Origin of the sequence: Flavobacterium sp. (genome assembly GCF_041392005.1) — a bacterium.
GTDB lineage: Bacteria > Bacteroidota > Bacteroidia > Flavobacteriales > Flavobacteriaceae > Flavobacterium.
Genome location: NZ_JAWKMX010000019.1, coordinates 1 through 49,991 on the forward strand (window position 1 = coordinate 1; position 49,991 = coordinate 49,991).

Annotated in this window: 47 protein-coding genes and 1 tRNA gene; 24 read left to right on the plus strand and 24 right to left on the minus strand. The window is 31.2% G+C overall.

The window, feature by feature from the left end; translation table 11 throughout:
- The 11 genes from R2808_RS08955 to R2808_RS09005 all read right to left on the minus strand — a co-directional run.
- Window positions 1-347 (minus strand): GIN domain-containing protein (locus tag R2808_RS08955; RefSeq protein WP_371270634.1); only part of this gene is annotated, 347 nt, incomplete at its 3' end.
- Between the two features lie 76 nt (window positions 348-423).
- Window positions 424-1,527: an acyloxyacyl hydrolase gene (locus R2808_RS08960; protein ID WP_371270635.1), complete on the minus strand. Its 1,104-nt coding sequence runs from the start codon at window positions 1,525-1,527 to the stop codon at window positions 424-426.
- 1 nt (window position 1,528) lies between these two features.
- Window positions 1,529-2,395: a dTDP-4-dehydrorhamnose reductase gene (gene rfbD / locus R2808_RS08965; protein WP_371270636.1), complete on the minus strand. Its 867-nt coding sequence runs from the start codon at window positions 2,393-2,395 to the stop codon at window positions 1,529-1,531.
- Window positions 2,389-2,940 (minus strand): dTDP-4-dehydrorhamnose 3,5-epimerase, encoded by a 552-nt coding sequence (gene rfbC / locus R2808_RS08970; RefSeq protein WP_371270637.1) that lies wholly within the window; start codon window positions 2,938-2,940, stop codon window positions 2,389-2,391. Before rfbC ends, rfbD begins: the two co-directional genes overlap by 7 nt.
- An 82-nt stretch (window positions 2,941-3,022) precedes the next feature.
- Window positions 3,023-3,883 carry a glucose-1-phosphate thymidylyltransferase RfbA gene (gene rfbA / locus R2808_RS08975; RefSeq protein WP_371270638.1) on the minus strand — a complete coding sequence of 287 codons (861 nt, stop codon included), beginning with the start codon at window positions 3,881-3,883 and terminating at the stop codon, window positions 3,023-3,025.
- Between the two features lie 63 nt (window positions 3,884-3,946).
- Window positions 3,947-4,954, minus strand: coding sequence for a dTDP-glucose 4,6-dehydratase (gene rfbB / locus R2808_RS08980; protein WP_371270639.1), 1,008 nt, complete (start codon window positions 4,952-4,954; stop codon window positions 3,947-3,949).
- The gene (locus tag R2808_RS08985) at window positions 4,951-5,922 is read right to left on the minus strand and encodes a hypothetical protein (RefSeq protein WP_371270640.1); all 972 of its coding nucleotides are present in this window, start codon (window positions 5,920-5,922) and stop codon (window positions 4,951-4,953) included. The genes rfbB and R2808_RS08985 overlap by 4 nt, the downstream gene beginning before the upstream one ends.
- Window positions 5,923-5,924: 2 nt before the next feature.
- Entirely contained in the window at window positions 5,925-7,622 is a 1,698-nt protein-coding gene (locus R2808_RS08990) for a hypothetical protein (protein WP_371270641.1), read from the minus strand.
- A 37-nt stretch (window positions 7,623-7,659) separates the two neighbouring features.
- Window positions 7,660-8,574: a carboxypeptidase-like regulatory domain-containing protein gene (locus R2808_RS08995; RefSeq protein ID WP_371270642.1), complete on the minus strand. Its 915-nt coding sequence runs from the start codon at window positions 8,572-8,574 to the stop codon at window positions 7,660-7,662.
- Window positions 8,575-8,576: 2 nt separating this feature from the next.
- On the minus strand, window positions 8,577-10,067 hold the full coding sequence (locus R2808_RS09000; protein WP_371270643.1) for a GH3 auxin-responsive promoter family protein: 1,491 nt from the start codon (window positions 10,065-10,067) through the stop codon (window positions 8,577-8,579).
- A gap of 3 nt (window positions 10,068-10,070) precedes the next feature.
- Window positions 10,071-10,940: a murein hydrolase activator EnvC gene (locus tag R2808_RS09005; RefSeq protein ID WP_371270644.1), complete on the minus strand. Its 870-nt coding sequence runs from the start codon at window positions 10,938-10,940 to the stop codon at window positions 10,071-10,073.
- Window positions 10,941-11,068: 128 nt separating this feature from the next.
- On the opposite strand from R2808_RS09005, the gene tatA reads away from it, so the two are divergent.
- Entirely contained in the window at window positions 11,069-11,269 is a 201-nt protein-coding gene (gene tatA, locus R2808_RS09010) for a twin-arginine translocase TatA/TatE family subunit (protein WP_371270645.1), read from the plus strand.
- 86 nt (window positions 11,270-11,355) lie between these two features.
- Here tatA and R2808_RS09015 read toward each other — a convergent pair whose 3' ends face one another.
- From R2808_RS09015 to rpiB, 5 genes are all read right to left on the minus strand, one after another.
- Window positions 11,356-13,488 carry a Tex family protein gene (locus R2808_RS09015; RefSeq protein WP_371270646.1) on the minus strand — a complete coding sequence of 711 codons (2,133 nt, stop codon included), beginning with the start codon at window positions 13,486-13,488 and terminating at the stop codon, window positions 11,356-11,358.
- Between the two features lie 17 nt (window positions 13,489-13,505).
- Window positions 13,506-14,642 carry an ATP-binding protein gene (locus R2808_RS09020; RefSeq protein ID WP_371270647.1) on the minus strand — a complete coding sequence of 379 codons (1,137 nt, stop codon included), beginning with the start codon at window positions 14,640-14,642 and terminating at the stop codon, window positions 13,506-13,508.
- A 127-nt stretch (window positions 14,643-14,769) separates the two neighbouring features.
- Complete coding sequence (locus R2808_RS09025) at window positions 14,770-15,678, minus strand: cation diffusion facilitator family transporter (protein ID WP_371270648.1); 909 nt, start codon at window positions 15,676-15,678, stop codon at window positions 14,770-14,772.
- Window positions 15,679-15,721: 43 nt separating this feature from the next.
- Window positions 15,722-16,267 carry a hypothetical protein gene (locus R2808_RS09030; RefSeq protein WP_371270649.1) on the minus strand — a complete coding sequence of 182 codons (546 nt, stop codon included), beginning with the start codon at window positions 16,265-16,267 and terminating at the stop codon, window positions 15,722-15,724.
- Window positions 16,268-16,272: 5 nt separating this feature from the next.
- Entirely contained in the window at window positions 16,273-16,704 is a 432-nt protein-coding gene (rpiB, locus tag R2808_RS09035) for a ribose 5-phosphate isomerase B (RefSeq protein WP_371270650.1), read from the minus strand.
- An 88-nt stretch (window positions 16,705-16,792) separates the two neighbouring features.
- On the opposite strand from rpiB, the gene R2808_RS09040 reads away from it, so the two are divergent.
- The 4 genes from R2808_RS09040 (at window position 16,793) to R2808_RS09055 (ending at window position 21,593) form a co-directional block, all read left to right on the plus strand.
- Window positions 16,793-17,317 (plus strand): DUF1905 domain-containing protein, encoded by a 525-nt coding sequence (locus tag R2808_RS09040; RefSeq protein ID WP_371270651.1) that lies wholly within the window; start codon window positions 16,793-16,795, stop codon window positions 17,315-17,317.
- 593 nt (window positions 17,318-17,910) lie between these two features.
- A complete protein-coding gene (rnr, locus tag R2808_RS09045) occupies window positions 17,911-20,088 on the plus strand; it encodes a ribonuclease R (RefSeq protein ID WP_371270652.1) in 2,178 nt (725 codons plus the stop codon).
- A 46-nt stretch (window positions 20,089-20,134) separates the two neighbouring features.
- On the plus strand, window positions 20,135-20,809 hold the full coding sequence (locus tag R2808_RS09050; RefSeq protein ID WP_371270653.1) for a head GIN domain-containing protein: 675 nt from the start codon (window positions 20,135-20,137) through the stop codon (window positions 20,807-20,809).
- An 88-nt stretch (window positions 20,810-20,897) separates the two neighbouring features.
- Window positions 20,898-21,593: a LysE family translocator gene (locus R2808_RS09055; protein ID WP_371270655.1), complete on the plus strand. Its 696-nt coding sequence runs from the start codon at window positions 20,898-20,900 to the stop codon at window positions 21,591-21,593.
- A gap of 150 nt (window positions 21,594-21,743) precedes the next feature.
- Here R2808_RS09055 and R2808_RS09060 read toward each other — a convergent pair.
- Window positions 21,744-21,814, minus strand: a tRNA-Cys gene (locus tag R2808_RS09060).
- Window positions 21,815-21,935: 121 nt separating this feature from the next.
- On the opposite strand from R2808_RS09060, the gene R2808_RS09065 reads away from it, so the two are divergent.
- On the plus strand, window positions 21,936-23,849 hold the full coding sequence (locus tag R2808_RS09065) for an LTA synthase family protein (protein WP_371270656.1): 1,914 nt from the start codon (window positions 21,936-21,938) through the stop codon (window positions 23,847-23,849).
- Between the two features lie 89 nt (window positions 23,850-23,938).
- Here R2808_RS09065 and folB read toward each other — a convergent pair whose 3' ends face one another.
- Window positions 23,939-24,298: a dihydroneopterin aldolase gene (gene folB / locus R2808_RS09070; protein ID WP_371270657.1), complete on the minus strand. Its 360-nt coding sequence runs from the start codon at window positions 24,296-24,298 to the stop codon at window positions 23,939-23,941.
- Between the two features lie 106 nt (window positions 24,299-24,404).
- Between folB and R2808_RS09075 the strand changes: the two genes are divergently transcribed.
- The 4 genes from R2808_RS09075 (at window position 24,405) to R2808_RS09090 (ending at window position 27,199) form a co-directional block, all read left to right on the plus strand.
- On the plus strand, window positions 24,405-26,090 hold the full coding sequence (locus tag R2808_RS09075) for a glutamine--tRNA ligase/YqeY domain fusion protein (RefSeq protein ID WP_371270658.1): 1,686 nt from the start codon (window positions 24,405-24,407) through the stop codon (window positions 26,088-26,090).
- Between the two features lie 205 nt (window positions 26,091-26,295).
- Window positions 26,296-26,601, plus strand: a complete 306-nt coding sequence (locus R2808_RS09080) for a YtxH domain-containing protein (protein ID WP_371270659.1) — start codon at window positions 26,296-26,298, stop codon at window positions 26,599-26,601.
- Complete coding sequence (locus tag R2808_RS09085; RefSeq protein ID WP_371270660.1) at window positions 26,602-26,967, plus strand: competence protein; 366 nt, start codon at window positions 26,602-26,604, stop codon at window positions 26,965-26,967.
- Window positions 26,960-27,199, plus strand: coding sequence for a DUF6327 family protein (locus R2808_RS09090; RefSeq protein ID WP_371270661.1), 240 nt, complete (start codon window positions 26,960-26,962; stop codon window positions 27,197-27,199). The genes R2808_RS09085 and R2808_RS09090 overlap by 8 nt, the downstream gene beginning before the upstream one ends.
- A 59-nt stretch (window positions 27,200-27,258) precedes the next feature.
- Here the strand turns inward: R2808_RS09090 and R2808_RS09095 are convergent, their stop codons facing one another.
- Entirely contained in the window at window positions 27,259-28,197 is a 939-nt protein-coding gene (locus tag R2808_RS09095; RefSeq protein ID WP_371270662.1) for an SPFH domain-containing protein, read from the minus strand.
- A gap of 101 nt (window positions 28,198-28,298) precedes the next feature.
- Between R2808_RS09095 and R2808_RS09100 the strand changes: the two genes are divergently transcribed.
- Window positions 28,299-28,946: a PorT family protein gene (locus R2808_RS09100; RefSeq protein ID WP_371270663.1), complete on the plus strand. Its 648-nt coding sequence runs from the start codon at window positions 28,299-28,301 to the stop codon at window positions 28,944-28,946.
- Window positions 28,947-28,995: 49 nt separating this feature from the next.
- Here R2808_RS09100 and gltX read toward each other — a convergent pair whose 3' ends face one another.
- Window positions 28,996-30,510, minus strand: coding sequence for a glutamate--tRNA ligase (gltX, locus tag R2808_RS09105; RefSeq protein WP_371270664.1), 1,515 nt, complete (start codon window positions 30,508-30,510; stop codon window positions 28,996-28,998).
- Between the two features lie 203 nt (window positions 30,511-30,713).
- On the opposite strand from gltX, the gene R2808_RS09110 reads away from it, so the two are divergent.
- The 6 genes from R2808_RS09110 (at window position 30,714) to R2808_RS09135 (ending at window position 38,774) form a co-directional block, all read left to right on the plus strand.
- Window positions 30,714-34,040, plus strand: coding sequence for a hypothetical protein (locus tag R2808_RS09110; RefSeq protein ID WP_371270665.1), 3,327 nt, complete (start codon window positions 30,714-30,716; stop codon window positions 34,038-34,040).
- A complete protein-coding gene (gene ybeY, locus R2808_RS09115; RefSeq protein ID WP_371270666.1) occupies window positions 34,027-34,446 on the plus strand; it encodes an rRNA maturation RNase YbeY in 420 nt (139 codons plus the stop codon). The genes R2808_RS09110 and ybeY overlap by 14 nt, the downstream gene beginning before the upstream one ends.
- A gap of 106 nt (window positions 34,447-34,552) precedes the next feature.
- A complete protein-coding gene (mnmG, locus tag R2808_RS09120; RefSeq protein ID WP_371270681.1) occupies window positions 34,553-36,424 on the plus strand; it encodes a tRNA uridine-5-carboxymethylaminomethyl(34) synthesis enzyme MnmG in 1,872 nt (623 codons plus the stop codon).
- A gap of 146 nt (window positions 36,425-36,570) precedes the next feature.
- On the plus strand, window positions 36,571-37,416 hold the full coding sequence (locus R2808_RS09125) for a class I SAM-dependent methyltransferase (protein WP_371270667.1): 846 nt from the start codon (window positions 36,571-36,573) through the stop codon (window positions 37,414-37,416).
- 230 nt (window positions 37,417-37,646) lie between these two features.
- Window positions 37,647-38,255 (plus strand): OmpH family outer membrane protein, encoded by a 609-nt coding sequence (locus tag R2808_RS09130; RefSeq protein WP_371270668.1) that lies wholly within the window; start codon window positions 37,647-37,649, stop codon window positions 38,253-38,255.
- 126 nt (window positions 38,256-38,381) lie between these two features.
- Window positions 38,382-38,774, plus strand: a complete 393-nt coding sequence (locus R2808_RS09135; protein ID WP_371270669.1) for a rhodanese-like domain-containing protein — start codon at window positions 38,382-38,384, stop codon at window positions 38,772-38,774.
- Window positions 38,775-38,791: 17 nt separating this feature from the next.
- Here R2808_RS09135 and R2808_RS09140 read toward each other — a convergent pair whose 3' ends face one another.
- Together R2808_RS09140 and R2808_RS09145 are read right to left on the minus strand one after the other, a co-directional pair.
- Window positions 38,792-39,175 (minus strand): DoxX family protein, encoded by a 384-nt coding sequence (locus R2808_RS09140; RefSeq protein ID WP_371270670.1) that lies wholly within the window; start codon window positions 39,173-39,175, stop codon window positions 38,792-38,794.
- A gap of 3 nt (window positions 39,176-39,178) precedes the next feature.
- Window positions 39,179-40,324, minus strand: a complete 1,146-nt coding sequence (locus R2808_RS09145) for an ATP-binding protein (protein WP_371270671.1) — start codon at window positions 40,322-40,324, stop codon at window positions 39,179-39,181.
- A 145-nt stretch (window positions 40,325-40,469) separates the two neighbouring features.
- On the opposite strand from R2808_RS09145, the gene pgk reads away from it, so the two are divergent.
- The 7 genes from pgk (at window position 40,470) to R2808_RS09180 (ending at window position 47,685) form a co-directional block, all read left to right on the plus strand.
- Window positions 40,470-41,657: a phosphoglycerate kinase gene (pgk, locus tag R2808_RS09150; protein WP_371270672.1), complete on the plus strand. Its 1,188-nt coding sequence runs from the start codon at window positions 40,470-40,472 to the stop codon at window positions 41,655-41,657.
- 21 nt (window positions 41,658-41,678) lie between these two features.
- Entirely contained in the window at window positions 41,679-43,184 is a 1,506-nt protein-coding gene (locus tag R2808_RS09155) for a transglycosylase SLT domain-containing protein (RefSeq protein WP_371270673.1), read from the plus strand.
- Window positions 43,181-44,161, plus strand: coding sequence for a DUF4837 family protein (locus R2808_RS09160; protein WP_371270674.1), 981 nt, complete (start codon window positions 43,181-43,183; stop codon window positions 44,159-44,161). Before R2808_RS09155 ends, R2808_RS09160 begins: the two co-directional genes overlap by 4 nt.
- A 98-nt stretch (window positions 44,162-44,259) precedes the next feature.
- Window positions 44,260-44,709, plus strand: coding sequence for a GNAT family N-acetyltransferase (locus R2808_RS09165; RefSeq protein ID WP_371270675.1), 450 nt, complete (start codon window positions 44,260-44,262; stop codon window positions 44,707-44,709).
- Between the two features lie 12 nt (window positions 44,710-44,721).
- Window positions 44,722-45,351 carry a hypothetical protein gene (locus R2808_RS09170; RefSeq protein ID WP_371270676.1) on the plus strand — a complete coding sequence of 210 codons (630 nt, stop codon included), beginning with the start codon at window positions 44,722-44,724 and terminating at the stop codon, window positions 45,349-45,351.
- 243 nt (window positions 45,352-45,594) lie between these two features.
- Window positions 45,595-46,605, plus strand: coding sequence for an META domain-containing protein (locus tag R2808_RS09175; protein WP_371270677.1), 1,011 nt, complete (start codon window positions 45,595-45,597; stop codon window positions 46,603-46,605).
- 123 nt (window positions 46,606-46,728) lie between these two features.
- A complete protein-coding gene (locus R2808_RS09180) occupies window positions 46,729-47,685 on the plus strand; it encodes a helix-turn-helix transcriptional regulator (protein WP_371270678.1) in 957 nt (318 codons plus the stop codon).
- Window positions 47,686-47,705: 20 nt separating this feature from the next.
- On the opposite strand, the gene R2808_RS09185 is transcribed toward R2808_RS09180, so the two are convergent.
- Both R2808_RS09185 and R2808_RS09190 read right to left on the minus strand, forming a co-directional pair.
- The gene (locus tag R2808_RS09185) at window positions 47,706-48,533 is read right to left on the minus strand and encodes an OmpA family protein (RefSeq protein ID WP_371270679.1); all 828 of its coding nucleotides are present in this window, start codon (window positions 48,531-48,533) and stop codon (window positions 47,706-47,708) included.
- Window positions 48,534-49,991, minus strand: a 1,458-nt coding sequence (locus tag R2808_RS09190) for a S41 family peptidase (RefSeq protein WP_371270680.1), incomplete at its 5' end; no start/stop codon positions are given.

Sequence of the window (49,991 nt, forward strand, 5' to 3'; positions counted from 1 at the left end):
TGTTCGGTTTTACTGTGAATTTCTTCCAAATTAGGTGCGGTTACATACACCGTTGTTAGTCCATAATCGCGTGCAATATTACAGGTTGATTTGTCTTTTACCACTAGCATATCGCCTTGCATACTCACTTCTATTTCATCTAGAATATTATCGCTGGTTTCTATTCTAACTTCATAATTTATGCCTTCTTTTATCACTAAACCAACACCAGAATACACTTTAACTTTCTTAAATTCACCAACATTATAGGTTTGAGTCACTTTATTACCGTTGCCTTTAAAACAATCTTCAGATATACCACAACTTGCAGTAATCAGTAAAAGTAGTATGTAAAAATATTTATTCATATTTTATTTAATCAAAAGCAATCAAAATAATATATAACAAAGTCTTTGCTCTTTTTTCTTTTCTCTATAGTCTATTTTACAACCTCACTCCTACAGTTGCTTCAATGGCCTCTGCTCTACCTCCGTGTGTTTTTAATCCAACTCCAGTAAACCAATTTTTATATACATAATATTTCATGCCAATACGCTGATATACATCTATTTCGTAGTTAAATGGCTTATAAACATAATACCCAAATTGCGTTTCAATGGACAATTTATTGATAAATAACTCATGCCCAACAAATATACCTACACGTTTATAATCCGTATCGGCGTCGGTATAACTTTTGTGATCTGTCGGAAATGCCACCGAAGAAAACGCAATATAATCTCGTAAATATCGTGAAAAAAACACGTCAGTTCCTAGTTGTAGCGCACTTTTTCTACCTATCCTTTTATCTGCATAAAATCCTAAATGATAAAATTGTCGTTGACCAAGATTTGGAATCGGCCCTTCGGAACGTCCGGTGCGAAAAGCTAAATTGTATTTTATTCTTTCTTTATAAGATTGTTTTGTTGGTAATGAATCATGAATATAGTCTTGCGTTTTTTCAAAATTATAATTCAAACTTATCGTTGCCGCTAAAGTATTTATACCGCTATTAGGCGCTTTAAATCGTCCGTTTGAAAAATGAGTAAGTAACAATCCGGCTTGAATTCCCCAATTTCCAAATAAATGTTGTTTTTGGTATTGTAATAAAAAATAATTATTGTCTAATATTTTAGTACCAAAAGCATTGTTTTTGTTGTTGGTTTCTTTATCATAAGGATTAGAAGTAATGCCAATTCCTTGTGAAATTCTAAAAAGTATATGTCTCTTTAGAAAATAGAAATTGTAGTGCGCACCTACAGCATGATTAACACCTAACGTTTCGTTTTTAAAGTCGATAAACTGGTACGAAACACCATAATCTGGATAATTATACACTTGTTCCCATTCTTTTTTTCCGTACGTTTTCCAGTTATAACTCAGTAATAAACCATCTGGATGCCCTGAAATTAAATGCGAAACATAGTCGGCATGTTTTATTACGTTACCATGAAAATATTGCGCATCAATATACGTTGCATTTTTTTCTTTATTTTGTGAAAAGAAAACTAGCGGAATTAGTAAAAAAAGTAAACAAAATCGTTTCATTTTAGTAGTTGTCCAAACAATTGGCTAAACTGGTTTTCCAATCGTTAATCGCTATATCAAATGTAGCTTTTATTTTTGATTTATCTAAAACACTATATGCTGGTCGTTTCGCTGGTGTTGGAAATTGTGAAGATGGTATCGGTTTTAAATCAATTGTAATATTTTTTTGTGCGAATATTTCTTTCGCAAACTCATACCACGAACATTGACCTTCATTACTGAAGTTGTAGATGCCATAATTAGATGCTGAAATAAATTCAGCATGACAAGAATCGATTATTTTTATTAAAGCATTTGCTAAATCTACGGCATATGTTGGTGTTCCTATTTGATCGTTTACAACTGAAAGGCTATCTTTTTCAGATGATAAACGAAGCATGGTTTTCATAAAATTGGCACCAAACTGCGAATACACCCAAGACGTTCTTATAATAAAATGTTTTTCCCACGTTGCTTGAATAATTTGTTCGCCTCGTAATTTGGTTAATCCGTAAATACTTGTAGGATTGGGTATTTCGTTTTCTAAAATTGGTTTTGTAGCATTTCCATCAAAAACAAAATCGGTGGAAACATGCAATAATATGGTATTATGTGTTTTACAAACTTCGGCTAAATTTTGAGCACCACTAGCATTTACTGATGCTGCTTTTTCTTGTTCCGATTCGGCTTTATCAACAGCAGTATATGCGGCGGCGTTAATGCAAAAATCGGGTTGGTATTTTAGAAATATACTTTCACAATTGGTAAAATTGGTAATCTCTAATTCTGAAGAAGAGCAAAAAACAAAATCAATTTCTGAATATTGATTGGCAACAAATTGAAGCGATTGCCCTAATTGTCCGTTGGCTCCTGTTACTAAAACTACCATACCTTTTTAGCGTTTTCTAAAGAAGGTAAAACTGTATCTTTTTCGGAAATAATCATTTTTTCTGTAGGAAAATTCCAATCGATAGCAATTGTTTCATCATTAAAAATGATGCCACCTTCACTTTCTTTATTATAAAAATTGTCACATTTATAAAAAAAAGTAGCTGTTTCGCTTAGTACTAAAAAGCCATGTGCAAATCCGCGAGGAACAAAAAACTGTTTTTGATTTTCTGCAGAAAGTAACACCGCTTCATACTGACCAAAAGTGGGTGAATTCGGGCGAATATCAACGGCAACATCCAACACTTCGCCTTGTAAAACACGTACTAATTTAGCTTGCGCATGTTCGCCACATTGATAATGTAAACCACGTAAAACACCTTTTGAAGAATACGATTGATTATCTTGCACAAAATGAACGGTTTGTCCTACGCCATTGGAAAATGTTTTTTCATTAAAACTTTCCATAAAATAGCCGCGTTCGTCTTTAATTATTTTTGGCTCAAGGATAAAACATCCTTTTAGTTTGGTTTCTAAAAATGTCATTATAAATTTCAATATCAAATTCAAAAACAATATCAAAAATTAAGCAAATGAATCTTAATTCTTAATACTGAAAATCTTAATTCTAACTTATCAAACTCATTAAATGAGTTCCGTAGCCACTCTTCATTAAAGGTTCGGCTAATTTTTGTAATTGAGTAGCATCAATAAAGCCCATTTTATAGGCGGCTTCTTCAATTGCACCTATTTTTAATCCTTGTCGTTCTTCAATAACTTGTACAAATTGACCCGCTTGCATTAGCGATTGAAACGTACCTGTATCAAGCCATGCTGTACCTCTATCTAAAATAGATACTTGCAATTTCCCTTTTTGAAGATATACTTTATTTACATCAGTAATTTCGAGTTCGCCACGAGGGCTTGGTTGAATATTTGCTGCTATTTCCAACACTTCATTATCGTAAAAATAAATACCCGGAACTGCAAAATTAGATTTTGGCTTTGTTGGTTTTTCTTCAATAGATAATACTTTTCCGTTTGCATCAAAATCTACCACTCCATAGCGCTCAGGATCATGTACATGATAGGCATAAACGATTCCTCCATCAGGATTATTATTAGCTTGTAATAATTCAGCTAAACCCGTGCCATAAAAAATATTATCGCCTAAAATTAAAGCCACTTTATCGTTACCTACAAACTCTTTTCCAATAATAAAAGCCTCTGCCAAACCATTTGGATTTTCTTGCACGGCATATTCAAACCGACAACCTAATTTTTTACCATCACCCAATAATTTTTCGAACAACGGTAAATCTTGAGGTGTTGAAATAATTAATATTTCACGAATTCCTGCCCACATCAATGTTGATAATGGATAGTAAATCATCGGCTTGTCATAAATTGGCATCAATTGTTTACTTACTGCTAATGTAAGTGGATGTAAACGTGTTCCTGAGCCACCGGCTAATATGATTCCTTTCATAATTTCAAAGTCAAAAGTTTAAAGTTTAAAGTTTAAAGTTGATATAACAACTAAAACTTTTCTTTAAAACTTATTAATATACCATTCAATTGTTTTTACTATTCCCGATTCGAAATTTTCATCGGCTTTCCATCCTAATTCATTTTCTATTTTGGTCGCATCAATAGCATAGCGCATATCGTGTCCTGGGCGATCTTTTACAAATGAAATTTGTTCCTTATAACTACCCAATTGCTTTGGTTTAATTTCATCTAAAATAGCACAAACTTTATCTACTATATATAAATTATTGCGTTCATTTCGGCCACCGATGTTATACGTTTCACCTGATTTTCCAGTTTTGAAAGCGAGTTCAATTCCTTTACAATGATCAAGAACATACAACCAATCACGCACATTTTTTCCATCGCCATAAATAGGAATATTTTCACCAGAAAGTGCTTTACGAATAATGGTTGGAATTAATTTTTCGTTATGTTGTTTTGGTCCATAATTATTGGAACAATTGGTAGTTACTACATTCATGCCGTAGGTATGGAAATAGCTTCGCACAATCATATCGGAACCTGCTTTTGATGCCGAATAAGGGCTGTTTGGCGCATATGGTGTAGTTTCTTCAAACAAACCCGTTTCACCTAATGTTCCGTAAACCTCATCGGTTGAAACATGATGAAAACGTGAATTTTGAAATTCCGATTTATAATTATTAGGACCATTCATCCATAATTTTCGTGCCGAATCAAGTAGATTAAATGTTCCTAAAACATTGGTTTTTATAAACGCTTCTGGACCCGAAATGGAATTATCCACATGGCTTTCTGCCGCAAAGTGAATTACATCGTGAAATTGATGTTCTGCAAATAAATTTTTAATAAATTCACTATCGCAAATATCGCCTTGAACAAAGGTGTATCTTGGATGATTTTCAATTTCTTTTAGATTGTCTAAGTTTCCTGCATAGGTTAATGCGTCTAAATTAACCAAGTGATAATCTGGATTATTTTCTATAAAATAAGGAACAAAATTAGAACCAATAAAACCAGCGCCTCCTGTAATTAGTATTTTTTTCATTCTCTGTTTCTTTTTGCCATTTGTTTTGAGTAAAATATTTTAAAAAATTTAAGCATAACAAATAAAGCTAACAATGCAATTGGATAAACAAATTTTCTTTTTCCGTTAATGCCTTTTGTGTTTAACTTATTAATAGAAACACTAATATCTTTAATAATTTTATCGTTATTTATTAAATTAATTTTTAATTTTCCTTGCGCATCAACCAAATTGTTTTTAGTTGTAATAATTTCATTTAACTGGTTGTTATCGCTTATGTAAACCATTTTATCTGTTTTAGCACCGCTAGCCGTAGATTTTGCAAAACCATCAATTAATGAGTTAATCTGAGTAATAATGCTATCATTAGCCCTCATTTGTATCGTTTCATTTTCTAAATATTGCTTTTTTATAGCTTCGTAATATTCAGAATTATTAAGGAAATTTAATAGTGGTTCAACTGTTTTACTGTTTGTTGTAGTGCTTGATGTAGAAAATTTTATTTCGTGCAAAGGATAATTTTTACTGGTTACATCGCCTTCAATAATTTTCTCGATATCGCCGTCTTCGGCCATTAATTCAATTAGTTCGAAATTACCTTTATTGTTTTCTACGAATTTAAACACATCCATTATAGGTTTTATTTCTATTTTACCAAGATCTTTAATATTTTTAAAACCAAGGTTTTTAAAGAACATTGTGTCTTTTTCTTTTTTCTTTGCGTCTAATAATGAAACTTTAGAATACAAATAATCTACACTTCCAAAATTTGGCGTTACAATTATTTGGTTGTCGTATTCTTTATCGATTTTATCTACGTACAATCCTAAAAGAACACCTACAACTAATAAAATAACAATTACAATTATATTTTTTTTAACGAATAAAATAATATCAAAAAAGAAATCAAGAATGGATTGAAAAAAGCTACCAATTTTACTAAAAATTTGACCTAAATCGATTTCTTGATCGTGAGAATTTGTACTCATAATTAGTTTTTATTAATGTTAAAAATTTGTTCTAATATTTTAATAGTAATTAAATACGTTGGTTTTACGCCTGTAGTTCCTAATCCGCCAGATGCTAAAGTACTTCCTGTTTCTAGTGGATTATCGGAAGCATAATACGCATAGCGCACTTTTACATTTGGATTAATACTTTTTCTAATTTTTGAAGCGGCTTGAATTGCTTTTTGATAATAAGCACCTTCCATTTCGAGACCAATAGCTTTCCAAGTAGATTCGTGGAAAAATTTTAACAAATCGCGATTTTGGAGTGATGTTCCTAAAACCGTAATCATAGGGCCATCAAAAACTGGAATTCCATTTCCGTCGAACATTTCTTTGGTTAATTCGTTTTCGAACGGATAATTATCGGCAGTTCCTTCGTTTACATGTGCATTCGGAATCATAATATCGCCTTTGCCGCCTTCTAGAATTCCGGCTTTACCCATTATAGAAACCGATTCTACGTTTAAAAATATTTTTTCTTTATTGTGTTTATACGGTTTTAGCAACTCGTCTATAGTTTCAAATGCTTGCTCGCCAAAGGCATAATCCATTACAATTAAAACTGGTTCGTTTCCTTTTTCGCTATTTGCTTTTGCAAATAATGTTTCTTTATGGTTAATTTTAGCGGTGTCAAAAATTTGAACATCAATATTGGTTCCTGATGCGTCGGGAAGCGAAATCATTCCGTGTTGCAAAGCATATTTTTCAACCTGATTTCGCAATTCTTTATTGCCTGAACTGCTTAAATCTTCAAATACTTGATAATCGCCTAATTTTGTGTAGTTTTTTCCTAAAACGGGTTCTGCAAAAAGCGAATTCATTACACTATGCATATTGGCACTTATAATATGTAACGGACGATTTATTAATTTATTTTTTAATAAAACTTGCTTTATGTTGTTTGCCCAAATTTCGCCATAAATATGATGTCCTAATCGTTCTCTAAGAATGGGACTAAAAGTAATGGTTCGTTTATTATTATCGACAATTTCTTCTATAGCTAATTTACCTAACCAATAAATAACGTGTAAAAAACGGTCGGGTTGTTCGGTTGTAGCAAATTTGTCGTAAATATCTTGTACTTCGGCAAACGTTCGTCCTAACACTACCGATGCGTGCGACATAGCAATTTCGCGTTCTATTAATGTTAATTTCTTTTTATGCGAAACATAGTGTTCTAGTTTTTCCCAATCGCGAGCTACATTACCTTCTTCATCAATTAAAACACGATCTTTTATTTTGTGCGATTCGATAAAAATAAAGGTCAGGTGTGTTAAAATATCATAAATATCGGAACGTCCTCTAGTGATTTCAACATTCATTTGTTCGCTATCAATTCTGTAGCAATTTCTTCTTCTTTTAGGCGGAACAATTGCTTTAAAATGAGAGCCCGCATAACCTTCGTCGGAAGTTAAATTGATATAGCGACATTCTTCAATTCCTATCGGTAAACGTTCAATAACGTAAAGCAATCCGTTAAGCTCTACTTTTTCTTCGGCTATAGAGCCATAAATTTCGGGGCGAAGTTCTAAAAGTGCATTTCGCAACGTTTCGCCAGAAACGCCCATTGGTTTGTAAAATCCGCGATTAAACAAATGGCGCATCGTAATATACAAGCGTTCAATTGCGCCTGATGATGACTGAGCACGTGAACGTGAAATATTTTGAGTTTCTTTCATATACAATTCTTTAACCAACAAAGATACAGTTTTACTACTAATTTGAAAGAGTAATTTTTAGCGATGGAGCTAAATACTTATCGTGGTATTTTCTCATTAATAAATTTTCATAGCTTTTTGGGGATTTTAATGTATGTTTTTTTGATTTTGACCAATTTCCATTAATTGAAGATTGCCAAACAATATCTTTTTCTTCTGGTATAAAACATAATTCTGGTTCTATAGACAATGACTTTTGCGTTCTTTTTTCTCCTTTGTCATCTTTATAATTAAATTCATAAAAATATTTATTTTCTTCAATTAATAGTTTTTCAAAAGAAACGAAAAAACCTTCATTTGGAATTTTAAAACGAAAATTACTTAAATCTACAATATTAGTGTTTTTACCTTTTTTTACAGAAATTATAATTTCTTCATCTATTAAATTTTCGCCAGGATAATTATCTTCTTCTAGACCTAAAATTTTAATTCTAATTTTTGCATTTTTAATTTCTGATTTTGTTAAAAATTTAATTTCTTTTAAAAAAGGATGAGTTAGCATTTCATCAGTTGGCTTAAAAAAAACAGCAGAATTTATATTTCCTAATCCTATTCTAAAACCACTTTTCTCATAATTTCCAACTTCAATTGTTTCTGTATTTTTGGGTTTTTCAATAACCAATTCGTTAAGTTGTATAGCTGCTGGAACTAAAAAAACTTCTGTTATTTCGGTTGATGAAACAGTTTTGGTTTGATAACCCAAAGCTGAAAAAACAATATTCTTTTCTTCGGAAATGTTTAACACAAAACTTCCATTTTCTTCTGAATTTGTACCAATAGTTTCGTTTTCGACCCAAATGTTTACATATGGAATAGGTTTTCCAGAAATACTATCTTTTACAATTCCTTTTAGTTGAGAAAATGTAAAATTTGATACAAATAATAAAATTAAGAGTAGTCTTTTTTCTTTCATCTTTATTCTTTATTCTCAAAAAATGAGGCAATTTTTCTATCGTTGCTCAATCGTGGTAATTTATTTTGTCCGCCTAGTTTTCCTATAGATTTCATATAGTCTTGAAATCCGTTTTTCGGTACTTTGGTTATCACTAAACTTCGTAAAACATTTCCAGTAATTAAATCTTTATAATAACTGTTTTGTTTGCACAAAGCAGCATCTATTTGTAAAGCAAATTCTTCTAAATTATCGGGTTCATTTTCAAATTCGATCAACCATTCATGATACGGTAATCCTGCCATAGGTGTAATTTGTGGAGCAACCGTAAATTCGTTTACTGTAACCGTTGTGTTTTGCATGGCTTCTTGCAAAGCTGTTTCTACTTCTTTTCCAATAACGTGTTCGCCAAACGCCGAAATGTAATGTTTTATTCGCCCCGAAACAACTACCCGATACGGTGCTAAACTCGTAAACTGAATAGTATCGCCAATGTTGTATGCCCATAAACCAGCGTTAGTAGAAATAATTAAAACATAATTAATGTTGAGTTCTACTTCGCCTATTGTATAGCGTTTTGGGCTTTCGGTAAAAAATTCATCGGCTTTAATAAATTCGTAGAAAATACCAGAATTTAACAATAATAGCATTCCTTTTTCGGTTTGCGAATCTTGATAAGCAAAAAAACCTTCGGAAGCAGGAAACAATTCTATCGAATCTACTTTTCTTCCTATTAAATTTTCAAATTTTGCTCGGTATGGTTCGTAATTTACGCCACCGTAAATAAATAAATTGAAGTTTTTAAAAATTTCGCCAACGGGTTTATTGGTTTTTTCTTTTAGCTTTTCAAAATACATTTGTACCCACGACGGAATACCTGAAATTACCGACATATTTTCTGGTAGTGTTTCTGCAACTATTGCATTTACTTTAGTTTCCCAGTCTTCTATGCAATTGGTTTCCCAACTTGGCATTCGGTTTTTTTGTAAATATTTTGGCACAAAATGGGCAACAATTCCAGACAAACGCCCGAGTTTAATGCCATTTTTTTCTTCTAAAATAGGACTGCCTTGTAAAAAAATCATTTTACCGTTTACAAAATCGGCTTTTCCTGTTTCGTGAATATAACTTAAGATAGCATTTCGGGCAGCTTTAATATGAAAAGGCATCGATGCTGCAGTAAGCGGAATATATTTTGCACCCGAAGTGGTTCCTGATGTTTTGGCAAAATAAAGCGGTTTTCCTGGCCATAATATATTTTCTTTTCCCGCAACAACCGCATTAACATATTCTCGCAATTGCTCATAATCGCGAACGGGAACATTTTTTTGAAAATCTTGAATAGAAGAAATTTCTGAAAAATGATGTTCTTTTCCAAATTGTGTTTCCTTTGCTTTTAGAATTAAATTATTAAAAACTTGTTGCTGTGTTTGAGTAGGATTATGTATCCATTTTTGATTTTTTTGATGAATATAAGCAGCAAATAATTTGGCAGCAAATGATTTTATTGACATAATTTATTCGAAATTAATAAACTGAGCAGGATCTATAGGAAATCCGTCTTTCCATAATTCAAAACGAAGCGATATATTTCCATTCGGATTTAAGGTGTTTCCTGCAAGCGCAATAACTTCGCCCGATTTTACGGTATCGCCTTGTTTTTTAGTAATGCTACCCGCATTTTTATATACTGATAAAACACTACTTTGATGGCGTACAATAACGACATAGCCGTTGTTGGGTGTCCAGTCGGCAAACACTATTGTTCCTGGTGCTATAGCTTTAATAGGTGTATTATTCGCCAGTGCAACTGTAGTAGCTAAATGATTGGTTTTTTCGTTATATTTTTCGAGTATTTTTCCTTGAGCAGGTGGAAAAAGTACAAAATTTACTTTTGGTTTAGACGATTCAAAAACATTGTATTTATCGTCTTGTTTTACTTTTTCTTTTAAATTATTTTCGGTTTCACTCGATTGCATTTCTGACTCGTCGATAGTTTGCTTTTCGGCAGCAATAATAGAATCTTTACTAAATTTTGCATATTCTAAATTGCCTGTTAACACTTTTTTTATCGATACAATATAGGCGTTATTTTCGCGCATAACTGCCTCTAAAGAATCTGATTTTATAGCTAAATCCATAGCTTCTTTTTTGAGTTTAGTAGAAGCATAACCTGGAATATATTCACGCAAAGGTGTAAAAGCAATAATGTAGGTTGTTATAGCAATTAAAAAAATAGCGCCTAATGTGGCTACCACAAACACATTCATTAAATTGAGTTTTAATGAAAATGTTTCTTCAAAAGTATCTTCATTTAAAATGATTAAACGTCGTTTATTAAATAGTTTTTGGCTTAATAATTTACGTTTTGCTCCTTTTTTTGCCATTTTTAAAATTTTGATTCTTACAAAGATACTAATTACGGTGTTTTTTAATTGTTTTACTGATAATAATTCGTTAAAAAATTATTGGTTGAATATTTCTTTTTATCTTTGTACTGTAAACTTTTGATGATATGAATACACTTGCAATATTTTTAGGAGCAATAGGAGCACCACAAGTTATTTTAATTGTGATAATAGTGCTTTTATTATTTGGTGGTAAAAAAATTCCAGAATTGATGAAAGGCTTAGGCGGTGGCGTAAAAGAATTTAAAAATGCCATGAAAGACGACGAACCTAAAAATTCTAAAAAAGAAGAAGAAAATAAAGAATAATTATTTTTTTACAATAAAATAAAAATCCCAACTTTATTTGTCATTTTGAATTTGTTTCAGAATCTATAAAGTTGGGTTTTTTTTATTTAAATAATCATTGATAGCTGAATTCGTTTGCGAGCTTCATCAACTTCAACTACTTTAACTTGAACGTGTTGGTGCAATTTTACCACTTCATTTACATCGGATACAAAACCTGCTTTGAGTTGCGAAATATGTACCAAGCCACTTTCTTTAATTCCGATATCTACAAAACAACCAAACGCTGTAATATTGTTCACAATTCCAGGTAAAATCATTCCTGTTTTTACGTTTGCAATTGAACGTACTGTAGGATCAAACTCAAATACTTTTGCGGCTTTTCTTGGGTCGAGTCCTGGTTTTTCGAGTTCTTTTAAAATATCTTTTATACCTAAAATTCCAACATCATTTGTTACGTATTTTTCAGGCGAAACTTTGGAAATAAATTCTTTATTACCAATTAAATCTTCCACTTTTAATCCTAAATCTTTCGCCATTTTTTCAACCATTTTATACGATTCGGGGTGCACTGCCGAATTGTCTAACGGGTTTTTTCCGTCTTTTATACGAATAAAAGCAGCGGATTGTTGAAATGCTTTGTCGCCTAATCGGGGCACTTTTTTCAACTGATTTCTATCGTAAAAAGCACCATTTTCAGCTCGAAAACTTACTATATTTTCGGCTAATTTTTCGCCAATACCACTCACATAACTTAATAATGCTTTACTCGCAGTGTTCAAGTTTATACCTACAGCATTTACACAACGCACTACAGTAGTGTCGAGTTCATCTTTTAATTTACTTTGATCGACATCGTGTTGGTATTGCCCCACACCAATTGATTTTGGATCAATTTTTACCAATTCTGCCAACGGATCTGATAACCTTCTGCCAATAGAAACCGCGCCACGAACTGTAACATCATAATTTGGAAATTCTTCTCGGGCAATTTTACTAGCCGAGTACACCGAAGCACCCGCTTCTGACACTACAAAAACTTGAATTGGCTTGTCAAAAGCTATTTTTTTAATAAAAAATTCGGTTTCGCGACTCGCAGTTCCGTTTCCAATTGAAATGGCTTCAATATTATACGCATTCACCATTGAACGGATTTTTTTCATCGCCATAGCTGTGTCGTTTTGGGGTGCGTGTGGATAAATATTTTCGTTATACAACAAATCGCCTTTTTCGTCTAAACAAACTACTTTGCAACCTGTTTTAAATCCAGGGTCAATAGCTAAAATTCGCTTTTCGCCCAAAGGTGGAGCAAGCAACAACTGGCGTAAATTTTCCGAAAAAACATCTATGGCTTTAATGTCTGCTTTTTCCTTGGCCTCTTGTAATACTTCATTGGAAATTGCTGGCTCGAGTAATCGTTTGTAACTATCATCTATGGCTTTTTCGAGATGATACGCACTTTCGCCTTCGTTTTTTATAATGTTTTTATCAATAAATCGTAAAATTTCGTCTTTATCTTCATCAGAAAGTACAATTTTGAACTTTACAAAACCTTCTGCTTCGGCACGCAACATTGCCAACAATCGATGCGATGGTGCTTTCATTAAATTTTCGCTCCATTCAAAATATTGTTTAAATTTTTGAGCTTCATCGTCGTCTTTTTTAGTTTTTACCACTTTGGTTTCAACTAATGCTTTTCGTTGAAACGTTCGACGTAAATTTTTACGCACAAAAATATTTTCGTTTATCCATTCGGCAATAATATCGCGTGCACCTTGCAAAGCTTCGTCTTCGTTGGTAACTTTATCATTTATATATTTTGATGCCAAGTAGTCTAAATCATCATTACGTTGTGCCATAATGATTTTTGCCAATGGTTCTAATCCGTTTTCGCGGGCAACATCGGCTTTGGTTTTTTTGCGTTTTTTATACGGTAAATACAAATCTTCTAATTCTTGCAAATCGAAACTCGCATCAATTTTTGATTTTAAATCTGGAGAAAGTGCATTTTGTTCTTCAATTGATTTTAGAATTGACTCTTTTCGTTTTACAATTTCGTCGAATTGTTTGTTTAATTTAGCAATCGTTTCAATTTGCACCTCGTCGAGATTGCCAGTTTTATCTTTTCGGTAACGCGAAATAAACGGTATGGTGCAATCTTCATTTAAAAGTTGAACGGTATTTTCAATTCCTTTGGTAGGAAATTGTGTAGCTGTTTGTATAAATTGGATATTGTTCATGAGTAACTTTTATCTTCTTACATTATAAAATCTAAATAATTATTTTTGGTAATTACTTCAAAAGTTGCGTTAGGATAAGCTTTTGCGAATGCTACTGGAATTCTTACCTTTTTATTTTCATTCCATTTGAATTCAAATCCAGCTAAATCATCGGCATTTTCTTCGAGCCAATCCATTTCTTGTTGGTCGTACGTGCGCCAAAAATAATTATTTCGAAACATTTTTTGATACTGTTGTTTTTTCATGCGTTCTGATGCTAAATAATTTTCCCATAAATCGCCAATATCGGTACGATTTTGAAACACATTAAAATTATTAAGAATACCATTTCGTATGCCATTATCATAAAAATACCAGCGTGACGTTTTGGTAATTTCCTTGCGTAAATTTCTTGAAAAACCTTCTACTTTAAATAAAATAAACACTTTAGAAAGTAAATCGAGATAGCGTTCAACAGTGTTTTTTGATAACTGTAATTGATTACCCAGTTCTTGCATCGACACTTCTTTACCAATTTGATATGCAATTAAACGGAGTAAATCGTAAATTTTATCCGAATTTTTAATACCATCAAACACTAAAATATCTTTTAATAAATACGAATTGACAATTTCGCGTAAATACCTTTGTTTGTCGTACCAACTCTCGTAATGCGTAAGCTCAGGATAGCCACCATAAAGTAAACGTTCTTCAAGATTTTCAAGAGTTTCTTTGTAATTTTCATAAGGCGAAAACTCCATTTGTGCAAGAGGAAATAAAAACAACGTATTTTTTCGGCCTACTAATGGCTCGCCCAGTTTATTATTTAAATCGAACATTGACGAACCCGTAGCCACTACTTTAATACCTTTAATATGATCAACAATAAACTTTAATTTTAATCCAATATCATTAATATTTTGCGCTTCATCAATGATAAGTAAATCAATATTTTCGAGTAAACGGCTATAATTTTCGATCGAGCGATTTTCGAGCAAACGCGCATCATTCAAATCCTCCCCATTTAATTGCAACACCTTTTCATTTGTTGCCGTCACATATTTTTGAATTAATTCTGTTTTACCCACACGTCGTGCACCCAATAAAATAAGCACTTTGTTAGGTTTTATATGATTTTTAAAATCGTCGAAAACAGCACGTTTAATATAGTCCATATCCTTATTTATTGTATCAAACTGAATACAAATATAGTAAAAAAATATAAATTCCGTCAGTTGATTGACGGAATTTAGCTAAATTAAGTCAGTTGATTGACGGAATTTAGTTAAAATTATGGGTTTATTAATCCTGAACTATAAAATCTTTAGAATCTTCTTTTTTAAATTCGGGTTGAATATTAATATGATTAATTCCAAATTTTTGAAATAAAACATATTCTACTTTTTGTAATAAATTGTTGAATTCACTCAATTTAATATCATCAATACAGTCTAAATGTGCTTCTAAATGAAGTTCTTCTTCGTTTAAGTTCCAAACGTGTATGTGATGTAATTTTTTTACCCCATCAATTTTATGCACTTCGCGTACTATTTCTTTAATATCAATAGCATCTGGCGTAAAAAGCATCAGCATTTTTGTAGATTTTAATAGCAAATCGAAACCAACTACTATTAAATAAATCGCAATTAAAATAGTCATCACACTATCAACCCAAAACCATCCATAAAACTTCATAAGTAATCCACCAACCAATACAGCTACCGAAGCCATCATATCTGTAAATAAATGTAAATAAGCCGATTTCATATTTAAGTTATGATCAGCGTCTTTTTTTAATAACAACACAGAAATTCCGTTGACAACAATACCTAATAATGCCAGCCAAATAACTAAATTGGATTCAATTTGATGTGGATGAAAAAAACGTTCTATTGCACCATAAATTAAGATGAATGCCACAATAATAAGCGTTGCGGCATTTACAAAAGCCGCTAAAAGCTCGGCTCTTTTATACCCAAAAGTAAATTCAATAGATGCTTTTCTTCGAGATAATTTATGTGCTACTAAACTAAAAACAAGCGACAACACATCGGAAAAATTATGTAGTGCATCCGAAATTAACGCCAAACTATTAGATAAAATTCCACCAACAATTTGTGCCAAAGTAATGACCACATTCAATAGTATAGATACTATTAAATTTTTTCCTTCTACATTATGTTTATGAATATGTACGTGGTCGTTACTCATTATTTATACAGTTTGATATTAGAAGATTAGAAAGTTAATGAAATTATGATTTAATTTTTAATTCCGTTTTAAATCTTTTTGGTCCGTTAATAGATTTAATAGGTGTAATTTTAAGATTATATTTTATATTATACAATTTTAAAACATTATCTGTTAACTCTTTTTTATTTTCATAAATTTTGAAATCATTTAAATGTGTTCTTAAAACTCCTGTTGCTTTTCCAATTAAAACCCAACCTATAGAAAAAATTATTATTGGTATTCCTAAAACGACCAATCCTAACCCACGATAATTCTTTAATTTTTCAGTCAAATAGAAAGTTCCATAAATTGAAAAACAAACAATCATTAAACCAAATATTAAAAAAACAACAAAATATATATAAACCAAAATTTTTTGATTTTTACATTTGAAATAATCAATATTTACATCTTCAATTACTTTCTTATAATTTGAATCAAAAGAAATTTTAGAACATGTATCATTAAAATTAGGTGGTTTATTATTAATAGAACAAACTGTGCCTTTTTCTATGATAAAATTTCTTTTATCACATAATAAACAATGATCTGTTAATTTTATTGACATTTAATTTACTTACAAGCAATTTTTTGAACTCTTTTATCATGGCGGCCTCCTTCAAATTCGGTAGTTAAAAACGTATGCACCATTTCAACCGCTTGTTCTATTGAAGTAAATCGAGCAGGAATACTTATTACATTAGCATTGTTGTGTAGGCGCGCTAGCGCCGAAATTTCTTTGGTCCAACATAAAGCCGCACGTACACCTTGATGTTTATTAACTGTCATCGCTATTCCGTTACCCGAACCACAAATTACTATACCAAAATTAGCTTTACCTGTTTCAACATCGTAGGCAACCGGATGACCAAAATCGGGATAATCAACACTCTCAAAAGTATCAGTTCCGTGGTTTATAACTGTGTGTTCGTTTAATTCTAAATACTTTACAATTGCTTTTTTGTAGTCGGGACCCGCATGGTCGTTTCCTATTGAAATAATCATGATCTGTTAGTTATGTGTTTATATATTTTTACAAATTTAGGCAGATTCTATGATAAGTTATCCTAACTTTGAAAGTAAATTTTTGATTATGAATTTTGAAGGTGTTATTTCTAGTTTTGACGACAACAATTTAGGTTATGGTCCATATATCATTATTCCTGAAGCTATTTATGAAAAAATGTTGCCGCAAACAACGGATAAACGTATAAAATGCACGCTAAATAATTCACTCACTGTTTCACGGGCGATGTCTCCAAAAGGTGATTTTCATTATATTTTATTGAATAAAGAGGTTTTAAAAAAATGTAAACTAGAAATTGGTGATGAAGTTTCAGTAATCATAAAACCCGATGAATCAAAATATGGTATGGAAATTACTGAAGAAATGGAAGAAGTACTTTATAGTGATCCAGAAGGAAGCAAAATATTTCATCAACTTACACCTGGTACGCAACGTACACTTATTTATATAATCAACAAAATTAAAAGTTCACAATTACGCATTGAACGAAGTTTTGTAATACTCGAACACCTCAAAAAAATGAAAGGAAAAGTAGATGGAAAAATATTACAACAAGATTTTAAAGAATATCGTGAGAAATTCAAAATATAAACGCTAATTAACAGCAAAATTTTCCATTGTTAATTAATTTTTACAATTAATTGATTTTTAATTCATTATAAATTAACAGTAATTGTTAATAATTTTGAATAGAAAATCAGAACTATTTTTAAAACCTAAGCAAATTTATATATACACAAATTCAATTGAATAAAACAACACAAATTTTTAAATTTTTATTGGTTACTTATTGATAAAAAAAGTGAGTTTATTAACAAGTTTTAATAAAAAAATTGTTTACCAAACCCTAATAAAAATAGAAATTAACAGTTGTTAATAAGTTGTATTCAATTCATTATTTTTTAATCAAAATCAAATAATTAGAGTAAAAAATAAGTGTTGATAGAATTGTATAAAATTGTAAAACTTTAAAAAAAAGAAAATTCAAAAAAAGTTTTCACGCTTATTAACACGCTATCATTATCATCATAAATTTTAAAAATTTTAAAAATCTTTTTTTGTTGTTTTTAGAAGTTGTTGAAAACTTCTCTATTTTCAAATGTTACAATTTTATTAAATCTAATCTCTTTTTTCTTTTTTCTATTTTCTTCTTCGTAACTTTCAACTTTATTTAGAAAAGATATATGAGTAAGAAACCAAAAAAATTAGGAAATAAAACAAAAGATTTTACAGCACAGATTTATAAAATTTTAGCAAAAGAACCGTCTAAATCGTTCAATTACAAACAAATTGCAGCGCAACTAGAACTTAATGATACCAAAAGTAGAAACGAAATTATTCGCGATTTAAAACTTTTAAAAGCTCAAGATAAAATTCATGAAACCGATAGAGGAAAATACCAAATGGTTTCAAAAGCCGAATACTATGAAGGTGTTATTGATATGACTTCTCGAAAAACGGGCTATTTTATGTGCGATGAATTAGAAGACGATGTTTTTGTGCCGTTTATCAATCTTAATCACGCTTTGCATGGCGATAAAGTGCGTGCTTATATTTATAATCGTAGAAGTTCTCGTAAACCAGAAGCCGAAGTTTTAGAAATTTTAGAAAGAAGTAAAATAGAATTTGTTGGTGTAATCGATATTCAAAAAAACTTTGCTTTTGTAACTACTTCGCATCCTAAAATGTACACCGATATTTTTATTCCAAAAAATAAAATAGGTGAAGCACAACACGGTGATGTTGTTTTAGTAAAAATGGAAGATTGGCCAAAAAAAGCCGATTCGCCTTTTGGTTCGGTAATTAAAGTTTTAGGAAAACCAGGCGAACACAATACCGAAATTCATGCTATTTTAGCAGAATACGGCTTACCTTACGATTTTCCTATTGAAGTAGAAGCATTTGCTAAAAAATTAGATACTTCAATTACTCCAGAAGAAATTGCTAAGCGTCGTGATATGCGAAATGTTTTAACTTTTACTATCGATCCAAAAGATGCAAAAGATTTTGACGATGCTTTATCATTTGAAGTTTTAGAAAATGGAAATTACGAAATTGGTGTTCATATTGCTGATGTTTCGCATTATGTACAAGAAGGAACAATTTTAGATGAAGAAGCTTATAATCGAGCAACTTCAGTATATTTGGTTGATCGTGTTGTTCCAATGTTACCCGAAGTGTTGTCAAATTTTGCTTGTTCCTTGCGTCCGCATGAAGAAAAATACACGTTTTCGGCTGTTTTTAAATTAAATGCTAAAGCAGAAGTAGTCGATTCTTGGTTTGGCAGAACCGTAATTTACAGTGATCAACGTTTTGCTTATGAAGAAGCACAAAGTATAATAGAGTCGAAATCAGATATAATTCCTGCAGAAATATCTTTAACTGGAAAGGAATATAAAGTTGATAATGCTATAGTTGAAGCTACTTTAAAATTAGATGAATTAGCTAAAATTTTACGAAGTAAACGTATGGCTCATGGCGCTATTTCTTTTGATAAAGTTGAAGTCAAATTTCATCTAAATGAAAATGCTGAACCAACTGGTGTTTACTTTAAACAAAGTAAAGATGCCAATCATCTTATTGAAGAATTCATGCTTTTAGCAAATAGAAAAGTTGCCGAATTTATTGGAAAACAAAAGAAAACATTTGTGTATCGTATTCACGATGAACCCAATGAAGATAAATTGATGAGTTTACAAACAGTTATTAAGCGTTTTGGGTATTCATTAAATTTTAAATCAAAAAAAGATATTTCCAATTCGTTGAATAATTTACTTACTGAAGTTCAAGGTAAAAAAGAACAAAATATGGTCGACACCTTAGCGATTCGTACCATGAGTAAAGCTGAATATTCTACACATAATATCGGTCATTACGGATTAGCTTTCGATTATTACAGTCATTTTACATCGCCTATACGTCGTTATCCCGATGTAATGGCACACCGTTTGTTGCAATATTATTTAGATGGTGGAAAAAGTGTGAGCGAAGAAGTGTATGAAGAAAAATGTCAACACTCGTCGCAAATGGAAAATTTAGCTGCCAATGCCGAGCGCGATTCTATAAAATATATGCAAGTAAAATACATGCAAGATCATAAAGATCAAGAATTTTTAGGTGTTATTTCAGGCGTTACCGAATGGGGAATTTATGTAGAAATTATCGAAAATAAATGCGAAGGCATGTGCCGTATTCGTGAATTAAAAGACGATTATTATGTGTTTGATGACAAGCAATATGCAATGGTTGGCGAAGTTTCTAAAAATATTTTACAATTAGGCGACGAAGTTTACGTTAAAGTTAAAAATGCCGATTTAGTAAAAAAACAATTAGACTATTGGTATATCCGTAAAAAAGAATAACAATAGTGTTATTCTGAATTTGTTTCAAAATCTAAAATTTATATCTATGAAAAAACTATTTATAAATGGTTTAACTTTTTTAATGTTTTCAATAGCTAATGCTCAAGTAGAGAAAAATTTAGGAGATTTTCATAAAGTAACCAGTTTCGATCAAATTGATGTAACTTTAGTAAAAGCATTAGAAAATAAAATAGAATTGAAAGGCAATGGCGCCAATGAAGTTGAAATTATCAATAAAAACGGCGAACTAAAAATACGTATGCCTTTTTCTAAAATGATGCAAGGCGATGCAATTTCGGCTACTTTATATTATAAAAATATAGAAGCTGTTGAAGCGAATGAAGGCTCACATATCAGTTCTAATGATGTTTTTACAACTAGTCATTTTGATATAATTGTAAAAGAAGGCGCACAAGTAAAATTAATATTAGAAACTGAAAAACTATCCGTTCGTATTTCTAACGGAAGTATATTAGAACTTACAGGAAAAGCCGATTTTACAGATGTTTTAATAAATTCTGGTGCCGAATATGAAGCTAGTGATTTACTTACAAAACAAACTACCGTAACAGCAAATGCTGGCGGAAAAGCAGAAATATTTGCAACCGATTATGTTAATGCAAAAGTAAGAGCTGGTGGTGAAATAGATATTTATGGGAAACCAAAACAAATTGACCAAAAAACAATTGCTGGTGGAAGCATAAAACAAGTTGCTAAGTAATTAGTAAACAGTTTCTAGATTTTTTTAACTTTGTTAATAGAATAAACTTTTTACTAATTACTAGTTACTAATAACTAATTACTAAAATTTGCATTTCGAAGATATTTTAACCGCTATTCCTTGGGGATTATTATTAGCCTTTTCTATTGGGCCAGGTTTTTTTGTATTATTAGAAACTAGTATTACCAAAGGATTTCGTGCGGCATTTACGTTTGATTTAGGAATTGTTTTTTCCGATTTTATTTTCATTCTTGTGGCTTATTTAAGTACTAATAAGTTATTAGAACAGTTAAAAGACAATCCAACACTTTTTGTTGTAGGCGGAATCATAATGTTTGCCTACGGTTTAATTTCTTATATTTTACTCAAAAGAAATTTCAAAAAACAACAAGATATAATTGAAGACGAAGATAATATTCCAAAAAACAATTACTTCGGATTATTTTTTAAAGGATTTTTACTTAATTTTATAAATATTGGTGTGCTAGGATTTTGGATGATGATTATCATTACTTATGGCCCACAAATGAATATGGATACGCAACGAATTTTTATTTTTTTTGCTGCAATTTTAGCTTTTTATCTGGTTTTTGATTGTGCTAAAATATTATTAGCCAAACAATTAAAAAATAAACTTACACCCCAAAATATTTATAAAATAAAGCGCGTTATTAGTATTGTAATTTTAATTTTTGGTTTGTTTTTTATACTTCAAGGATTTTTCCCAAAAGAAAAAGAAATGATTACAAATAAATTTCTTAACGAAAAATCAATTATAGAATAATTTTTAGAAAAAATTATTACATAAAAAAAACTATTTTTTTAAGTAACTATTTCTATTTAGAGGCATCGTTCGGAAATATTTTTAATTAATTTTTTCTAAAAATTTTATATAAAAAAAGAGCTACTTTTTCAAGTAACTCTTTCTATTTTGAGGCATCGTCCGGATTCGAACCGGAGTAGACGGTTTTGCAGACCGGTGCCTAGCCGCTCGGCCACGACGCCTTAATTGGAACGCAAATTTACATTATTTTTCTTCTTTGCCAAAAAATTAAGACAATATTAAGTTACTTTTTTAATAATAATTGCTGCTTACTTTTACTTTTGATTGCTAAATTATACGTAAATGGGAAAATTAAAGTATTTAAAACCAATAGGATTATTCTTTTTATTAGGGCTACTTATCAATTCATTAAGCCGAATAATTTTATTTTTTATTTTTAAGGATCGTGCTGTTGAAACTTCAAATTATATCGATTTATTTTTTATAGGTTTACGTTTTGATACTATTTTACTTTCCTATATTTCCTTTTTACCTTTTCTATTAATTACTTTTTTACCTGATAATTGGTTGCAAAAAATTAAGAACTTTTTCGCTATATATTTTATTTTTTTCTTAGTAATTATTCTTTTAATGGAGCTTTCAACTCCCGATTTTATTCATCAATACGATACACGTCCCAATCGATTATTTCTCGATTATTTAATTTATCCAAAAGAAGTTATAGGAACGCTTTTAAAAAGCTATTTATCTTCATTAATAATCACTTTTCTTATTTTAATTGTTGTCGTTTATTTTGCTTTTAAAAAAGGAAAATATTGGTTTTACCCAGTACAATCAATGTATAAATACAAATTACTTTTCTTTTTACCAGTTGCTTTTTTATTGTTTTGGGGAGCTCGTGGTAGTTTAACTTCAAAACGCCCAATAAATGCTAGTAATGCCATTTTTTCGCCAGACCAAATGACGAATTCTTTAGCATTAAATTCAACCTATACTGTTGCTTTTGCAGCCTATTCATTAAAAAATGAAGGTAATGTTAAAAAATATGGTAAAATGGATGAAACCGAAGCTTACAACCGTGTAAAAAAATATATGGATGTAACTGAATTTATTCCATCGGATGTTCCATTTTTACACCACGTTCAACCCGATTCTATTCAACCAAAATATAATGTCGTAATTTTTCTTCAAGAAAGTTTAGGTGCAGAATATGTTGGTTGTTTAGACGGATTACCTTTAACACCAAATTTTGATTCCTTAGCAAAAGAGGGTTTATTGTTTACTAATTTGTATTGTACTGGTACACGTAGTGTTAGAGGAATTGAGCAAGTTACTTCTGGATTTATTCCTAATCCTTCTGAAAGTGTTGTGAAATTAGGTGGCGCTCAACAAGGCTTTTATACGCTTGCAGAAGCTTTCGGTGAGCAAGGGTATGATACAAGTTTTATTTATGGTGGTATGGGTAACTTCGATAATATGGCATCTTTTTTTAATGGAAATGGCTTTAAAAATATTATTGATGAAACCGATTTTGATGCTGATGGACAAAAACATGCTTTTAAAGGAACTTGGGGTTATTCTGATGAAGATTTAGCAATAAAAGCTAATGAATATTTCAAATCACAAAGCAATAAACCTTTCTTTTCATTGATGTTTTCTACTTCTAATCATGAGCCTTTTGAATTTCCTGATGGTAGAATAGAATTGTATGAAAAACCAAAAAATTCTGTTCACAATGCTATGAAATATGCCGATTTTGCCATTGGAAAATTCTTTGAATTAGCTAAAAATGAAGCGTATTTTAAAAACACTATTTTCATCGTAATTGCCGATCATAATACGCGAACTTATGGAAAAAATTTAGTTCCTGTAAATAAATTTCACATTCCTGCTTTGGTTATTGCTCCTAATGTAAAACCAGGTGTTTACAATAAATTAGCCAGCCAAATGGATATTGCTCCTACACTTTTAAAACTATCTGGAATTACAACAAATTCACCCATGGTTGGAAATAATTTAATGCAAAAAGAAACCGCAAAAGAACGCACTATTATGTTGTTTCACGAAACCTATTCATTTAGAGTGGGCAACGAAATTGTGGTGTATAATCCAAATGCAAAACCCTTACAATTTAAATTGGAAAATGATACTATAATGACGCCAATGCCATTAAATGAAGAATTGGCAAAAGATGGTTTAGCGCATATTATTTCATCGAGCAATTTATATAAAGACAGAAAATACAGAATGAAATAAGTATTAGATTATAAATGTTATAGTAGTTATATTTTAAAACCTCAAAGGTTTCCAAAACCTTTGAGGTTTTTTAGTAAATAATATTTTCTTTAATTTCGAAACTCTTCCATTTCAATTGTAACACTTTCTACATCGCCGCCAATAGGTGGATTTATTTTAGAAACACCAATTTTTATACGTGAAACTTGAGGTAATTCACTAAAAATTCTTTTGACTATTCTATGCGCTACATGTTCTAATAATTTGGCTCTTATTGCCATTTCTTCAGTAACAATTCGGTTTAAATCAACATAATCAACCGTATCATGTAAATCATCTGTTTCTACCGATTTACGCAAGTCGGTTTTGATTTCTAAATTTACTAAATAATCACTGCCAATGTGCCCTTCTTCTAACAAACAACCATGATACGAATAGGTACGAATGTTATTTAATTTAATAATTCCCATTTTATTCAGTTTACAGTTTACAGTTTACAGTTTACAGTCTTTTCAATTAGCAAACAGTAAAACTTCTAAACTAATTATTATCTTTGTCAAAAGTAAAAAAAAGACCATGTCAATTGAAGAAAAATCATTGAATTTTATAGAACAAATCATTGAAGAAGATTTAAAAAATGGTTTGTCAACCAATAAATTACGCTTTCGTTTTCCACCAGAACCCAATGGTTATTTACATGTTGGGCATGCTAGTGCTATTTGTTTAAACTTTGGATTAGGATTAGATTATAATGCGCCAGTAAATTTACGTTTTGATGATACCAACCCAAGTAAAGAAGAACAAGAATATGTAGATGCTATTAAGCGCGATGTAGAATGGCTTGGTTTTCAATGGGATAAAGAATGTTATGCTTCCGATTATTTTCAACAATTATACGATTGGGCAATTAAATTAATCAAAAAAGGAAAAGCCTATGTTGATAATCAGTCATCGGAAGAAATGGCGAAACAAAAAGGAACACCTACACAACCAGGTACAGATAGCCCAAACAGAAATCGTTCGATTGAAGAAAATTTAGATTTATTTGAACGTATGAAAAACGGTGAATTTCCAAACGGAAGTTACGTTTTGCGTGCCAAAATTAATATGGCATCAACCAATATGTTGATGCGCGATCCTATAATGTATCGTATTATGCACGCACATCATCATCGCACAGGCGATAATTGGTGTATTTACCCAATGTATGATTGGGCTCATGGTGAAAGTGATTATTTAGAACAAATTTCACATTCGCTTTGTACATTAGAATTTTTACCACATCGCGAACTGTATGATTGGTTTTTAGATCAAATTTATGATGAAAATAAAGTACGACCAAAACAACGTGAGTTTGCTCGTAGAAATTTGTCGCACACGGTAGTTTCTAAACGAAAATTATTACAACTTGTTGAAGAAAAGTATGTTACTGGTTGGGACGATCCGCGAATGAGTACCATTTCGGGTATGCGCAGACGTGGTTATCCGCCTATGGCTATTCGAAATTTTGCAAAAACTATTGGTATTGCAAAACGTACAAATTTGATAGATGTTTCTTTATTAGAGTTTTGTGTGCGTGAAGAGTTGAATAAAACTGCGCCACGTGTAATGGCTGTTTTAAATCCTGTGAAGTTAGTTATTACCAATTATCCTGAAGGAAAAGAAGAATGGCTAGAAGCCGAAAACAATCCAGAAGAGGAAGTGATGACGTATCGTAAAGTTCCTTTTTCAAGAGAATTATATATCGAAAGAGAAGACTTTCAAGAAGAAGCTCATAAGAAATTTTTTAGATTAACTTTAGGAACAGAAGTACGTTTAAAAAACGCCTATATTATTAAAGGAGAACAAGTTATAAAAGATGAAAACGGAAACATAACCGAAATTCATTGTACGTACGATGTAGATTCTAAATCGGGAAGTGGTACCGAAGCTAGCAAACGTAAAGTAAAAGGAACTATTCATTGGGTTTCTATTGCGCATGCAAAACAAGCTGAAGTTCGTGTGTATGATCGCTTGTTTAGTCATGAAAACCCAGATGGCGATAAAGATGTTGATTTTAAAAATTTTATTAACCCAAATTCGTTAGAAATTATTACGGGTTATGTAGAACCAAGTTTAACAACAGCAAAAAATTTAGATCAATTTCAGTTTCAGCGTTTAGGATATTTTTGTGTCGATAAAGATTCGAGTAAAGAAAAATTGGTTTTTAACAAAACTGTTGGTTTACGCGATTCTTGGGCTAAAATTAAAGACGTTCAATAAATTAATTTATCATAAATAATAAATATAGTTACAATACATAAAATAAAAATAATTGATAGAAAACCTATCAATTATTTTTGTTTTAATCCATTTTTTTAAAAAAATGACTCTGTAGTACTATTTTTATAAAAAAAATAAATTAAAGTCTTTATTTGCGTTTTTATATAAAATTTTGTATTTTTAATAGAATTTAAAAGTTATTCTTATGTCAAAAAATGTAAACAATTTATTTTGGACACTTCTTGCTGGTGTAGCAATAGGTGTTTTGGTTGCACCAGATAAAGGTTCAAAAACCAGACAAAAAATTAAAGATAAGTTAAACGAAGAGTCCGATTTATTAAATGAAAAATTAAGCAAAGCTTCTGAAAATTTAGCTCAAAAAGTTTCTAAAACTAAAGATAGCATAATGGGAGAAATAGATTCATTCATTAAAAATAATAAATCAGATGCGGAAGGAATAATTGCAGAAATGGAAAAAAAACTTGCCGAATTAAAAAAGAACGTAAAGTAAATGTTTTTTGATCATTTAAAAGAAAATACAAAAGAGCTTCAAAATCAACTTAATAAAACCATAGAAAGTAATGTTTCCTATTATAAGTTGTGGTTTTTTAAAGTTTCGGTAAAATCGACATCATTAGTAATTAAAATAATGATGCTGTTGGTTTTAGTAGCTATTGTAGTACTTTTTCTTTCTATAGCCTTAGCTTTAGCGTTAGGTAATTATTTTCAAAATATGGCGGTAGGCTTTTTAGTAGTTGCTGGTATTTATGTACTTGTTACAATTTTATTGTATTTTCTTTTTACCAAAGTATTTCTAAAAAAATTAATTGAAAAGTTTTCCGATATTTTTTTTAACACTACACATAACGATGACTAAAAAATATAGTTCTTTTGCAGCAATAGATAAAGATTTAGAAATTTTAAAACTTCAAAAAAGAATCGATGAAAGAAAATTAAACCTTTCTTTTAATCAAACTGTCGATGCTTTTACACCAACTACTATTTTACAAAAAGCCATTTCTAATTCCGATTCATTATTATATGGTTTTGGAATTGTGAGAAAAATAGTTGTTCCATTACTTATTAATAAATTTTTTAAGAAAAAATAAAATCCATCAATTTTTCAACTGATGGATTTTTTATGGTCATTCTGAACTTGTTTCAGAATCTATTCTTCGGAATTGTTATTTTTCTTTTTATTGGTTGCCGCTTTTTTCATAGCCTCACCTACTTGGTTACTTGCTGTAAAGCTAGCCACCATATTGTTTAGCATATCGCTACCTGCTTGTGGCGAATTTGGCAATAAAATTAAATTACTATTGGTATCAGCACCGATTGATTGAAGCGTATCATAATGTTGTGTAACTACAATTAATGCAGATGCTTCTTGCGAGTTAATTCCTACTCCATTTAATACATCTACCGATTCTACTAAACCACGAGCAATTTCTCTACGCTGATCGGCAATACCCTGACCTTGTAAACGCTTGCTTTCTGCTTCGGCTTTGGCTTTTGCCACAATTCGAATACGTGATGCTTCTGCTTCGTACTCGGCAGCAGTTTTTTCACGATCGGCAGCATTAATACGGTTCATCGCGTTTTTAACTTGAATATCTGGGTCAATATCAGTAATTAATGTATTAATGATGTCGTAACCATAGGTTGACATTGCATCGTTTAATTCGCGTTTAACTGCTACCGCAATATCGTCTTTACGTTCAAAAACGTCGTCTAGTTTTAGTTTTGGAACTTCAGCACGAACCACATCAAACACATACGAAGTAATTTGATCGTGCGGATATTCTAATTTATAGAATGCTTCGTAAACTTTTTCTTGCAATACTTTAAACTGAACCGAAACTTTTAGTTTTACGAATACGTTGTCTTTTGTTTTTGTTTCGATAATTACATCTAACTGTTGGATACGTAAGTTTACACGACCAGCTACTCTATCGATTACTGGAATTTTTAATTGTAAACCCGAATTTCGGATACTGTTAAATTTCCCAAAACGTTCAATAATTACAGCTGTTTGTTGTTTTACGGTAAAAAACGATGCAAATAACAGGAATAATCCTATTACAAGTAAAAAATAAATAAATCCCATTGATTTTTAATTTTGATTAGTTATACTTATTATACGTTATTTTATTTAAAATGTTACATTTTAAAACATATATCTTATTTTTACTTTTAAAATTAGAACTTATGAAAAAATTATTTCTTGTTTTTATTTTACTGTGTTGTAATTTAATGTTTTCGCAATATGGAGATAAAGACAGTAACCACATTGGACTTTCGGGAGGAATTACACAACTCAATTTGTTTTCTGAACAATTTAAAGCAAAACCAGAAATAGGTTGGGTAGCAGGATTTTCTCTGCGAGGAAACTATTATAATAATTGGCAAATGATTTACGGAATGCAATTTACCGATAGCAATTTTTCATTACAATCGGTTACAAATACAGCTATTAATTATAAGTTATCTGCTGTTCAAGTGCATTTAGTAGCCAGTTATATGCTAATAGAAAATCACTTAACATTAGAAATTGGTCCTGTTTTACAAATAAACGGTAAATTAAAAGTAGATAGCGATAAAGAAAATCTGTTATTAAAAGACAGTCCGCTTGTTCAAGCAAAAGATATTGTAGCTATTAATACTTTTAGTGGCAATGTTTATGGTGGGGTTACAGTTGGGTTCACTAATTTTAGATTAAACATAAATTACCAATATGGTTTTATTAATGTAATGAATAAATTAAATAAAGACGATACGTTAGTTTTGCTTAATGGAAATAAAGATTTTAAAGGAAATTTTGGAATGTTAAGCGGAATGTTAACTATTTATCTGTAAAAATAATTTTTACAAACAAAACCCTCAACATTGTTGAGGGTTTTGTTTTTTATATGATTGCTATTGCTTTTTCAATTCGTTTTAGCGTTTCTTCTTTTCCTAAAACTTCAATAATATCAAATAAATGTGGTCCTTTTAATTCGCCTACTAAACTTAATCGTAAGGGTTGCATTACTTTTCCCATTCCAATTTCGTTAGCGTTCATCCATTCTTTTAAATTAGTTTCAATAGTTTGCGAAGTAAAATCAGTATATGAACTTAATTGTTCCATTACTTGCGCTAAAGTTACTTTAGTTTCTGCATTCCATTTTTTGGTTGCTTTTTCATCATAAGAAGTTGGTGCAACAAAGAAATAGTCGGCTAAATCCCATAAATCGGTAACAAAATTAGCACGTTCTTTTACTAAACCTACAATTTTTACCAGTTTTGTCATTCCGTAGGAATCTCCAATTTTATCGGCAAATAGCTTTTGAAAACTTTCGGCTAATTCTTCATCTGATTTTTCAATTAAATATTGATGATTGAACCATTTATTTTTCTCTGGGTCAAACTTAGCTCCCGATTTGTTTACACGATTTAAATCAAATGAAGCGATAAGTTCTTCAAGTGAAAATAATTCTTTGTCTGTGCCATCGTTCCAACCTAGTAAAGCTAAAAAGTTGACTACCGCTTCTGGAAAATAGCCTTGCTCACGATAACCTATCGACTTTGTCATGCTGGAAGCATCTGTCCATTCTAGTGGAAATACTGGAAACCCCATTTTATCACCATCTCTTTTCGATAACTTTCCGTTACCAATAGGTTTCAAAATTAAGGGCAAGTGGGCAAATTCTGGTGCTTCCCAACCAAATGCTTTGTATAATAAATAATGTAAAGGTAAACTTGGTAACCATTCTTCGCCACGAATTACGTGTGATGTTTCCATTAAATGATCGTCAACAATGTTTGCTAAATGATACGTTGGCATTCCATCGCTTTTAAACAATACTTTATCGTCTAACAAATTTGTATCAAATTTTACTGTTCCACGAATAATGTCATTAATTTCTAAAGTTTCATTTACTGGCGTTTTAAAGCGAACTACATACGGTTCGCCATTAGCTATACGTTTTTCAACTTCCTCTTTACTTTGAACTAAAGATGTATCGAGTTTTTCACGATTATGCCAGTTGTATATAAAAGTTTTACCTTCAGCTTCATGCTGCTTACGATGTTCGTCTAAAGCTTCTGGGGTATCAAAAGCATAATATGCCCAGCCCGAATTTATCAATTCATCGGCGTATTTTTTGTATATAGCTTTACGTTCACTTTGACGGTAAGGACCAAATTTTTCATTTTTACCAACGGTTTCATCGGGTGCAATTCCTAACCAGTCTAATGCTTCAAATATATAAGCTTCAGCGCCTGGTACAAACCGAGTTTGGTCAGTATCTTCTATTCGTAAATAAAAAATTCCACCATGTTTTTTAGCAAATAAATAGTTGAATAAAGCGGTACGCACACCACCTATGTGCAATGGCCCTGTTGGACTTGGCGCAAATCTTACGCGAACATTTTTTGACATTTTCTTCCTATAATGAGATTCTTTGCAAAGATACAAGTTAATGTGTCAATTTGTCAATTAGATATTTTTAAAAATTCTAAGCTTTAAAATATGTTTTCAACTTTCAACTTTTGACTTTTGACTTTTGACTTTTGACTTTTGACTTTTGACTTTTGACTATTTTTTTTTGTAATTTTATCGGTTATTAACAATTGATTAAAAATTTGGAAAATAAAAACATCATATACAGCAAATTAGAAGACTTTATTAAAAAGTTTTATACTAACGAAATTATAAAAGGAACACTTTTATTTGTCGCAATTGGCTTATTGTATTTTATACTAACGCTACTCGTAGAGCATTTTTTATGGCTTTCTACTACTGGGCGAACTGTTTTGTTTTGGCTTTTTATTGCAGTTGAACTGTTTTTGTTAACTAAATTTATATTGCTTCCTGCTTTTAAATTGGTTAAACTTCAAAAAGGGTTAAATTATACCGAAGCTTCAAAAATTATAGGAAATCACTTTTCAGAAGTTAATGATAAATTATTAAATTTCTTACAGCTTTCTAATTCAAGCGAACAATCAGAATTGTTAGCAGCTTCTATTGAGCAAAAGGCAAATGCGTTACAGCCCATTCCGTTTTCAAACGCAGTCGATTTTAAATCGAATAAAAAATATTTGCCTTATGCACTACTTCCTTTACTATTGTTTGCGTTGTTTTACATTACAGGAAATTCTTCTATACTCAACAATAGCTTTAATCGTGTGGTGCATTATGAAACGGCTTATACGCCACCAGCACCTTTTTCTTTTTTAGTTGTTAATACTAATTTAAAAGTTGAACAAAACAAGCCTTTTACATTGCAAGTGGTTACTAAAGGAAATGTTGTGCCAGAACAAGTGAAATTACATTTTAGCGATGAAAGTTACTTTTTAGAAAACCATAATAACGGACAATTTAGCTATTCGTTTTCGGCTGTTTCTAACACAATTTCTTTTTATCTTGAAGCAAACGGAATTCAATCAAAAGATTATACAATTGAGGTAATAAATGTACCGTCTATTAACTCGTTCGATATGGTTTTACAGTATCCATCATACTTAAAAAAGAGTGCAGAAGTTATTAAAGGAAATGGTAATGCAATTGTGCCAGAGGGAACTATTGTTACTTGGAAAATAAATGCTGTAGCAACCGATGTTATTCAATTGGTTACCAATACAAAAGAAGATTTTAAGAGAACAGAAAATAATTTTAGTTTATCTAAAACTATTCGTTCCGATTTTAATTATCAAATTAATACCTCTAATCAAGCGGTTAAAAATTATGAAAAGTTAGGCTATGCAATTTCTATTACTAAAGATCAATATCCGTCTATTTCGGCAACTCTTGCTCCCGATAGTTTAAAACTCGAAAATAAAGTAATTATTGGCCAAGTTTCAGACGATTACGGTTTAGCAAAACTTCAAGTAGTGTATTATGATAGAAATGATAAAAACACAGTTAAAAGAGCAAATTTACCTGTTAAAAAAGAATTAGTTGATCGTTTTGTTTACACATTTCCTGCTGGTTTAACGTTAGAACAAGGAAAACAATACGAATATTATTTTGAAGTGTTTGATAATGACCAAGTTAATGGTTCAAAATCATCAAAATCATTAGTTTTTGCTCATTACGAATTAACGACAACCGAAAAAGAAGATAAAAATCTTCAAGAGCAACAAGATAATATTGATGCACTCGAAAAATCATTAAAAAATCAAGACAAGCAATTATCAGAATTAGACAAATTGCAAAAATTGAATAAAGAAAAATCGAACCTCGATTTTAAAGACCAAAAAAAGATAGAAGATTTCTTAAACCGTCAGCAACAACAAGAAGAAATGATGAAGGAATTTTCTAAAGAATTGAATAAAAAATTAGACGAATTCAAATCCGATAGCCCACAAGAAAAAAAAGAATTACAACGTCGTTTAGAAGAATTCGAAAAGCAATCGGAAGAAAATGAAAAGCTTTTAAAAGAATTAGAAGAATTAACTAAAAAACTTCAAAAGGAAGAATTGTTTAACAAAGCCGATAAACTACAGCAAAATGCTAAAACCCAAAAAATGAATTTGGAACAATTAGTCGAGTTAACAAAGCGTTTTTATGTAGAGCAAAAAGCAAAGCAACTTGCCGATAAGTTAGATAAACTTGGAAAAAAGCAAGAAAAATTAGCAAACGATAAAGAAAACAACACAAAAGAAAACCAAGAAAAGCTAAATCAAGAATTCGACAACTTACAAAAAGAGTTAGATAATTTAGACAAAGAGAATAGCGATTTAAAAAAACCAATGGATATTCCTACCGATAAGCAAGAGGAAGAAAGTATTGAAAAAGATCAACAAAATGCAACCGATAAATTAGAGCAAAACAACCAACAGCAAGCAGCTCCTAAACAAAAATCGGCTGGACAAAAAATGCAACAAATGAGCCAAAAAATGATGGCGTCTATGCAAGCTGGCGATATGAAAATGTTACAAGAAGATGCAAAAATGTTGCGCCAAATATTAGATAATTTGTTAGCCTTTTCATTTGATGAAGAAGCGTTAATGGACGAAACAAAAGCTGCAAATAAATCAACGTTAATTCTCAATAAAGTATTAAAAAAACAACAAATATTAAAAACACAATTTAAGCATATTGATGATAGTTTGTTTGCAATTGCCACACGTAATGCCGATATATCTGAAGTTGTTTTCAAAGAAGTTGGCGATGTACATTATAATGTAGATAAAGCACTCGAAACAATTGCTGATGGCAATATATTTAAAGGAAGTTCGCATCAACAATTTGCTTTTAAAGCGGCAAATACCTTAGCCGATTTCTTAAGTAATGTACAACAGCAAATGATGATGCAAATGCAAGGTCAAGGTCAAGGTTCGCCAATGCCAATGCCAGGACAAGGTAAAGGCGATATGCAACTTCCAGACATTATTAAGCAGCAAGAATCATTAGGCGAGCAAATGAAAGGCGAAATGGAAGGTAAAAAACCAGGCGATAAAGGTAATAAGCCAGATGGCGAAGATGGCGAAAAAGGTAAAAAGCCCGGTCAAGCAGGGCAAAGCGGTTCCGAAGGCGATGGTGGTCAAGAAGGAAATGCAGGAAAAGTTTTACAAATCTTAAAAGAACAACAACAACTTCGCGATGCGTTGCAAAAAGCATTAGAAAAAGAAGGTTTAGGCGGAATGGGTAATAATGCGCTTAATCAAATGAAAGATATCGAAAAACAATTGATTAATAAAGGTTTTAAAAATGAAACCTTAAATAAAATACTAAACTTAAAGCACGAATTATTAAAATTAGAAAAAGCCATTCAGCAGCAAGGCGAAGAGAATAAAAGAAAATCAAACACAAATAAAGATAAGTTTAATTCGTCTTCTTCTACACTACCAAAACAGCTTCAAGAATATTTAAATAGTATTGAAATATTAAACAGACAAAGCTTACCTTTGCAGCCAAATTATAATCAAAAGGTTCAAGAATATTTTAAAGCAAATGATACGTTATAATTACGAAACCAATTTTGAGTTGGAAGATGAAACCGTTTTTTCGAATTGGCTAAATCAAATTGTGCTTTCAGAGAACAAGGTTTTAGGAGAAATTAATTATATTTTTTGTAACGACGATTATTTACATAAAATTAATGTAGAATATTTAAATCACGATACATTAACAGATATTATAAGTTTCGATTATTCTGAAGGAAATTTAGTACAAGGCGATATCTTTATTTCTATCGAAAGAGTTCGAGAAAATGCGCACAATTTTGAGGTTTCGTTTAAAAACGAATTGTTGCGAGTTATGGCGCATGGCGTTTTACACTATTGTGGCTATAAAGACAAATCAGATACCGACGCTGGTATAATGCGAAAAAAGGAAGATGAAAAAATACAAATGTTCCACGTGGAACAATAAGTGTTTTTGTCTTTAATTATTTATTTTGTTCCACGTGGAACAACTAAAATTAAGTAAAAATCATTACGTTCCACGTGGAACGTTTTATAGAATAGTAAAAGTGAGTTTGTTTCAAAATAAATACGATGTTGTGGTTGTAGGTGGCGGACACGCGGGTTGCGAGGCTGCTGCTGCTGCTGCTAATATGGGTTGCACTACCCTATTGGTTACAATGAATTTGCAAAACATAGCACAAATGAGTTGTAATCCTGCTATGGGTGGAATTGCGAAAGGACAAATTGTTCGCGAAATAGATGCGTTAGGCGGTTATTCGGGAATTGTTTCTGATAAAACAGCAATTCAGTTTAAAATGCTGAATGTTTCAAAAGGACCAGCAATGTGGTCGCCACGTTGCCAAAGCGATAGAATGCGTTTTGCAGAAGAATGGCGCTTGCAGTTAGAACAAACTCAAAACCTCGATTTTTACCAAGAAATGGTCTCGGGAATTGTAACTAAAAACGGAAAAATTGTAGGTGTAAAAACATCGCTTGGTGTCGAAATAAAAGCTAAAACCGTAATCTTAACCAATGGAACTTTTTTAAACGGATTAATTCATATTGGCGAGAAACAATTTGGTGGAGGTCGTGCTGGCGAAAGTGCTTCTTTTGGAATTACGGAAGATTTAGTAAAACTTGGTTTTGAATCTGGACGAATGAAAACAGGGACGCCACCACGAGTTGATGGTCGTTCGTTAGATTATTCCAAAATGACAGAACAGCCTGGCGATGAGAAACCGCATAAGTTTTCCTATTCAAATCAAACAAAAGCATTAACCAAACAACGTTCGTGTTGGATGACTTATACTTCGCCAGAAGTTCACGATTTGTTGCGCGAAGGTTTTGATAGAAGCCCAATGTTTAATGGTCGTATTAAAAGTATTGGACCACGCTATTGCCCATCAATTGAAGATAAAATTAATCGTTTTGCCGATAAAGACAGGCATCAGTTATTTGTAGAACCAGAAGGTTGGAATACGGTTGAGTTTTATGTAAACGGATTTTCAACTTCGCTTCCAGAAGAAGTTCAGTATAAAGCATTGCGTTCTGTTCCTGGTTTTGAAAATGTAAAATTCTTTCGCCCAGGTTATGCAATTGAATACGACTACTTTCCTCCTACGCAATTGCAACATACTTTAGAAACTAAATTGGTTGATGGATTGTATTTCGCAGGACAAATTAACGGCACCACAGGATACGAAGAAGCTGCTTCACAAGGTTTAATGGCAGGAATAAACGCTGCACTAAAAGTTAAAAGCGAAGCACCGTTTGTTTTAAAACGAGATGAAGCTTATATAGGTGTTTTAATAGACGATTTAATTACAAAAGGAACAGAAGAACCTTATAGAATGTTTACTTCTCGTGCCGAGTATAGAACACTGCTTCGTCAAGATAATGCCGATTTGCGCTTAACACCAAAAAGTTTTGCTATTGGTTTAGCTAAACAAGATAGAATGATTCGTGTTGCAGAAAAACAAACTAAATCAGAAGCATTTGTTCAGTTTTTTAAAGATACGAGCATAAAACCTAATGAGGCAAATCCTATTTTAGAAGAAAAGGGATCAAGCCCAATGACGCAGCCCGATAAAATGTTCAAGGTTTTTTCGCGTCCGCAATTAGACTTAGAAGATTTTATGAAGTTTGAAAAATTTAGAGACTACGTAAACGAACACCAGTTAGATGATGAAATTGTAGAACAAGCCGAAATTCAAGTTAAATACTCGGGTTATATTGAAAAAGAAAAAAACCATGCCGACAAACTTAATCGTTTAGAAGATGTAATTATTCCAGATAGTTTCGATTTTAATAAAATAAATTCTATTTCTATTGAAGCTAAACAAAAACTAAATAAAATACGCCCAAAAACAATAGCACAAGCATCGCGTATTAGTGGTGTTTCGCCAAGCGATATTTCGGTTTTATTAATTTATATGGGAAGATGATTTTAGTTTGCAGTATTTAGTTGTGTTTTGAGCAGCAAATAGAAACTAAAAACTAAATATGTTTCACGTGGAACAATTAAATTTCTAATCAGCATTTTGTTATGTTGAGCTTGTTGAAACAGCTCATACAATTATTTAAAATAAAAATGAATTTCAAGGAAAATAATATATACATTAACGTAAAAGATTTTTCAGTTTCTGGAGAATCTTTTGTTTTGTTGCAAGACAAGCAAGGCGAAATTTTAAAAACAACTCCTACTCCATCGTTAAATAATTTACCTAAATATTACGAAAGCGAAGATTACATTTCACACACCGATGGAAAACGTTCCTTATTTGAAAAAATGTATCATTTTGTAAAGCGAAACGCCATTTGTAATAAAGTTGCATTAATTAATAAATATGCTAAAAAAGGAAATGTATTAGATATTGGCACAGGAACAGGCGATTTTTTAGTAGAAGCCCAAAAACAAGGTTGGCACACAACAGGAATTGAGCCCAATGAAAACGCAAAAAAACTAGCAGAAATGAAAGGTGTAACTTTTGTAGAAAGTTTAGAAAATATTTCAGATGCTTCCTTTAATGTTATTACGATGTGGCACGTATTAGAACACGTTCCCGATTTAGATTTTCAATTAAAGCAATTAAAACGAATTTGCAAACCAAACGGCATTATAATAATTGCGGTGCCAAACTTTAAATCGTTCGATGCAAAATATTACAAGCAATTTTGGGCGGCTTATGATGTGCCACGACATTTATGGCATTTTTCTAAAAAAGGAATTGAAAAATTATTTGCCGCATACAAAATGTTGCTTATTAAAACAAAACCAATGTGGTTCGATAGCTTTTATGTGAGTTTACTTTCCGAAAAATACAAATCGGGAAAAATGAATTTTATAAAAGGATTTTGCGTTGGTTTTGTGTCAAATTGTTCAGGAATTTTTAAAAAAGAGTTTTCATCGCATATTTATGTGTTTAAAAACGAATAAAACGGCTATATTTCATCAAAAATCAATTAATTTTAACAAAACAATGTTAGTTGTTGTCTGTTTTTTAAAACGCGCTTAAATCGAATTTAAACAATTGGTTTTAAATAATAATTTTCTATTTTACAACCAATTAATCATAAAAATAATTTATTACTACTATTTTAGCAATTTTATAACTCTTAATTACTATTTTTACCAAAATTTTTAAAATCAATAATTGTAAATAAAAAATGAAAAAATCAATTTTAATCTTAGGATTTGCTTTCGCATTATTTTCTTGTAATAAAACAGAAGAAACAAAATCAACATTTAAAACAGCTTATATTGATACAAGTGTTTTAATGGAGAAATATGAAAAGTTTAAAGATGAAGACGATAAATTTAAAGTAAAATCACAAGAAATGGGTCGCCCGTTAGAAGCAAAATTAAAAGCTTTTCAAAACGAAGCGGCAAATTTTCAGCGTAATGCACAAGCAAAAGGTATGGCTTGGGCGCAACAAAAAGGAGCCGAATTACAACAACGCGAACAACAATTAGCTATGGAGCAAGATGCACTACTACGCCAAATACAAGTTGAAAGCGACAGTATTCGTACCGATTTAATTAACTCGGTAAAAGATTATATTAAAGAATACGGTAAAAAGCAAGGATACGATTATATTTACGGTACAGGCGATGCCGCTACTGTTTTGTATGCCAAAGATAGCTACGATATTACCGAAGATATTTTAAAAATGTTGAACGACGATTTTAAAAAATCGCAAGGAAAAACAGAAGAAAAAACTGCAACAAAAACTGACGATACCGAGAAAGCAGCAACAGAAGAAGATAAAAAATAAGAATTTTCTTATAAACAAATCCCGTACTGTTTTAAAAACAGTACGGGATTTTTTTATTCACTTTTTTTAAGATACAAGAAAAATGCTATTTTTACTAAATAATTGTTTAAACTATAAAAATAAACTATGAAAAAATATCCTTTTTTAGTTCTCTTTGTTACCAGTTTTTTTCTTTTTTCGTGCCTTAAAAACCATTCGCAAGTAACAATAGCAGATGTAGCTACTTTTGAAGCCTTACAAAAAGAAAACAACGTGCAACTACTAGATGTTAGAACCGCACAAGAATACAACGAATCGCATTTAAAAAACGCTTTAAATATCGATGTTAATTCGGATAGTTTTACCGAAAAAGCAAGCCAATTAGACAAGCAAAAACCAGTTTTAGTATATTGCAGAAGCGGACACCGAAGCGCAAAAGCTGCACAGCAATTAAAAGAATTAGGTTTTACACAAGTAACCGATTTAGACGGCGGTATTTTAGCTTGGAAAAAAGAAAATAAACCCGTTGTTAAAGAGTAGTTTTTTTCAAAAAACCACTAACCAAGCAAATGCACCGCAAAAACCGCAGGAACAAAATAAATTACAATAGTTCTGGCGCCATCGTAATCTTTTGCAATGCGTTGTCCAAAAAGCAATAAAAGTAATGTAATACACGATAATAGAGCACCATAAAAACCTATAGTAGAATCGTTATCAATAAAAAGTTTAAGTATACCTGCAACGCAAAACACGCCCGAAACAATTTCTAAAACCAAAATAGTAAACAACGCAAACGGAACTTGTTTTGCTAAAAAAGTTGCAGCAAAATGACTTTTAAGCCATTCTAAATTTCCTTTCCAATCTTTAATTTTATCGTAACCCGATTGTAAAAAGGTTATAGCCAAAAGTAAAAGCAATAAAACTGAAGCAATATTTGTCATACTTTATTTTTTATGAATTAATCGTGTTAATTGAATTGATAAATCGGTTAAAATAATTTTGCTATTTCCATTTCGTTCAATATGATAAATAGCCGTTTCTAATTCTTTAAAGATAGCCATAATATTAGTACCGCCAACAAATGGCGCAAATTTTTTCAAATCAAAATTAGGCACATTGGGTTCAAAATATACTAAACTGTTAGCTTGATAATTTTGCAACAAAGCTTGTCTAAAAAAGAAAATACAATAATTTAAAAATTGTTTTTGCACTTCTCTACCTAAGCCCGCTATAGTTTCACTCCAAATAATTAAATCTTGAATAGCAGCGGCGTTTCCTTTTGCTTTAAAAGCACTTCGCACCCAAGTAATAAACCATTCTTCAAAAGGATAATCGGTATCGTCTTTTTTAAACAAATGCAAAGCTTTATTGTAATTTCCTTCGCTTTGATGGGCAATTTTTTTAGCTAAATTAGGCGCACAATCTTCATTTTTAATCAAACCATTTGCAATTTCTTCTTCGGGTAAACCTATAAAATCGAGTACTTGACAACGCGACAAAATAGTTTGTATAATATCTTCTAAATGTTCGGTAATTAAAATAAAAATTGTTTTTTCGGGCGGTTCTTCAATAAGTTTAAGCAATTTGTTCGATGCTGCTGTATTTATTTTATCGGCCATCCAAATAATCATAATTTTATAACCACCTTCGTATGCTTTTAACGATAGGGTTTTGTTAATTTCAGATGCTTCCTCTACTCCTATTTGACCTTGTTTTTTTTCTACGCCAATTTTTTTATACCAATCAAACAAGCCAGCATACGGGTTTTCTAAAACAAACTCTCGCCATTGTGTCATAAAATTAGCACTTACGGGTTTGCTTTTTACTTCGGTGTTCGTCGCCACAGGAAAAGCAAAATGTAAATCGGGGTGCGAAAGCGTATTAAACTTTAAATTACAAGCGGCGTTTCCTGTAGTATTTTCTTCGTTGTTTTTACACAAAATATATTGTGCATAAGCAATTGCCATAGGCAAAGTACCACTTCCTTCTGGACCAACAAAAAGTTGGGCGTGTGCAATTCTACCCAAATCAACACTTTTGCGTAAATAGCTTTTTATATGTTCTTGTCCTAATATTTCAGAAAAAAGCATAATATAATTTCAAAATAAATATTGAAACCGTAAAGATACACAAACCGCTTAAATAGCATTTAAAAAAGTCTTAAAAACCCACAAAACGTGTACTAAAATTTCTCTCATTCTGTTATATTTGCATAGATTCTAAATTTTTTACAAAATGAAAACTATAAATGATTTTAATTTTAAAGATAAAAAAGCAATAATTCGTGTAGATTTTAATGTTCCGTTAGATGCTAACTTTAAAGTTACAGATGCTACGCGTATTGAAGCCGCAAAGCCTACAATTGATAAAATTTTGCAAGATGGCGGAAGCGTTATTTTAATGAGCCACTTAGGAAGACCAAAAGGCGTAGAAAATAAATATTCCCTACAACACATTGTGTATAAAATAGAAGAAGTGTTAGGTAAAAAAATACAATTTGTAAACGATTGTGTTGGCGCAAACGTGGAAACCGTTGCTGCTAATTTAAAACCTGGCGATGTACTTTTATTAGAAAACTTAAGGTTTTATGCCGAAGAAGAAAAAGGCGATCCTAATTTTGCTGAAAAATTAGCAAAGCTTGGCGATATTTATGTTAACGATGCTTTCGGAACTGCGCACAGAGCTCACGCATCAACTGCAATTATTGCCGATTTTTTCACTAATAAAAAATGTTTTGGCCTTTTACTAGCTAAAGAAATAGAAAGTATAAACAAAGTTTTACGCGATTCTGAAAAACCAGTAACAGCTATTTTAGGAGGTAGTAAAGTATCGTCTAAAATTACCATAATCGAAAATATTTTAGACAAAGTAAACCACATGATTATTGGTGGCGGAATGACTTATACATTTGTTAAAGCATTAGGCGGAAATATTGGTAATTCTATTTGTGAAGACGATAAATTAGATTTAGCAATCGAAATATTAAAACAAGCCAAAGCAAAAGGCGTGCAAATACACTTACCTGTAGATGTTGTTGCAGCCGATGATTTTGCCAATAATGCAGCTACACAAGTAGTAAATGTAAATCAAATACCAGACGGTTGGCAAGGATTAGACGCTGGGCCTAAAACACTAGAAATTTTTAAACGAATAATTTTAGATTCTAAAACGATACTTTGGAACGGACCAGTAGGCGTTTTTGAAATGGAAAGCTTTGCAAACGGAACTATAAAAGTTGGCGATTATATTGCAGAAGCTACTAAAAGTGGAGCTTTTTCACTTGTTGGTGGTGGCGATAGTGTGGCCGCTGTAAAACAATTTGGTTTAGAAGATAAAATGAGTTATGTTTCTACAGGTGGTGGTGCTATGCTCGAAATGTTAGAAGGAAAAACACTACCCGGAATAGCGGCTATTTTAAATTAATATACCAGAATTTTTACATCAATGAAAAAACTAGTTCTAGTACTCTTTTTTACAGTATCATTTTTTTCTTTTTCACAAGAAACAATAGAGAAAGAAACTGCAATGGAATTGCCTAAAATGTCCTATTTAGATTCGCTAAAAGCGACATTCATTAATCATAAAACAAGCAATTGTATAGACGAAAGATGGATGGCAGAATTATCTAATGAAGATATTTTTGAAGAAATGTACGTTGATGTAACCGAGTCGTATATCGATTCTTTAGGAAACGTAACCTATAATTTACCGTCGTATATTTTAAAACGACGCTTAGCTAAATTAGATGCAAAATCGCCCATAAGTATAGAATATACGCCAGCGTTAGAAAATGTGATAAAAGCGTTTTTAAAAAACAGAAAAACATCGTTTGAACGATTAATGGCAATTTCCGAATATTATTTTCCTATGTTCGAAGAGCATTTATCGAAATACGATGTTCCTTTAGAAATAAAATATTTAGCAATAGTAGAATCGGCATTAAACCCAAAAGCACGATCAAGAGTAGGTGCAACAGGTTTATGGCAATTTATGTATCCTACAGGAAAACAGTTTAATTTAGAAGTAACCTCGTATGTAGATGAACGCTACGATCCTTTAAAAGCTACCGAAGCGGCATGTCAATATTTATCAAGCTTATACGATATTTTTGGCGATTGGAATTTAGCTTTAGCATCATACAACGCTGGACCAGGCAACGTGTCAAAAGCTATTCGTCGTTCGGGCGGTAGCCAGAACTATTGGAATATTCGCAAAAATTTACCTCGTGAAACCGCCAATTATGTTCCTGCTTTTTTGGCCACAATGTATATTTTCGAATATAAAAATGAGCACGGTATTGTGCCTAAAAAAGCACCAATAACATATTTTGAAACCGATACAATTGCCGTAAAAAAGGAAATTACATTTGAACAAATTTCAGACTTATTAGATATTCCAATAGAGCAAATAGAATTTTTAAACCCTATTTATAAAATAAAAACAATTCCGTTTACTACAGATAAGCCGCACTATTTAAGATTACCAAAAGATAAGTTAGGATTATTTGTTTCTAATGAAGAAAAAGTATATGCCTATGCAGACTATTTAAGCAAGCAAAAAGAACAAATTCAGGTTACAAACGTAATGGCAAAAACCAAAACAAAGCGAGTAGATGAAATTGTAAAATATCATAAAATTAGAAGAGGCGAAACTATAGGTGGTATTTCGCAAAAGTATGGCGTAAGCCTTTCAGACATACGAAAATGGAACAATTTAAGAGGAAACACAATACACGCAGGAAAAACGTTAAAAGTTTATACAACAAGTCATAACGTTTCTACTACTACAAATTATACAAGTAAAACGAAGACTTATAGAGTTAAAAAAGGAGACTCATTATACACCATTGCTAAAAAATTTCCAGGCGTTTCGGCAAACGATATAAAAAAGTGGAACGATATTAGTGGTACTAAAATAAGTCCGGGTATGAATTTAAAAATTAAAATATGAAACGTATAATTGTACTTTTTCTTTTCGCTTTTTTGATTGTATCGTGTAACGAAAGCAATCAAAACAAAAACCAACTTTTATCAGAATCAAACGGAAAAATTAACAATGTGTCTATTATTATAGACGAAAGTTTATGGAATGGCGAAATAGGCGATTCTATTCGTAAAAAATTTGCTGCCCCAGTAGATGGTTTACCACAAGAAGAACCGTTGTTTAACTTAAACCAATATCCTACTAAAGTTTTCGAAGGTTTTGCACGAAGAAGTCGCAATATTATTATTGTTCAAAAAGCTAAAAACGCCAGTTTTATAGAAAAAGAAAACGTATATGCTAAACCCCAAAAAGTTTTTGTTATTGCGGGTAAAAATAATAGCGATATTATAACAATGCTCGAAAAAAATGCGCCACAAATAATACAACAAATAAAAGCAGGCGAAATAGCCGAAAATCAAAATCGATTAAAAAAATCATTAATTAGCGATAAAAAAATACAAGATCGTTTTGGCGTAAGTATAAACATTGGTTTTGGTTACAAATACGAAATGGTAAAAGATAATTTTTTGTGGATTAGAAAAGAATTTTCTACAGGATACAACAGCCTTTTAGTATATGAAGTTCCAATTGAAACCATAGAAAAAGATAACGATATTATTGGAAACATTATTAAAATGCGCGATTCAATAGGAAAAGAATATATTCATGGTGTTTTGCCAAACACTTGGATGATAACCGAAGAAGCCTATGCACCGTATTTATTTGAAACTAAAATTCAAGAACGAAAAACCTACGAAACCAAAGGAACTTGGGAACTTAAAAACGATTTTATGGCGGGTCCATTTGTAAACTATGCTATAAAAGACACTAAAAACAACCGATATTTAATTTTAGAAGGCTTTACTTATAATCCGTCTAAAGCAAAACGCGATTTGGTTTTAGAACTAGAAGCCATCATAAAATCGGTAACGTTTTTAAAATAAGTTTTAGGTTAACGATAATCTGATTAAGCGTAAGTGTTTTTTTAGATATTTGCTATTGCCTATTACCTTTAGCCGCTAACCGATTACCCTTATTAAAGATGATTCAATTCAAAATAAAGCCATTTAACGAACTTTCTACAAACGAGTTGTATGAAATGCTTAAACTACGTTCAGAAGTGTTTGTAGTAGAGCAAAATTGCGTTTATCAAGACATTGATAACAAAGATCAAAAAGCAATACACGTTTTGGGCTATTTACATGATAATTTAATAGCGTATGCTCGCGTTTTTGATAAAGGCAATTATTTTGCAAACGCTTCGATAGGTCGCGTTGTGGTAAGTTTATCATATAGAAATAAAAACTTCGGACACGAATTAATGAACGTTTCTATACAAACCATTCGCAATAAGTTTAACACCACAAGTATTGAAATATCGGCACAAGAATATTTGCAAAAGTTTTACGAAACACACGGTTTTGTTGCAACAAGTGCAATGTATTTAGAAGACGATATTCCACATATAAGGATGTTGGCTATAATTTGTTAAAAACAACAAAAAATGAACATTAATAACGACTATTTATATTTAAATACTTTAGAAAACTTACATGCAAATTTGAAAAAGTCTTATGAAGTTTTTCTAAATTCTGAAATAAATGTTGACAAACAAGAATACAGTACTTTGTTGCTTAACAGAATGAAACAATATTATAGAAGTCAATATTATAATAAAGAGTTACTCGAGAAAAGATATATAACAAATGGAGCAGATTTCTTTACAGAACAATTATTATTTTTTTTAAAAATATATATATCAAAATCTAATTCTGATTTGCAAGCAATATCTGAAAAGCAAATAGTTGCAAAACGAGGTTCGATAAGACCTGATATTTCAATTTGGAAAAATAATGAAGTGATTGCAATTATAGAATGCAAAACGCAATTAGGTTGGAATAGGCATAAATGGGAGTCTGATTTTATTGAAAGACAAAAGAAGTTAAATAAAGAATTTAAAAAAGCAAAAGCCTTTCTGGTGGTTTTAACGGGTGAAAATTGGGGAGGTTTTGAGGAAAATGAATTATTAGGGGAGAAATATTTCTGTTTACTAAAAGATAAATGGATTACAGAATTTCAAGACGAAAAAGACATATTTATCCCAATAGAAAAGCTATTAGAAAAAATAAAATAAGCAAAAATAGTATCTATCAAAAGTTGTAGTTTAACTTATTAAATCAAGATTAAGATTTTACGTGAAACTCGCCCGAAAAGTTAATAACAACCAACCACACCACTACAACAAATGAACTTTTATGAGTAAAAAATAAACTTTTAAAGCTATTAGTTTCATTTTTAACGCCTTATCTTTGTGGTATAAATTTTGTTTCGCTTTTAAGAAACATAAAAACAGAGTAATAACTAAAAAAATAAGAAAATGAAATTTTTAAATTTTACAGCAATTGTTTTAGTATTCTTTTTAACATCTTGTTCAACAACCAAAACAGAAACTTTTTGGGTTAGCGGTCAAAAAACGCCTTGCGATAACGGCGCAGGTAGAGCACAATGTTTAAATATTTATAAAGGAAACGATTTAGAAAACGCAAAATGGCAAAACTTCTATAACAACATAGAAGGTTTTACTTTTGAAGAAGGTTATCTTCAAAATATTAAAGTAAACGTACAAGAAATTGAGCCAGAAAAAGCACCAGCAGATGCTTCTTCGTTACAATATTCTTTAGTTGAGGTTCTAGAAAAAAAAGAAGACACACGAGCTCATTTAACAGGAAAATGGGTATTAAACCAACTTAATAATGCACCGTTAGAAAATGCAAATAATTTACCTGTTTTAAATATAGATTTAAATATGGGCAGCATATCAGGTATAGATGGTTGTAATAATTATACAGCAAGCATTACAAATGTTACGCAAACTAAATTACAGTTTGGCACTATTGCAGCTACTCGAAAAATGTGTGTAGATATGACAATGGCAAATAACTATAGCGCAGCATTATCTAAAGTAAATTATTATGTAGTAAATGGCAATAAGTTAGAATTACAAGACAATCAAAAAAATACAGTACTAACTTTTGAAAAGTTTGACGCTGCAAAAATATTTAAAAACGAATGGACAGCTGTACGAATAAACGGAAACCCTATAAACAGAAAAGCAACCAGTCCAACTATTCGTATTAATGCAGAAGAAATGATGATTAGCGGTACTAATGGTTGTAATAATTTTAGCGGTAAAATTAAAGAGATTACCGAAAGTAAAATCGAATTAAACAATGTAATGGTTACCGAAAAAATGTGTTTAAATATGGAAACACCAACTCTTTTTAATCAGGCATTACAACAAGTAAAATCGTATGCTATAGAGAACAATAAACTTATATTTTACGATAGCAATAACAAAGAAATTTTAATGTTTTTAGAAAACAACTAAAAGCAACACAACGCCAAAAAACCCCAATGTTTAAACGTTGGGGTTTTTTAATTATAGTGGTTTTTGTAAAAAAGTAGTACTTTTTAAGTATTTTTATACACAAATTAGTAGTATTTATTTGCAATGAAACAAGTTACCTATCATCTTCAACCACCAAATAAAACCTATTTGCATTTACAAAAAAGTTTAGATGCAACTCTTGTAGATTCTCAATTTATTTTAAACCAAAGCCTAGGTAATGGTAGGTTAATTTATTTGCAAATTCAAAACGGATTATGGGCGCAACAGCTCGATTTTTCGTTAAACGAAAGTTTAGAACTTCTTAGGTTGCCTAATAAAGAAAACGATTTGTTTATTATCGATTTTTATTTATCGGAAACAGAGTTAATACGGAAAGACAAAGACAAAACAGTTGTTTTAGGTTTACAAAACATTAATTTGGTACTTACATCGGCAACAGTTACAGCGTCATTACAAATTCCAGCAACCGAAAAAGTAAGCCTTTTTAATATTATTTTTACCAAGCAGTGGCTTTTTGACAATGTTCTTGTTGACCAATCAGATTTACACGATTTTTTCGATACTAATGATCCTATTTACCTCTCGGAAAATTTAGATTATAAACTGAAAGAATTGCTTACTAAAATTGATTTTGAAAAACACAATCGACTTACATCAATGTCAAATACTATTCAAATTATCGATTATTTGTTTTCGCAATTTACAAGTAGAAGTTTAAGCACAAACCGCAATCAAATTCATCCTAACGATTTAAACCAACTTATAGCTTCTAGAAAACAAATTGATAGTAACCCACATAAAAATATTCCGTTAGAAGAATTAGCCAAGACATCTGGAATGAGTTTGTCAAAATACAAGCGTTTATTTAAGCAAGTTTTTGGTATTACGCCATATCAATACCACTTATCAAACAAAATGGAACTAGCCATGGAAACTTTAAAAAAGCAAAAATTTAGTGTTTCCGAAACAGGTTTTGCCATAGGTTATTCTAATTTAAGTCAGTTTTCGAAAGCGTTTAAAAATCATTTTGGAATATTGCCAAGAGAAGTAAGGTTATAGTTATAAATTACAAAAAATGTTTAATTATCAACTTTTGTAATTAATAATTCTACTCTACGATCAAAAAAAGAACCTTTTCCTAAAGGTTGCGAGTTTCCGTAGCCTTTGTGTGTCATTCTTATTTTTGGTATTTTTTTGGCTATTAAATATTTATAAACAGCTTTTGCCCGGTTACTAGAAAGTTCTCTTTTTTTTGTACCACGATCAATAGCTTCTGTTTGATACGAAGGTGTGCAACATACATGCCCTTGTATTTCGAATGAAATTTTTTTGTTTCGAAGTAAATCGCGCACCACTTTATCGAGCTCTTTTTTAGCTTTTATGTTAAGTTTGCTACTGCCCCTATCAAACTGTATTTTTTCTAAATAAATGCGGTCGCCCACAACAGGTTCTTTAGGAATTTTGTTGTAAACACCAGGAATCTTTAAATCGTTAACCACAGCGGGTTTATAATTTATAACTACATCGACTCTCCTGTTTTTAGATCGAACTTCGGGCACGTTATCTAACAAGTCTTCGTCTATTAAAACACGTCCTTTGCCTTCAAGAGTAATTATAATTTTGTTTTTTATACCTTTTTCAAGGAGTTTGTTTTTTACGGTATTGGCCCTGTTTGTAGAAAGGGTATAGTTGTATTCGTCTTTTCCTCTGTCGTCGCAATACCCAAAAATTTCAATTGTTTCTACTTTTGTTGTATCTAGTTTTTGAATAAACGCCACTACACCTTCTGCTTGTTCGGGTTTTAAATTATATTTATCGAAATCAAAATAAATAGAATATACCTCTTCTTCTTGGGCAAATGCCCAAATAGAAAAAAAAAGCGATAATAATAAAATATTAAAGCGCATTTATTTGTTTAAAATAGTATTATATTCTACAGTATTATTTAGTATAGCGATTGCTTTTTTAATTTCGGCATTATCGTTAACATACGATTGGTAAAGCCCTTCGCGGTAACGATTACGAATAATTAACTCTTCTTCAATTTGTTTAATAATTTCGTTTTTATAGGTAGAAATTTCAGCTTCTTCGCTATTTTTAATAGCTTGCATTAACGCATTATATTGCGAGGCGATAACGGTATTTATTTTTTCTTTTTCGGCTTTTTCTAGCAAATTTTCCATTGCTTTTTCGGTTTCGGTATCAAGTTTATACGCATCGTTTTTTACAAAAGTTTTAAACGCTTCAAAATCGGCTTCGTTTACCGTTTCGGTAGTTGGTTTTTCGTAATATAGTTTGGTTGCAAAATCGAAAATAGCGTCGTTTTTTATCAATGCGTTTGTAATGGCACTTGTTTTCGACGCGTTAATTTCAATATCGGGTTGAATGCCTCCGCCATCGTAAACGGTTCTTCCTTTTTTTGTGGTAAAAGCATTAAATTCTTCTTGCGATTTTTTTATGGCTTTTCCGTTTTCGTCTTTTTTAGAATAATCTAAGGCCTGAATACATCTTCCAGAAGGCGTATAATAGCGCGAAATAGTAACTTTTACTTGTGTTCCGTAAGAAAGATTAAGCGGTCGTTGTACTAACCCTTTTCCGAAACTTCTACTACCTATAATTACGGCTCTATCTAAATCTTGAAGTGCTCCTGATACTATTTCAGAAGCCGAAGCACTTTTTCCATTAACAATTATGGTTAGCGGAATCTCTAAATCTAAAGGTTGATTTTTGGTAAGATAAGTTTGGTTGTATTTTTCGTTTTTAGATTTTGTAGTTACAATAACTTCGCCTTTAGGCACAAATAAATTACAAATATTTACCGCTTCGTGTAATAACCCACCAGGATTTCCTCTTAAATCTAAAATAAGTTTTGTAGCACCTTTTCCTTTTAAATCGATTATAGCCGATTTCACTTCTTTACTTGCGGTTTCTGTAAATTTTGATAGTACAATATAGCCTGTATTGGTGTTTACCATTTGGTAAAAAGGAACGGCTTTTATTTCTACTTCATTTAAAATTACTTGTACGGTATTCTTTTTTCCTTGTCTAAGGTATTGCAATGTTACGGCAGCATTTTTAGCACCGCGCAATAGTTCTGAAGCATCTTCTTTATAATCTTTTAAACTAACATCGTCTATTTGTATTATTTCGTCGCCTGCTTTTAAACCAGCTTTATCTGCGGCAAAACCTTTGTATATTTCTTTTAGAAACATACGACCATTTTTGCGCTGAATCATTGCGCCTATTCCGGTATATTCGCCCGTGTTGTTTATTTTAAATTTTACAACATCTTGTTCGTTAAAAAAAACAGTGTACGGATCTAAATCGGCAAGCATGTTTTTAATAGCAACATTCATTAATTCGCC

Excerpts from the sequence above, each read along its gene's own strand:
- R2808_RS09140 (WP_371270670.1), bottom strand. The coding sequence starts at position 39,175 with ATGACAAATATTGCTTCAGTTTTATTGCTTTTACTTTTGGCTATAACC.
- R2808_RS09100 (WP_371270663.1), top strand. The coding sequence starts at position 28,299 with ATGAAAAAATTATTTCTTGTTTTTATTTTACTGTGTTGTAATTTAATG.
- R2808_RS09050 (WP_371270653.1), top strand. The coding sequence starts at position 20,135 with ATGAAAAAACTATTTATAAATGGTTTAACTTTTTTAATGTTTTCAATA.
- R2808_RS09065 (WP_371270656.1), top strand. The coding sequence starts at position 21,936 with ATGGGAAAATTAAAGTATTTAAAACCAATAGGATTATTCTTTTTATTA.
- R2808_RS09000 (WP_371270643.1), bottom strand. The coding sequence starts at position 10,067 with ATGTCAATAAAATCATTTGCTGCCAAATTATTTGCTGCTTATATTCAT.
- R2808_RS09090 (WP_371270661.1), top strand. The coding sequence starts at position 26,960 with ATGACTAAAAAATATAGTTCTTTTGCAGCAATAGATAAAGATTTAGAA.
- R2808_RS09165 (WP_371270675.1), top strand. The coding sequence starts at position 44,260 with ATGATTCAATTCAAAATAAAGCCATTTAACGAACTTTCTACAAACGAG.
- R2808_RS09170 (WP_371270676.1), top strand. The coding sequence starts at position 44,722 with ATGAACATTAATAACGACTATTTATATTTAAATACTTTAGAAAACTTA.
- R2808_RS09180 (WP_371270678.1), top strand. The coding sequence starts at position 46,729 with ATGAAACAAGTTACCTATCATCTTCAACCACCAAATAAAACCTATTTG.
- rfbD (WP_371270636.1), bottom strand. The coding sequence starts at position 2,395 with ATGGTAGTTTTAGTAACAGGAGCCAACGGACAATTAGGGCAATCGCTT.
- rnr (WP_371270652.1), top strand. The coding sequence starts at position 17,911 with ATGAGTAAGAAACCAAAAAAATTAGGAAATAAAACAAAAGATTTTACA.
- R2808_RS09185 (WP_371270679.1), bottom strand. The coding sequence starts at position 48,533 with ATGCGCTTTAATATTTTATTATTATCGCTTTTTTTTTCTATTTGGGCA.
- R2808_RS09175 (WP_371270677.1), top strand. The coding sequence starts at position 45,595 with ATGAAATTTTTAAATTTTACAGCAATTGTTTTAGTATTCTTTTTAACA.
- rfbB (WP_371270639.1), bottom strand. The coding sequence starts at position 4,954 with ATGAAAAAAATACTAATTACAGGAGGCGCTGGTTTTATTGGTTCTAAT.
- R2808_RS09160 (WP_371270674.1), top strand. The coding sequence starts at position 43,181 with ATGAAACGTATAATTGTACTTTTTCTTTTCGCTTTTTTGATTGTATCG.
- rfbC (WP_371270637.1), bottom strand. The coding sequence starts at position 2,940 with ATGACATTTTTAGAAACCAAACTAAAAGGATGTTTTATCCTTGAGCCA.
- tatA (WP_371270645.1), top strand. The coding sequence starts at position 11,069 with ATGAATACACTTGCAATATTTTTAGGAGCAATAGGAGCACCACAAGTT.
- R2808_RS09020 (WP_371270647.1), bottom strand. The coding sequence starts at position 14,642 with ATGGACTATATTAAACGTGCTGTTTTCGACGATTTTAAAAATCATATA.
- R2808_RS09040 (WP_371270651.1), top strand. The coding sequence starts at position 16,793 with ATGAATTTTGAAGGTGTTATTTCTAGTTTTGACGACAACAATTTAGGT.
- R2808_RS09030 (WP_371270649.1), bottom strand. The coding sequence starts at position 16,267 with ATGTCAATAAAATTAACAGATCATTGTTTATTATGTGATAAAAGAAAT.
- R2808_RS09085 (WP_371270660.1), top strand. The coding sequence starts at position 26,602 with ATGTTTTTTGATCATTTAAAAGAAAATACAAAAGAGCTTCAAAATCAA.
- rfbA (WP_371270638.1), bottom strand. The coding sequence starts at position 3,883 with ATGAAAGGAATCATATTAGCCGGTGGCTCAGGAACACGTTTACATCCA.
- R2808_RS09005 (WP_371270644.1), bottom strand. The coding sequence starts at position 10,940 with ATGGCAAAAAAAGGAGCAAAACGTAAATTATTAAGCCAAAAACTATTT.
- gltX (WP_371270664.1), bottom strand. The coding sequence starts at position 30,510 with ATGTCAAAAAATGTTCGCGTAAGATTTGCGCCAAGTCCAACAGGGCCA.
- R2808_RS09145 (WP_371270671.1), bottom strand. The coding sequence starts at position 40,324 with ATGCTTTTTTCTGAAATATTAGGACAAGAACATATAAAAAGCTATTTA.
- R2808_RS08990 (WP_371270641.1), bottom strand. The coding sequence starts at position 7,622 with ATGAAAGAAACTCAAAATATTTCACGTTCACGTGCTCAGTCATCATCA.
- R2808_RS09025 (WP_371270648.1), bottom strand. The coding sequence starts at position 15,678 with ATGAGTAACGACCACGTACATATTCATAAACATAATGTAGAAGGAAAA.
- R2808_RS08960 (WP_371270635.1), bottom strand. The coding sequence starts at position 1,527 with ATGAAACGATTTTGTTTACTTTTTTTACTAATTCCGCTAGTTTTCTTT.
- folB (WP_371270657.1), bottom strand. The coding sequence starts at position 24,298 with ATGGGAATTATTAAATTAAATAACATTCGTACCTATTCGTATCATGGT.
- rpiB (WP_371270650.1), bottom strand. The coding sequence starts at position 16,704 with ATGATTATTTCAATAGGAAACGACCATGCGGGTCCCGACTACAAAAAA.
- R2808_RS09155 (WP_371270673.1), top strand. The coding sequence starts at position 41,679 with ATGAAAAAACTAGTTCTAGTACTCTTTTTTACAGTATCATTTTTTTCT.
- pgk (WP_371270672.1), top strand. The coding sequence starts at position 40,470 with ATGAAAACTATAAATGATTTTAATTTTAAAGATAAAAAAGCAATAATT.
- ybeY (WP_371270666.1), top strand. The coding sequence starts at position 34,027 with ATGATACGTTATAATTACGAAACCAATTTTGAGTTGGAAGATGAAACC.
- R2808_RS09125 (WP_371270667.1), top strand. The coding sequence starts at position 36,571 with ATGAATTTCAAGGAAAATAATATATACATTAACGTAAAAGATTTTTCA.
- R2808_RS08985 (WP_371270640.1), bottom strand. The coding sequence starts at position 5,922 with ATGAGTACAAATTCTCACGATCAAGAAATCGATTTAGGTCAAATTTTT.
- R2808_RS09135 (WP_371270669.1), top strand. The coding sequence starts at position 38,382 with ATGAAAAAATATCCTTTTTTAGTTCTCTTTGTTACCAGTTTTTTTCTT.
- R2808_RS09080 (WP_371270659.1), top strand. The coding sequence starts at position 26,296 with ATGTCAAAAAATGTAAACAATTTATTTTGGACACTTCTTGCTGGTGTA.
- R2808_RS08995 (WP_371270642.1), bottom strand. The coding sequence starts at position 8,574 with ATGAAAGAAAAAAGACTACTCTTAATTTTATTATTTGTATCAAATTTT.
- R2808_RS09130 (WP_371270668.1), top strand. The coding sequence starts at position 37,647 with ATGAAAAAATCAATTTTAATCTTAGGATTTGCTTTCGCATTATTTTCT.
- R2808_RS09095 (WP_371270662.1), bottom strand. The coding sequence starts at position 28,197 with ATGGGATTTATTTATTTTTTACTTGTAATAGGATTATTCCTGTTATTT.
- R2808_RS09075 (WP_371270658.1), top strand. The coding sequence starts at position 24,405 with ATGTCAATTGAAGAAAAATCATTGAATTTTATAGAACAAATCATTGAA.
- R2808_RS09015 (WP_371270646.1), bottom strand. The coding sequence starts at position 13,488 with ATGAACAATATCCAATTTATACAAACAGCTACACAATTTCCTACCAAA.